We start from the raw sequence: 57,671 nt of genomic DNA, 5'->3' as shown, positions 1-57,671 counted from the left end.
TCAGCGGATGATCTTCTGGGTAATCAGGCAGATCTGGGCGGTTGGCGCCCAACATTACGCACATCAAAGACTCTTCTTGGCCTTCATTACGCAAGCCGCGGTACACACCTGGAGGCACTGAAATCACATCGCGCTCGTTCAGTACCACCTCGCAACGCTCACCGTTATATTCTAAGAACAGACGAATACTGTCGCCACGTAAAATGAAAAAAGCTTCTTCTACGTCGTGGTGTACGTGCAGCGGGCCTTCACAGCCAGCCGGCAAAATCATGGTAGAAAAAGTGAAATGTTCAGCCGGAATGACGTTGTCATCATGAGTCACACCCGCTGCACCAGTACCCACGTAACGCGTTTGCGCACGACGGTAAGTAGGGTTCACTTCTGCTTGCCAGCCCAGTGCGTTCCAGTCGTACTGACGGGTTTTACGGCGTGCAATGCGTGACTCAATCCACTCTTGCAGGCTTTTGTCTTGTGGACGTTTCCAGCTGGCAAATAGGGGAGATTCCTGATCAGGAATTGGTACGACTTTTTCAGTTGTCATATCACTCATGGCTTTTCCTTTTTCTACTTCAATAACTTCAGATCAATCAAAATGAGTGCTGCAGACCTACACCAAACTGGTGTTTGTGCTGGTTCTCATCAATAAAGTGGTTACGCACGCTGTACACGTTACCCATCACATAGACGTTGGTGCGTTTGGAGAGTTGATAGCGGTAGCCGGCTGCAAAACCGCCGTTGTTTGACATCATGGCGCGCTGGTAGCTCAGCATGATCGAGCCACTTTTACCCGTAGGAATAGAAGCACCTACTGTGAAAGCACGGTCTTTATCTCTACCGCTTTCTACGTAGCCAGGCGCTGGGTTCAAGTTGATATTGCGCTGCTCGTTATAGCCGCTGAACACACGCACCATGCCGAAGTCGTAGGACAACGCGAACTGGTAGTTCTGGGCTTTGCGTTTGTTGCTGTCTTTAATGGGATCCAAGCGCTCGTAGGTCAGTGCGGCTTTCAAGGGACCATTGGTGTAACGCAAACCTGCTGTCAACACGCGGTTGTTGTTGGATGCGCCAAAAGACTGTTCGTCTGCAGTAGAGAAGCTGTAACCAATACCGGCTTCAAAACCACCCACGATAGGAGTTTGGTACGTAAAGGCATTGCTCAAACGGCCATCAGCACCGTAGTCGCCGCTTTTATAGCCGAAGGTAGAACCGATGGAGTTACCCGACCATGCCACACCAAAGGGGCTAGCGATAAACGGAGTCCAGGAATAACCAAAGACAGTTTGACGACCCATTTTCAGCTCACCAAAACCACCTTTAAGCCCTAACGTTGCTTGTCTACCAAACAAACGACCTTGTGTAGAGTTACCTGTTGTAGTCAACAGCCCGCCTTCCAATTGGAAGGTCACGGCATACCCGTTACCCAAGTCTTCACTGCCACGCACACCAAAACGTGATTGGCCGGAAATACCACTGGCCACACCAAAGCGTTTTCCACCGTCTAGTCTTTTTTCTAACAGCATACCGGTGTCCAGCAAACCGTACAGTTGCACGTTGGACTGCTGGGCCAATGTGGCACCAGACCACGCGCAGGCCATAGCCAGTACACCTGCGACTGCTCCTAGTTGTCTTTTGCTCATCCCCATTCCTTTTTGTTCCACTAATGAAACGTTGTTTTATATTAGGAACACGAAGTATAAAATCATTTAAACTTTCAAATAAATGAGTAGAAACCCTTTAAGCATCAATTACTGGTGCGTGCTGAATCGCTATCTGTCACAATTTCGTCCCCCCTCTTATACTTAGCCACATCAAATAAATCGCTGTGACCAACATCGAAGAGACCTTATGAGTACAACTTTGCCGGCACAACAAAACTACACAGTTCCTGGACTGGAACGCGGCCTGCGTTTGTTATTTGAATTCAACCGTCATGAGCAAACCCTGACGGCTCCAGAGCTCGCGAAAAGACTGGACCTTCCTCGCACCACCACTTTCAGGTTGTTAGCAACATTGGAAAGCATGGGGTTTGTCCAACGCGTAGAAGGCGGCCATGCCTACAAACTAGGTATGGCGATTTTGCGTTTGGGTTTTGAGTATTTGGCGTCGCTAGAACTCACCGAACTGGGTACACCCATTCTGGAACGCGTACGCGATGAAACAGGCTTATCGTGCAACTTGGCCATCCAAGATGAGCACAGCGTAGTGGTGATTAGCAAAGTTGCTGCCCCCACGCCTTTTGTTAGCACCGTACACGTGGGAACGCGCCTGCCCTTACACGCCACGCTACTGGGGCGCGTACTCTTAAGCGACATGAAACCTGCAGATTTGTTGGCACTGTATCCCGACGATACGCTACCCAAATTCTCGGAACGCACGCCCTCTAACACCGCCATGCTCTACGAGCTGATACGCCAAGACGCCGAGCGTGGTTATGGTTACGACGAAGGCTATTTTGAGCCTGAAGTGGGCAGCGCCGCGGTAGCCGTACGCAACAAGCACGGCCACATTGTCGCCGTGTTGGGGGTGACGATTCCGGTCAGCTATTTACGCTCTGGCAAACTGGACACACCGCAGTTGGTCAACACGGTACGTAGCGCTGCGACCGAGCTGTCGCAGTTGTTGGGCTATAACAGCAACGCACCGTCTGCGATGTAATGCATACGCACCAACGCTCACACCGCAGCCTAGATGCAATGACTACACGGTCTGTTATTTCAGACAAACAAAAAAGGGGATCATGTGATCCCCTTTTTATGGCGGCTACCTATACCTTATGACCTAATTTCTGCATTTAATGCAGAGGTCACTGAAGGATTAGGACGGCCCATAAACGCACTAGCTATACGCTCAATAGACACCGGTGTTTTAGGGTCCATCGTAATACGCAAGGTGCTTTTATCGCCTGTGACAAAACGCACTACCGCTTTACATGCCGCTTCGGGATCTTGTGTCATCAGCGCAAAACCCTCACTGCGACACTCAACCATCATCTCTTCAGCCTCTTGTTCAAAGGCTTTTTCACGCTGCGATTTTGCACTGCCCTCGCCTACCTGTACAGGCAAGTTATAGCGTTTGTGCAAAGCAATGCCACGTTCCATCATGCCTCTGTCTTTGACCTTGATGTCCAGCTCTTTAATGCTGATACGTGACAGCATTTGCAACGGCCCCATAATGCCAAAACCCATCATGGCATCTGCAGGTAACTGCCCATTCGCTAAGCTTTGCAGTGCGCCAATTTCCGTCATGCTCACCTTGAAATCCAGATCAGCCATGTCTTTTTGCTCTACCGACAGCGCAATGTCTGCCTGGTTATCATCAAAACGTACATCGGCTTTCAGCACCACATCCATAGGCGGCAACTCGGCCCGACCAGAGGCCAAACCCAAGCTGTTACCCAGCATGGAGTGCGACTTACCATCAGGCAGTACCAAGCCTTTGACCGACAAGGCAATACGCTGACGTTTAGCGTCTTCAATCACATCACTGATTTGCACTTCTTTGGCTTGTACTTGATCGCGTGGCGACATAGTGACCGTCACATCTTTCAATGTCACTGTACCAAACGGCGAAGCACTGAGATCTGCCCAATGCACTTGATCTTGCATGCCCATCGCTGTCAGTTTTTTACGTAAAGACTCTTCTGCATTACTGCTGGCATAGCTAGACGCACCCCACCACACCACTGCTACCCCTGCAACGGCGGCAGGGATAATCCACTTCATTTTTTGCTTATCCATTTTCATCCCTTACCAAAAAAGGCCGCCACCTTCGGGCGCGCTGTCTATCACGGCTTGTGCTGCTTCCGGCGTCCAGTCTGGATCGCCCAACTGCATACGCATCACCGCTAACGGTTCTAACAACTCGGCACAACCCTCTTTCTCACACTGTTGAGCCGCCGTAGCACCCAGCTGCACCATTGTCATCGGTAAGTCTTCGTCATCCAAAATACTGGAATCCAACGAACGTGTACCCTTAACCCAGTACCAGCCTTTCTTTAGATCAGACTGTCCAACTAGGCGCATGGGGTACGGCCAATCTACGGTCGCATCATCTTTCTTAGAGCCATCTACGCGCACAATGCGCGCGAAATCATCCGCTTGCCCTGCTACCAAACGTGCATAGGCATTTGCACCTGACGCTGCTCGGTACTGTATGTCTTCTTCCAGCATCGGCAGCAATGCGTCCTTACCGCCAGCCTCTACACGTTCTTGCAGGCGCTGGTAATTGCTCAGGTTATTGCGCTCTACACGAGCTTGCTGACGCAGCTGATTCTGACGCTCACGCTCTAAACGCTCTTCCTCGTAACGCTTCTGCTCAGCAGCGCGCGCCTCACGTTGGAACAGGTAGTTTTGCGCATGCTGCAGGTTGTACTGCCAATCGCCTTGAGGTTGACCAGTACGGTAGTTATAGCGACGCGATGCACTCACGCTGTACAACAGCTCTGATGCGTTGTTATTCCAAATACCTTGCGGCATATCGCTAAACACCAAACGTACATCTGTCGCATTAGGCATAATCAACGCCAAACGATCTAACGCTTTGTCTACTTCTTGGCGAATTTGAGCGGCCTGACGGAAGGACTCCGTTTTGGGCGTTAACACCGCCACTTCTGGCCCAACCTGCCATGCACCAATACCGCCGCGGAACTGACCTAACGTCGCTTTCAACAAGTAATGACTACCGTTGTCTGCATCGCTAGCAAAACCAAACCAACCCGCGTTGTTACCGTTGAATGCCACTAAATCTGCTGGCTTCAGCCCTTGTACTGGCTTATTGAAAATCAAACCGTTGCTAAACCACAGGTCGCCCGTACGCATAATCTGTGCGCCGTCGGAACGCTCCAGCGTTAGCCTGCCTTTGCCTTGTGCATAGCCCTCGGCATTGCAGCTCACACCTTCAGTCACCAGATTCAAATACGCCGCATCAGCACCCAAATCAAACTGGGACACTACCTTGCAGCCATTCTGGTCTTTCAAAGTACTCAAGAAAGCAGACAGCTCAGCACGTTGCGTAGCATTAGGTACTGCCCAATCGCCCACAGCAAACTCAGCTAACCCCACTGTTGGGGTGACTACCGCTTCTGTTGCTACGGTGGTGTCTGCCGTTGTCTCAGGCTCTGTTGTTTCAACCGTAGCCGCTGTAGCGGGTACCTCGGCCTTGGCTTCTGTAGCCTTAGCGGGTGTGGCGGCGACTTTGTCTTTATTGATTTCTACAGGCTCAGACTCAACAATCGCGGGTCTAACCTCGGGTTGAATCTCAGGTGCAGCTACGGGTGCTGTCGCCTCTGGTGTAGGTTCTGTCGCTCTAGCCGCTGTTGGCGCGGCCTGTGCAGGCTCAGGTGTAGATTCAGCAGCTGTGGATGCCGTTTTAGGCTTAGCCTCATCTGAGGCGACTTTTGGCTCTGCCGCTGTAGGAGCAGGAGGCGCATCCACCGACGCTGTGTTAGCCGGTGCCGGCGCAACGTTTTCTACCACTTCTGTAGGTGTAGCCGTAGTCGAAGCGGGAGCTTCCGCGACCTCAGGTGTAGCTGCCTGCACCGCTTGTGCAACAGACGCTTCTGGCGTTTGCACCAACAATGCCCAACCCGTCGCACCTTGGCTAATCCCATCTGCCACTTGTGTGCCTTGGCTATTGACTGCACGCCACGTCGCGCTTTGTGCTTGCGGACATTGCTGGGCAAACAGAGCCCCTAGCTTAGGCAACAAGCGCCCCAAGGCAACAGTATCACCCGATGCACCGTACACAGCTCGCAATGCCAGTTCTGGTTTGCACCAGTTATCGGCCGACGCATTCTCTACAAAGATCTCAATGTCTTCAGCTTTAGAGTACGCCAAACGGAAATCTTCGGCGGCTGCACTAGACGCATACAGCCCCGCCCCCACTGCCACGATAGCAGCGCTCATCAATCGTTGTTTGAACATGATTATCCTATCTGCCACGCGCCATCAACGGACTGGCATGCATCTACGGTTTTGCTTTCAGTGCCCTTCTCTGTTTTCAGCTCGTAGTTCATGGTGCGGCATGTGGTTTGTACCGCAACTGTTTCCGTAACAGGGCTAGCTGGCTCAAACGTATCCAAATCAAAACCCTGCTGACCGGCTTGTGCCACTGTGATGCTATCCAGATCAGTAGCTTGATCAGCCTTGGCTACCGTTACGGGTGCAGTCAGCGGTGCATGTACATAGCCCACCAGCACACCTTTACGACCTACTGCAATCCAGTTGTTCGGCGTTTTACCCAACGCCGTAAAGGTTTGGCCAGCTTGGAAACCACCCACTTTGTCTGCATTGGTATCTGGCGCTGCGCGCAAGTTCACCGAGCGCAAAGCGTGGTAAGACTGGTTCAACACCGTCAGGTTCTCGGCTTTAGCAATCACTGGTGCGCGTTTCACCTGTGCTTCTTGCGTAACGGTTGTACTCGCTACAGGACGAATCACCGCCGATGCACCGCTGTGATCGGATTCCCAATTTACGGCTCTACCCGTTTCTAACGATTGCTGCGTGCTGGCAGCTAAGGCCTCGCGATCGCGCTCATCTAAATTATCGCCAATCCAGTTACCAAGTGCGCCGCCAGCCAACGCACCCAAAATAATAGCGATGGTGCGCCCGCTACCACCGCCTATCTGACTGCCCAACAATGCACCGCCCACCGTACCAATCACTGTGCCCCATGTTTGCTTGCTACCCCACTCGCCCATGTTGGCACAACCGGATACGCCCAACGCACCAATTAGCGTTGCGACGACCAGCTTTTTGGATAAAGCCATGATTCTCTTCCGCCCTGAATAATCGTTTTTTTAGCCACTAAAGAGCAAAATTCTACCATGCGCAGAATGATGGTTCATTTCCCAATGAACCTAAGCCCCACACCAGGTTCCGTCATAATGTAGCGAGGATTAGCGGCATCATCGCCCAATTTGTGCCTGAGCTTTCCCACTAAGATGCGCAAATAGTGGGCATCTTCTTCATGGCTAGGCCCCCAAAGTTCTTTGAGAATTTGCGGTTGAGCAACCAACCTACCCGCCTGCTCAACCAATAACACCAGCAACGCAAATTCTTTACGTGTGAGTGGAACGCTATCCCCCTGAATGCGCACATCTCGCTGGCTCACATCAATATGTAAGTTGCCATCGTCATAAATCGGCCCTGTAGGACTGCGTATCTCTGCCACTCGCAGAAATGCACGTATACGTGCCATGAGTTCTTCAATACCAAAGGGCTTAGTCACATAATCATTGGCACCGGCATCCAATAGCGCGACCTTTTCTGTTTCATCAGAGCGGACGGTCAAAATAATTACCGGAACACGTGACCATTGCCGTAACTCTCGCAGCACCTCTTGCCCGTCTTTATCGGGAAGCCCTAAATCTAGCACTACGATGTCGGCACCCTTACCGGCTAATAGACTTAAGCCTTCATGACCATTTTCAGCCAGTAGCGTTGCATAGCCCTGTGAGCGCAAGCTGATATCAATGAGTTTGCGTATATGCGGTTCGTCATCAATAATCAGCACGCGTGCAGCAGGTGCAGAATCCAACATATTAGTCATCCTCAAATTCATTGCTGGGTGGTCGCTCCCCGACGGGCAGACTTAAACGTATGCATGTGCCTCGCTCATTTGGGCCTAACAACGCTTCCACTTTACCCATGTGTGCGCCCACTATGCCCTGCACAATGGTTAGCCCAAGCCCTGTACCGTGTTGACCCCGGTCACCGCGCTCTACGCTATAAAACATATCAAAAATGCGACTACGTTCGTCATCTGGAATACCAGGACCTTGATCCGACACATCAATCTGTACGGTCTTGTCATCTACCAAGGCAACACTCACAGTAATGGCCACACCTTCTGGTGAGAACTTTGCGGCATTCTCCATCACATTAAAGATGGCCTGCTCAATTAATGCAGGGTGTACGTGAATGAAGCCCACACTGGCATCAATGTGCGTAGTCACGAGTACCTTGGGTTCGTAACGCTGCAGCCTATGCACCGCAGAACCCACCAACTCATCAACACCTATCCAATCTCGAGTTAGCGACAAACCATGTTGCCCCAATCGCGTCATATCCAACAAATTCTGAATATAACGATCTAAGCGTTCACCTTCTACACTGATGGTTTCCAGCAAACTGCTACGGTCTTCTGCACTCATGTCTTTGCCATAGCGGGTCAAGCTATCCGCTGCACCAATCATGGAAGATAGCGGTGAGCGTAGATCATGAGAAACGCTGGACAGTAAGGCTGAACGCAAACGCTCCGTTTCGCCGGTGACTCTCGCCACCTCTAACTCTGACACCAACCGTGTACGAAGTGCTGCCTGCGCAATGTCGTCCGCCATACTTTCAGCTAGGCGTCGCTGTTCAAACGATAGGCGTTCCATCTCGGCAGGAAACTTCAGCGCGATCACACCCAAACTGAGTTCACTGGAACGTATAGGCAGAAACCACCATGCAGATTGCGTCAGGGTATCGGTGTACCGTCCACTGGCTTGGCCATGTTGTTGCGTCCAGTCTGCCGCCATCATGTCTTTCTCTGACAACTGTCCCACTGGCGTTTTAGGGCCATACTCTGTCTGAATACGCATCCACGCTTGCACATGCAGTGAGGTCTGCAGCACGGATGTGCCTGCCGCAATTACCTGCCCAAGATCAGCCGCTTTAGCGAGCTTTCGCCCTAAGCTTTGCATTGCCGTTGCATGTGCATTCGCTGCGCGCAGCGCCATAACCTGCATACGTAATCTAGAGGCCAACCTCCCTGCGATCAACGCCGCGGCTAAAAACAGCAATACCGATACCAGCCCACGATGCGCACTGATCAACAGGGTGTAACGCGGCTCAATAAAGAAAAAGTTATACGCCAGAAAACACAGTACGGCGGTAATCACTGATGAAGTCATACGGGCACGCGACGCGACCAGCATCACCGCCACCAGAAAGACCATGGATAGGTCTTGCAAGCCCAATACACGTTCTGCCACAGCAGCAGTGGCAATCGCCCCCACGCTGGCTAGCAGAATGAGCCCCAATTCTTGCTTAGGAAACTCCGCCTGGCTTAAATCTGACCACTGCGATTCCCGTTGATGTACTAACGGCGTACTCACGATGGTCAGTTCGTAATGCGCCCCACGCAGCAACAATTGCTGCGTTAACGTGCGATTAAACATACGTGCAATAGGCCGCTCGCGGGTACGCCCAATCACTATAGATTTCACACCACGTGTAGCAGCCATATCCAACAATGCCTGTGTCACATCGGTGTTGTGCAGTACCTCGGCTTCACCACCCAAACTACGCGCTAAGGCAAAGGCTTTATCGATTTCTAGTAACCGCTGCCGCTCTATGTGCATACGTTTACTAAACATAGACGCCAGACGCGCGTGAGTTGTAGACGCATCAGCAGAACGACCGGTTTCCACTGTCACCACTGCCCACGGCACCCCGCGACGCTCAGCAATTCGTGCTCCGGCCCTAACCAAATACTCTGATTGCCCGCGACCATCAATAGCGATCAACACTTGGCATTGGATAGAGACACCCTCTAAGCCGCGGGCTGCCCTTTTTTCACGCAGGTCAGCATCCACATACTCAGCAACGGTTTGCATCGCCAACTCGCGCAATGCTGTCAGGTTGGCTGGTGAGAAAAAGGCTTGTAATGCCTGTGCCGCTTGCTCAGGCAAATACACTTTGCCCTGATTCAACCGTTCAATAAGGTCTTGCGCAGGCAAGTCGATGAGCCGTATGTCACGCAGCCTATCAAATACGGCATCGGGCACGGTTTCACTCACACGTATACCGGTGATTTGATGCACCACATCATTCACACTTTCTAAGTGCTGAATATTCACCGTGGTGTATACATCAATGCCCGCATCCAGCAACTCCACCACATCCTGCCACCGTCTTTCGTGGCGACTACCGGGTACGTTTCGATGGGCCAGTTCATCCACCAGAACAATGGCGGGATTACGGCTGAGAATCCCGTCTAGGTCCATCTCTTCTAGCTGTCGCCCTTGGTATTCCACTGTCTTACGTGGCAATAAAGGCAGCCCTTCGATCATCGCTTGAGTCTCGCTACGCCCATGTGTCTCGACGATGCCTATGGTCACATCCACACCTTGGCGATGCAGCTCGTGCGCACGCATTAACATGGCATAGGTTTTACCCACACCAGGCGCCGCCCCCAAAAAGACGGTTAAGCGCCCGGCATGTTGCCGTTGAAGCTCTCCTAGAATGGCATCGGCCTGTTCTGTTCCCATAACAAGGCTAGTCCTCACAATACGACGTTTGAAATACGGGCTTTTAGGTTGTCAGCACTAGTGCGACAGCGCATCCAAGGCCACATTCAGTTCCAACACATTAACGCGCGGTTGCCCCAACACACCCAATTGCTTACCGGCGGTATGCTGTGCAACCAACGCCTCAACCACACTAGGTTCAACACCACGTGCTTGCGCCACACGCTTGACCTGTATTGCGGCCGACAGCGGACTAATGTGCGGATCAATACCTCCTCCGGATTGCGTCACCATATCACTGGGTATCAAGGCTGGATCCACTCCTTCCCACTGTGCAACTGCGGTGGTTGTCTCAGCAATGCGTTGTCTTAACTCTGGGTTTGTACGAGCTAGATTACTCCCAGACAGCGCCATCGTGTCATATTCTGCGGCCGATGCCCGGGACTGGAAATAACGCGCATCCTCAAAAGGCTGCGCCACTAGCGATGAGCCCACTATCTTCCCGCCTTGCATCACCAAACTGCCGTTTGCCGTGTCAGGAAATGCGAGTTGCCCCACACCCACAGCAGCCAGTGGATAGATCAAACCAACGCCTACCAACGCAATGGCAGCTAAACCGAGTGCACCACGTACTACCCCTTTATCAGAAGGCGGCAGCGACTGCTGTGTATCTGCTACGACTGATGTGTTTTTACTCAACATACTCTACCCCTTACACCACAAACAAATACGTAATCGCCACATCAATTGCCTTAATCGCAATAAACGGCAACACCACACCACCCACGCCATACACCAGCATATTGTTGCGCAACAGTTGCGTCGCACTGGAGGGTTTAAAGCGCACCCCTCGTAAGGCCAACGGAATCAACAACGGAATGATCAGCGCATTAAAAATCAGCGCCGACAATATGGCACTGGTTGGGCTAGCCAAATTCATGACATTCAGTACGGCCATTTGCGGAATGGCGGCAGCAAATAACGCTGGCAAAATCGCAAAATACTTGGAGATATCATTCGCCAACGAAAAGGTGGTCAATGCGCCCCGTGTAATGAGCTGCTGCTTACCAATTTCCACTACTGACAACAACTTTGTAGGGTCACTATCTAAATCCACCATATTGCCGGCCTCTTTTGCTGCCTGAGTACCCGAATTCATGGCTAGCCCTATATCGGCTTGCGCCAAGGCAGGAGCATCATTGGTGCCATCGCCCACCATCGCCACTAAACGCCCACCCGCTTGCTCGGCTCGTATACGTGCCAACTTGTCTTCTGGTCTGGCCTCGGCAATGTAATCATCCACCCCTGCTTCTGCAGCGATGCTGGCCGCCGTCAGTGGGTTATCTCCGGTGATCATCACCGTTTTAATCCCCATCTCACGCAAGCGAGCGAATCGTTCCTTAATACCGTGTTTGATCACGTCCGATAGCTCAATAACGCCCAGTACAAACTTACCGTCACACACTACTAATGGGGTTGCCCCTTTACGTGCCACTTTGGTGACTTTTTCTTCCAGCTCAGACGTAATAGCACCACCCAATTGCCGCACGTGTTGAGTAATGGCATCTATAGCCCCCTTGCGGATGATGTGACCATTAGGCAGGTCTACACCCGACATTCGAGACTGCGCCGAAAAAGGAACAAAAGTCGCACCTACGGGTTTCATCTGCTCGCCGTTTTCGCCTTGTGCTAACTGAACGATGGACTTCCCTTCTGGGGTGGGGTCAGCCAAAGAAGCCATTAACGCCGCATGGCTCAACTGCGAAATACCCACGCCCGATAACGGATGAAAGGCCGTGGCTTGCCTATCGCCATAGGTGATAGTGCCGGTTTTATCCAATAGCAGTACGTCCACATCGCCTGCAACCTCTACCGCTTTACCGGATTTCGCTAATACATTGGCTTGTAGGGCACGATTCATCCCTGCAATACCAATAGCAGGCAACAAGCCGCCGATGGTAGTAGGAATCAAACACACCAGCAGCGCGACCAACAACACAATATTGATCTCTATGCCTACGAACGCACCAATAAACGGTAAGGTAGTCACGACAATCAAGAAGGTGATGGTCATTACCCCCAACAGCAAACCCAACGCCACCTCGTTAGGCGTTTTTTGTCTGTTGGCACCTTCAACCAACGCAATCATCCGGTCTAAGAAACTATGGCCAGGTTCAGCTGTGATACGCACAACAATACGATCTGACAGCACTTTGGTACCGCCTATCACCCCTGAGCGATCCGTACCGGCTTCGCGCAATACCGGTGCCGACTCACCTGTCACCGCCGCTTCATTAACCGTTGCCAAACCCTCGATCACCTCACCATCAGCGGGGATCTGCTGCCCGGCTTCCACGACAACAAAATCACCGGCATGCAATTCAGAGGCAGGAATGAGCTGCTCACTGCCAGATGCATCGACTTTTCTTGCCATCAAATTCTGACGTGTACGACGCAATGAGGCGGCCTGCCCCCGCCCCCTAGACTCGGCGACGGCTTCGGCATAATTACCACATAGCACCGTCACCAGTAAAATCAGTGTTACCGACCATCCAAAACCAGGTTGCGCCCAGCCTGCCATGGTGGCAACGGCCGTTAGTACTGTGCCTAGCCATACCACCGCCATCACCGGATTTTGAATAATGTGATGCGGGGCCAACTTAATAAACGCTGCCACTAAGGTAGAGAAAAAGCCCTGCAATGTGTGCGTTGACGACGCAGTGCTAGCGTGTTGTTGGGATGTTGTATTGCTCATGATGTAATCCTCAGCGAGCGATCAGAGTCAAATGGTCGGCCACAGGGCCAAGCACTAACACGGGCATAAATTGCAGCAATGTCAGCACCACAATCACGGCCACCAAAGTCAACGAGAACGTAGGTGTTTCGATTTGCAGACTGCCGCTACTTTCTGGCGACTGACGTTTACGTGCCAACATCGAAGCAATGGCCAAAGGAATAATAAAAGCCGGATAACGCCCTGCCGCCAGCATGAAACTGCAGGTTGTGTTCCACCACACTGAGCCATCGCTTAAGCCTTCAAACCCAGAACCGTTATTGGCAAAGGCAGACACATACTCGTAAAACACTTGGCTAATGGCGTGAAAGCCGGGGTTGGTCGTACCCGCCAAACTGGGGAACGACAATGTTACGGCGGTCAGTGTTAATAGCACCAAGGGATGCCAGAGCAGCAACACACCTAGCAACTTAATTTCCGATGCTTCAATCTTGCGCCCAAAGAGTTCCGGAGTACGGCCCGTCATCAGCCCCGCCAGAAACACGCCTAGCATCAAATACACGAGGAACTGCTGTAGACCGCTGCCAATGCCACCCCAAATCGAGTTAATCAACATGTCACTCAAAGCAACTAAGCCGGTCAGCGGCGCCACCGAGTCATGCATAGAATTCACTGAGCCGTTTGAGGTCTGTGTGGTCAATGCCGTCCACAACGCTGAAGGCTCTGCACCCAACCGCACCTCCTTACCTTCCATCAACGCTATATCGGTGCTGGTGGATGAATAGCCCTCGGACCACAGTGCCGCACCCGCCGACACAAGCGACATCAACAACATCGTCCCAAACACAAAGGCTGCAAACTTTCTACGTCCAGTAAAGGGGCCAATCATGAACACCACCGATACCGGCACCAAAATTAATGCCAGTGTTTCGAGGAAGTTAGAAAGTGGTGTGGGGTTCTCTAGCGGCACCGTGCTGTTTGGGCCATACCACCCACCACCGTTAGTACCCAACTGTTTGATGGCCACCATAGGCGCCACCGGGCCCAATGGGATCTTCTGCTCTGTCATTTCTACGGTGCTATCTACCGGCGCAACTACAGGCCCACCATCAAAAGTCGCTGGCACGCCCTGACTGGTCAGCAACACAGACCACACCAAACACAGCGGCAACATGAAACGTAAGGTAGGGCGAATCACGTCAGCCCAATAATTACCCATATCTACGGACTCGTGGCTATGCTCTTCCGCTTTACGTGCTTCTGCATTACGCCCTCCAAACAGCCCACGCAACGTTGCCGCCACTAAGGCCAGCCCCATCATGGGCGTGATCACCTGCAACGCAATAATGCCCATCATGTGGCTCAAGTACGAAAGCTGTGCCTGACCCGCATAGTGCTGTTGGTTGGTATTGGTTAAGAAGGAAACCATGGTGTGCAATGCCAAATCCCAGCTCATATTGGGAGCATCATTGGGATTCAACGGTAACCACGCTTGCGTCATCAACATGACCCACACAATGATGGCTAGCACCACATTACTGAACAAGAACGCACCGGCGTAACCACGCCAGCTCATCCCTTGTTTGGGATTCGTACCTATCAACGCGTACAAGGGGCGTTCTAACCAACTAAACAGCGCATCGCTACGCATTGGTTCCCCACGCATCACCGCCGCTAAATACCGGCCTAGCGGCCAACCCAATAAAATGGCTAAGGCAAATACCAGAAAAAATTCAGTCATGATCTGCCCCCACTACGTAACATTAGTGATGGGCATTGAGTCGCCTGTGCATGCCTGTTAACCGGTAGCACAACGACCAAGGCACCACCGCAATCTGCGATGATGCCTACTAGGTTTTTAGAAAATGTAAGGCGCATGTTCTTTTCGCTTCAGAATGGCGAAATTGCCATGCACAAATAGTAATCAGCCCCCTTTTTTCTGATCGTAACTTCTGCGTAAATTTTGAGTGCTCGCTACTGCGAGCGCAGAGGTAGCCCGCACCCTCTCGTCATGTGTCTGCCCCTAACACTGACTCGGTGGACACAAAACTCTGACCACACTCGACTAAAAGAGCACAGGTTGTGTCCATAAGAAAAAAGCCCAGCGCGACAGAGTCGGCTGGGCTTTGGGTACTGCGTGATGGCGACTAAACCTTAGAACGGAATATCGTCATCCATATCAGCCAAGTTATCCACAGGAGCTTGGTATGGATTAGCAGCTTGCTGCTGACGTGGGGCTTGTTGAGGAGCCGCTGCACGTTGTTGTTGCTGTTGTTGTGGTGCACGGGGAGCGCTGTAATCGCCACCGCCGAAATCAGCATCGCCACCACCATCACGGCCACCCAACATTTGCATTTGGTCAGCGATGATTTCAGTGGTGTAGTTGTCTTTACCGTCTTGGCCTTGCCATTTGCGTGTGCGCAGGCGGCCTTCTACGTAAACCGAACGGCCTTTTTTCAGGTACTCGCCAGCGATTTCAGCCAGACGGTTGTAGAACACCACACGGTGCCATTCGGTTTCCTCACGACGTTCGCCGCTGTTGCGATCTTTCCAGTTGGAGGTAGTGGCAATAGAGATGTTGCAAATGGCATTGCCTTCTGCGCCATAACGTACTTCGGGATCACGACCCAAGTTGCCCACCAAAATTACCTTGTTTACCGATGCCATGACTGTATCCTGTTCAAAAAATCTATAACCCGTATTATCTACGATCGTCCCCACTTAGACTATGCCACTCCACATATTTACGGATGGCCATAGTCGTGCGGCCTGCTATCTGTTATTTAGTCTGGTGTTTGCAGACCACGCCCCAGCACCAACCACGAGATGGCCAATGCGGCGCCTAACCACAATACGATTTGGGGGCCTTGTTGGGCAGCCAATATACCGCCCATTACACCACCACCAAATACGCCTAACGATTGCGACATGTTGTAAAAGCCTAGCGCCAACCCTTTGTATTCAGCCGGTGCCTGACGCGACACCAACGAAGGTTGCAGTGCTTCCAACACGTTAAATGCGACAAAAAACAGCACCAGTAATGCCATCAGCCCCCAGAAGTTGTGGATTACCACGGGCATGACTAACAATACCAATGCCAGTAACAGCACCATCTTCATCAGAATGGCTTGATGGCACTTACGCGTTTCAGTGTAAAACACCACCGGCACCATAAACAGGAAAGATACCAGAATCACCGGTAAATACACTTTCCACAACGTTGCTGTCTGTAAGCCACCAGTTTGTTCCAGCAAACCTGGCACCACCATAAACATCATCATCAAGATGGCGTGTAAGACAAACACACCGTAGTTCAGGCGCAGCAGGTTACGGTCTGACAGCACATCACTGGCTTTGGCGGATTGCAGTACCGGGATAACTTGCTCGGCCGCTGGCACCACAAAGGCTGCCAGCAACATACAGATAAAGCCCAAGATACTAATCGCCCAGAACAAGCCTGATAGCCCGAACTGCCCTACCAACACCGGCGACAACACCAGCGACAGGGCAAAAGACAACCCAATAGACGCCCCCACCATCGCCATGGCTCGAGTACGTACCTCGGGGCGTGTCGCATCGGCTACCCAGGCTGTAATCGCAGCAGACACCGCGCCCAGACCTTGCAACACCCTACCCACGATGATGCCGTCTACGCTATCGGACAGCGCACAGACTATGCCCCCCACGATAAACAGCAACATACCTGCCACAATCACAGGTCGGCGACCAAAGCGATCTGACGCCATACCTAGCGGGATTTGCATAATGGCTTGTGTCAGCCCATACGCCCCCAAGGCCATCCCCACTTTCATGGCATCGTGCCCGCCCACCAAACTGCTTGCCGCCACGGCAAACACAGGGGTTAGCAAGAACAAACCCAACATGCGTGTCGCAAACAACCATGCCAACATGGTGCTGGTACGACGTTCCTGTGGGGTCAAACTCAAGCGCTCAGGACGACTACTCATTTTTTTATTTTCTGTATGACTCATGCAACACTCTATTCTTACACTTCTTTGTGCAGTGCTATGCCAGACTTTTGGCACAAAAATGGCCTAACAGGCTATAGTAACAAGTTACCCTTTTAAAGCCCTATACCCACGACGATGGACGCAATACGTATACGGGGTGCGCGCACGCATAACCTCAAAAACCTGTCAGTAGATTTGCCCCGCCATGAACTGGTGGTGATTACCGGTTTGTCCGGTTCAGGCAAGTCTTCCTTGGCATTTGATACGTTGTATGCGGAGGGCCAGCGACGCTACGTAGAAAGTTTGTCGGCCTACGCCAGACAATTTCTACAACTGATGGACAAGCCTGATGTTGATTTGATTGAAGGCTTATCCCCCGCTATTTCCATCGAGCAAAAAGCAGCAGGACACAATCCGCGTTCTACGGTTGGTACCACCACCGAAATACACGATTATTTGCGCCTATTGTACGCTCGTACTGGCACTCCTCACTGTCCTGAACACCACTTGCCGCTGCAAATGCAAAATGTCAGCCAAATGGTGGACCAAACTCTGGCGTTGCCTGAAGAAACGCGTATTGCGATTTTGGCACCGGTATTGCGAGCTACGCATGACGAATTCGAACAACAACGTCGTGCTCTGCAAGCCCAAGGTTTTGTGCGTTTGCGTGTAAACGGTGAAATGGGTGCGATTGAAGACATTCAAGCGCCCGCCCCCGATAATTCTGCACTGGTCGAAGTGGTGGTAGACCGCTTGCGCGTCAAACCCGACAGCGCACAGCGTTTGGCTGAAAGCTTTGATACTGCGTTAGAGCTATCCCAAGGCCGCGTTACTGTACTGAATCTGGATACATCAGAAGAACTACAGTTCAGCAACCACTACGCTTGCCCATTGTGCGATTACCAGTTGAACGAGCTAGAGCCGCGTCTATTCAGCTTCAACAACCCTGCAGGCGCTTGCCCTGATTGCAGCGGTTTAGGTTTGGTGGACTTTTTTGACCCCCAACGCGTGGTCGCGTTTCCTGACCTGAGCTTGGCAAGCGGTGCCATCAGCGGCTGGGATAAACGTAATGCCTTTACCCACACATTGCTGACTAGCCTAGCAGCTCACTATGACTTCGATCTAGACACACCGTTCGAAGAGCTGCCTGAAGCCATACGCCACTGCATTTTGTACGGGTCAAACAACGAAGAAATCGCCTTCTTGTACTTAAACGAGAAAGGCAAAACCACCGTAAAACGTCATGCGTTTGAAGGTGTAATCCCGAATTTAGAACGCCGCTGGCGCGAAACTGACTCACCTGCTGTGCGTGAAGAGCTGTCTAAGCTGCGTCGCACTCAACAGTGCCCCTCTTGCCATGGCTCCCGTCTACGCACCGAAGCACGTAACGTATTGCTAGGCGAAAATGACCCGCGCGCTATCTACGAAGTAGAAGCTATGTCGCTGGCCGACTGCCAACACTGGTTTGGTGCGTTGCAATTGAGTGGTGCGAAAAAAGAAATCGCTGAACGCATTGTGCAAGAAATTCTGGCGCGACTGCAGTTCCTGAATAACGTAGGGCTGAATTACCTGTCGCTAGACCGCAGTGCCGACACCATTTCCGGTGGTGAGTCACAACGTATTCGTCTTGCCAGCCAAATCGGTTCTGGTCTGACTGGTGTAATGTACGTGCTGGATGAGCCCTCTATAGGCTTGCACCAACGCGACAACGACCGCTTGATTGATACCCTCAAACGTTTACGTGACCTAGGTAATAGCGTAATTGTAGTGGAGCATGATGAAGACATGATCCGCCAAGCTGACTTCATTGTGGACATGGGCCCCGGTGCTGGTGAACACGGTGGCCATATCGTCGCAGCCGGTACGCCAGACGTTATTTTGCAGTCGCCCAAGTCCCTGACCGGACAATACCTGAGCGGCCAAAAACGCATAGCTATCCCTGCGCGCCGCCCGGTCACACCCGATATGCCTGAGCTGGTGTTGCGCGGTGCCAGTGGCAACAACCTGAAATCCGTAGACCTGCATATTCCTGCAGGCCGTTTTGTGTGCATCAGCGGCGTGTCTGGGTCGGGTAAATCTACCTTGATCAACGACACGTTGGCGACAGCACTGTCACAGCATTATCACCGCGCACAAACAGAACCAGCCCCTTACCTAGGTTTGGAGGGGCTGGAGCACTTTGACAAAGTGATTAACGTAGATCAAAGCCCTATAGGTCGTACGCCACGTAGTAACCCCGCCACCTACACTGGTCTATTCACCACTATCCGTGAACTGTTTGCGGGCGTGCCTGAAGCGCGTGCCCGTGGCTACGACCCAGGCCGTTTCTCGTTTAACGTCAAAGGCGGTCGCTGTGAAGCGTGTCAGGGAGACGGCGTGATGAAGGTAGAAATGCACTTTCTGCCTGATATCTACGTACCTTGCGATATTTGTCACGGCAAACGCTACAACCGCGAAACCTTGGATATCCACTATCGCGGCAAAAACATCAGCGAAGTGCTAGACCTAACTGTTGATCAAGCACTAACTTTCTTTGGTGCTGTGCCTGCTATTGCACGCAAGCTAGAAACCTTGATGGACGTGGGTTTGTCATACCTGCGTTTAGGTCAAAGCGCGACCACCCTATCTGGCGGTGAAGCTCAGCGGGTAAAACTGGCGCTGGAATTATCCCGACGCAGCACAGGCCGTACCTTCTACATCTTAGATGAGCCCACAACTGGTCTGCACTTCCAAGACATCGCGCTGCTGTTGGATGTCTTGAATAAGCTGGTGGATGCGGGCAACACAGTGGTGATTATTGAGCACAATCTGGACGTCATCAAAACGGCTGATTGGGTTATTGATATGGGGCCAGAAGGCGGTGCTGCAGGCGGTCAAATCGTCGCACAAGGCACGCCTGAGGTGATTGCGTCTACCCCAGAAAGCCATACCGGACGCTATTTGCAGGCACTACTCACAGTGCCTGCCTAACTACCTACCCATTACATGTGGAACAGTTGCTGGTGTTCACGGATCGCATAGCGGTCTGTCATACCAGCAATGTAGTCCGCAATGGCACGCGCTTGCGCTTGTGGGCTTTCGCGTCGGTGCTCTGCTGTCAGCAAGCGTGGATCTTCCATGTACGCCACAAACAACTCGCGAATAATGCGACGCGCTTTGCTCATCATGCGTAACACTTGTGGATGGCGGTAGAGGTTCTCGCGCAAGAATTTCTTCAAATGATCCGCTTCTACCCGCATTTCCATAGAAAACGCTGCCATTTTCCCAGCTTGGCGTAGTTCGTCTACGCTACCCGGTCTGGCCATATCTAAATTTTGCTGAGTAGTCAGCGTCAAATCTTGCACAAAGGTATTGATCATGGTGCGTATGGTTTCAGCCACCAACCGCTTTTGCGACACAGCGGGGTACATTTGACGCGCGGCCACATAGTGCTGGAAGAAAATAGGCACTTCGCACAGCTGTTCTAACGTAATCAGTTTTGAACGCAGGCCATCATCAATATCGTGATTGTTGTAGGCAATTTCATCAGCCAAATTGGTCAACTGTGCCTCTAAGGAAGGCTGTCTGCGCAGCAAGAAGCGTTCGCCTACGTCACCCAATAAATGGGCATGGCGCAAATTACAGTGCTTCAAAATACCTTCACGGGTTTCAAAACACAGATTTAGGCCATCAAAGGCGGCATAGCGTTCTTCTAAGGTGTCGACAATACGCAGACTTTGCAGGTTGTGCTCAAAGCCACCTGCTTGCGGTACTAGCTCGCGCATGCAGGCGTTAAGCTCTTCTTGGCCTGCATGCCCGAAAGGGGTGTGCCCCAGATCGTGCGCCAGTGAAATCGCTTCTACTAGGTCTTCATGCACCTGTAGATTTCTTGCCAACGAACGGGCAATTTGTGCGACTTCAATACTGTGCGTCAGGCGGGTACGAAACAGGTCACCTTCATGATTAATGAAAACCTGCGTTTTGTACTCCAGCCGCCTAAACGCTTGGCAATGGATGATACGGTCTCGGTCTCGTTGAAACTCATTACGCCGCTCCGGAGCTTCTTCTGGATGGCGTCTACCTCGGCTATGTTCTGGAAAACATGAATAAACGGCCAGTGACACCATAACGATCCCCTTATTTATCGGTTATTTGAAACCTTCCAAGACCGCTGCCACTTTCTCTGGCACTACGGCCTGTACATGACTCTTACCAATGTCGGACATCAACACAAAGCGCAGTTGCCCGCCTTCGGCTTTTTTATCAATACCCATCAACTCAATCCAGCGCTCAGCAGGCCAAGATGGAGGCACGGTTGGGCAACCAATGTTCTTCACCAGCTCACGCACTCGCTGCACTTTTTCTGCGGGGAAGCCGCAACATGCCACCGACAACTCGGCAGCCATAATCATGCCGCAACCTACAGCTTCGCCGTGCAGCCACTTACCGTAGCCCAAACCGGACTCAATCGCATGCCCAAAGGTATGACCCAGATTTAGCAACGCACGTAGCCCTGATTCACGTTCATCAGCAGAGACCACTTCGGCCTTCACTTCGCAAGAACGCTGCACCGCATACGCCAGTGCTTCCGGGTCACGCTTCACCAGCGCTTCTACATTTTGCTCGCACCACTGGAAAAAGCCTTCATCTACAATTAGGCCATACTTGATCACCTCTGCCAATCCCGCTGCAATTTCACGGTCTGGCAGACTTTGCAGCACATTGATGTCTACCTCAACCGCAATAGGCTGATAGAACGCACCAATCATATTTTTACCCAAGGGGTGATTCACCGCAGTTTTACCACCCACTGAAGAATCCACCTGAGCCAGCAAAGTGGTTGGCACTTGGATAAAGCGGATGCCACGCATAAAGCATGCGGCAGCAAAACCAGCAATATCACCCACCACTCCTCCGCCTAATGCCACGATTAGCGCTTTGCGATCCAATCGTTCACCCAGCAAGCGATCAAAAATACTATTTAGCGTATTCCAGTCTTTGTACGCTTCGCCGTCAGGAATAGACACTTCCAGCACCGGTTTTCCGGTTTGGCTCAACGCTTCCAACACTTGCTCGCCGTACAACCCCATCACCGTAGGGTTGCTGATCAACGCAATACGGGTCACATCCGCAGGAATGCTGTCTGCCAACTTAGCTAAACGCCCCGCCGCAATATGTATGGGGTAAGAGCCGCCAGGCGTCTGCACCGATACTACTCTCATTGTTTGACCTCACATTTATTCAGTAATTCAGCCGCCAAATCACGCACAGCGGTAGAGATGGGCGCACTTCCAGTGTCGAACACAATGTCTGCCACTTCTGCGTACATAGGCTCTCGTTTAGCCAATAGCTCGGCCAAACGTTGACGTGGATTCGCAGTTTGCAACAAGGGACGGCTTTTATCTTTGGCGACGCGTTTGAATAGTTCTTCTGCGCTCGCCCGCAAATACACAACCAAGCCTCGTTGTTTCAGAAAATTGCGGTTTTCAGGCAACAAAATGGCGCCCCCGCCCGTTGCCAACACAATACCTGGTAACCGAGTGCAAGCATCTAAGGCCGCTGCTTCACGTCTGCGGAACCCTTCTTCGCCTTCTATGTCAAAGATATCTGCGATGCGTACTCCGCAGCGTGCTTCCAGTTCGTGATCTAAATCTGTGAAACTGCGATTCAGGCTGCGTGCCAGTTGTTTGCCTATAGTTGTTTTACCAGCACCCATCATGCCGACCAGAAAAATGGGGCGTTGATCGGGTTGCCGTAAATGTTGCAGTTCTCTTTCCCCCAACGGGGGTAAAGGGTCAATTTGCATGAGTTCTGTGGGTAAAGAGTCTGTCATTTGTGTATTATCCCATTAGCGCACCCAAAAAAAAGTACACTATCCGAGTTTTATGGCGTCTGTTAACACAGTAAACTGGTACACACGCTCTACATTCTGTTCCTAGGGCCTAAAAAATCACCCGCAATGAGTTCTTCCGCCCAAACTTCTACTAAACGTTCCGGATCCTGGCTACGCCGGTTCATCGTGAAATCTATCGTGGTACTGACTGGCTTGGCCGTCAGTGGCGTGCTGCTGGTTGTGCTAGCGCTCGCCTTGGCATGGCCTAACCTGCCTGACCTCACAGCCATGACAGATTATCGTCCTCGTATCCCCTTGCGCATTTATACCGCAGACAAGGTGTTGATTGGTGAGTTCGGTGAAGAACGGCGCAATGTTATGCCGTTCAACGAAATCCCCGACGTCATGAAATCAGCCTTGCTGGCTGCTGAAGACGATCGTTTCTATCAGCACGGTGGTATTGATCTGCGCGGGGTTGCTCGTGCTGCGATCATGAACATGGTCAACATGCGCAAGTCACAGGGCGCAAGTACCATCACCATGCAGTTGGCGCGTAACTTCTATCTGTCTTCCGAGAAAACGTACACACGTAAGTTCTACGAGCTGCTGCTGACGTTCAAGATTGAAGCCACGCTGACCAAAGACCAGATTCTGGATCTGTACATGAACCAGATTTATCTGGGTCATCGCTCTTACGGTTTTCCTGCTGCATCGCGTACCTACTTCGGTAAAAGCCTGACAGAAGTCACACTGGCAGAAGCTGCCATGTTGGCTGGTATTCAGCGTGCGCCTTCTCGCTATAACCCCATCACCAACTTCGCAGAATCTACCCGTCAACAACAGGGTGTGCTGCGTCGTATGCTGGACTTGGGTTACATCACGCAAGACGAATACGAAACTGCTCGTGCACAGAAAATTGAAATCCGTTCTGCTCTAGGCACACCAGCGGGTGGCTACGCGATTCACGGTGAATACGCTGCTGAATTGGCACGCCAACTGCTGTACAACGTGTACCAAGACAACATCTACAGCCGTGGTTTCAACATCTACACCACCATCAATTCCAAAGACCAAGAAGCCGCTTACCTCAGCGTACGTGACGGCATTCTGAACTACACCCGCAGAAAGCCGTTCCCAGGCCCTGAAGGTCAAGTCAGCTTGGCAGAAGGTATTGAGCAAGATGCTGATGCGCTGAACGACATTCTGGACGACGTACAACGCAACTACCCAGACACCGGCGATTTGCTAACTGGCGTGGTGCTGTCGGCTAGCCCAACCAAACTGACTGTTGCCCGTAGTGCCGATACCATCATCGACATTACCGACAAACGTGCATTGGGTATTGTGGCACGCGCCTTGACACCTAATGCCAGCGAAGGCCAACGCCTAAGCCGTGGTTCTGTGGTGTATCTGTTCAAGAACCCTGAGTCTTGGGAAGTCGTGAATATGCCTGCTGTACAAGCAGCGCTGGTTGCTATTCGCCCTCAAGACGGTGCAATTCAAGCCATGGTGGGTGGTTTCCACTTTGCTGATGGTAAGTTCAACCGTGTTACCCAAGCGTGGCGTCAGCCTGGCTCCGCATTTAAGCCCTTTATCTATGCTTCATCGCTGGAAAAAGGCTTAACTCCTGCCACCCAAATTGCTGATACCCCGTTCCAATTGACGCGTGAACAAACGGGCTCCAGAGCATGGAATCCTAAGAACTATGGTGGCCGTTACGAACCTATGCTGACCATGCGTCAAGGTTTGTACAAATCCAAAAACATGGTTTCCATCCGCATTATGCAAGCGGTAGGCCCACAATATGTTCAGGATTACATTACTCGCTTTGGTTTCGATCGTGAACGTAACCCTGCCGTATTGCCGTTGGCATTGGGTGCAGGTAGCGTGACACCATTGCAATTAGCGGGTGCTTACTCGGTATTTGCGAACGGTGGCTACAAAGTACAGCCATACCTGATTGATTACGTAACTGACAGCAATGACCAAGTCGTCATGCGCGCCAAACCGGTAGTCGCTGGTGATTCCAAAGCTCAGGTTATAGATCCACGTACTGCGTATGTCATGAACGACATGCTGCGTGGCGTAGCCACATCGGGTACAGGTGCTCGTGCTTCAGCAACGCTGAAACGTAATGACATTGGCGGTAAAACCGGTACGACCAACAACTCGTTGGATGCGTGGTTTGCTGGCTATACACCAGACCTAGTCAGCATTGCATGGATGGGCTTTGACCGTCCGCAATCACTGGGTTCAGGCGAAACAGGTGGCGGCATTTCCATGCCTATCTGGATTAACTTCATGCGTGAAGCGCTGGCTGGTAAACCTAACAAACCATTAGGCCCAATGCCTAGCGGTCTGACTAAAACTAATGGGGATTACTATTACAGCGAATTCCCACCTGGGGTAGCCATTGAACGCGTGGGCTTGCCTAGCGCCATGGACAATTTCGTTTCCGATGTTCCTGACGATGGCATCAATTCATTGCTACAAGGCCTGCAAAACGATGACAACGTCTATGACGACAGTCCACAAACATTTGCTAGACCGTAATTAACAACACACAATGGTGCCTTATGGCACCATTGTTGTCTGGAGGTTTGACGTCTACACATAGGCTGTCATACTTCAAATTTAAAACAGCTCATAACACCACCATGCAGCCAAAATTTTCACCTAAACGTGCGGCGCTTATCCTTGTAGTAGGAGCAAGTGTCATACTTGGAGGATGTGGCTATAAAGGCCCCCTCGTTTTACCCGAACAAGCTGCAGCGTCTAGCGTCAACACTGACACTGCACCTACTGCCTGACCCGGTGATCGGATCAGTCCCCTGCTTTTTTTCATGACCTCTATTTACCATCATGACCGTAGCTCCGAATTTTCAATTTCATAATGGCGTACTGCATGCCGAACAATGCTCTCTGGAAGACTTAGCCAAAGAGCACGGCACCCCTTTATATGTCTATTCGCGACAAGCGTTGAAAGACGCTTGGGACAGCTATGAAAAGGCTAAACAAGGTCGTGATGTATTAGTGTGCTATGGCATGAAAGCCAACTCCAACTTGGCTATTCTGCGCGAACTGGCCAACCACGGTGCAGGCTTTGATATTGTGTCTGGCGGTGAATTGGCACGCGTGATCGCTGCCGGTGGTGATCCACGCAAAGTGGTGTTTTCTGGCGTAGGCAAACAGCGCTGGGAAATTGAAGCAGCTCTGGATGCACAGATCAAATGCTTCAACGTGGAATCCAAAAATGAGTTGTTGCACATTGCGCAAATCGCTGCAGATAGAAATTGTGTAGCGCCCATCTCGCTGCGCGTGAACCCTGATGTAGACGCCCACACCCACCCCTACATTTCCACTGGCCTGAAAGACAACAAATTCGGTATTGCTATCGAAGATGCGCCTGAAGTCTACGCACTAGCAAAACAACACCCACAACTGAACATCGTTGGCGTGGACTGCCACATCGGCTCTCAAATCACCGAGATCAGCCCCTACTTGGATGCGCTGGATAAACTGCTGAACCTGATTGACACCCTGTCACAACAAGACGTGCAGTTGTCTCACCTTGATTTGGGCGGCGGCTTGGGCATTCGTTACACCGACGAAACGCCTGCGACCCCAACCATGCTGCTGACTGAAGTCTTCAAAGCATTGGATGCTCGTGGCTTGTCTCACTTGCAGTTGGTGTTGGAGCCTGGCCGCTCTATGGTAGGTAACGCCGGTGTGTTGCTGACCAAAGTGGAATACCTGAAACCCTCAGAAGCCAAAAATTTCGCCATCGTTGATGCCGCCATGAATGATCTTATTCGCCCCACACTCTACGATGCGTGGCACGATGTAGAAGCTGTACGCCCTCGCCAAGACGGTACTACAGCCTTGGAGTACGACATTGTTGGCCCTATCTGCGAAAGCGGTGACTGGTTAGCCCGTGGCCGCAAACTGGCTTTAGAACAACACGATCTATTGGCAATTATGTCAGCAGGTGCGTACGGGTTCACCATGGCCAGCAACTACAACACCAGACCACGTGCAGCCGAAATTATTGTGGATGGCAAGACTGCACATGTAGTACGCCCCCGTGAAGAACTACACAGCCTCTTTGCTTCAGAAAGCCTACTACCTTAAATATCACCACTAAGCCCTGATTTTCAGGGCTTAGTTTTTAAAGAACGCAGACGCCTCACCGTTAACAAACTATAACAATTTGCCACGACAGCTGATCCGTGTCTGCCGTGGTGATCAAGGCTGTCTAAATTCATGATGGATTCCACTATCACACTCAATGATCGTACACGGTCTGGCGCAAGCCAACGTATCACCGAAGTACTCAGCATCTATGTGCTGCCGCTGTTTATTTGCCTGCTTTCGCTGGTGGCATTGTTGCAACTACCCGCACACTACCCCAGTGCTGCGGGTTTTTCGTTAAGCCTGCAAACCCTGCCGGCTCCCTACGCGCAAACACCTCCATCATCAGCAATACAAACAGCGCTGGCAAAACAGCCCTCTGAATTACGCCTTTCTACACACGATCCTTTTTGGCTGCAGTTTTCTCTACCCGAAGACTTTGACAGCACTGCCCACGACATACGCTTTGCCACCAGCCCCCTACTCGGGCTGCACTGCTACGGCACACAACCCGAGCAAGAAGAACTCAGCCAACTGCCTACCTCAGCCTTAGGCTCTAGTCATGGTTATGATTTACAAACTAATGGCCTTGCCCCGCTAGGTACGGTGTACTGCAATGTATTGCCTAGCGTTTCCGGACCCTTCAGCATCCAGAACTGGACCAGCTCCGACTGGGCACAAGCCAGCCAGCGCTACACGCGTTATATTGCGCTACTAGAAGGCGGTTTACTCACCTTGGCGGCATTGCTGTTGGTGATCGCCTTATTGAATAAACAAAGCCTGTACCTGCTGGTTGCAGTCTGGTTGGTTGGCAACCTACGTTTAGGCGCCATGGCCATGGGTTGGGATAACCTCTGGTTAGGACATGAACTACCCGCCACCTGGCTACCTACTATTCGCCAAGCCACTCTCGCCGCCTATTTCTTGGTGAGCTACACCCTCTTTACCCAACTGCTGCGCACCGTCTTGCAGCCACTACCTTTTTCACTGTTATTACGCGCCCTACAGTGGGGCGGACTCGCCCTGCTGCCAGCAGCCTTCCTGCTAGAGCGCTCCCTCTTTATGCCTGCCATGCTGCTATTAAGCGCCATAGGCTTACTCAGCTGCGTTGTGATCGTGTGCTATGGCATGATGCACGCCGAACAACAACCCGCCCCCTTATCGCTTTGGCACATCATGCTGCTCAGCGCATCGCTTTGTGTGTTGGTCTTGATGTTGCTGATGCTGCTGGGACTATCCAGCAACTTCCTAGACACCTTCCAAAGCGTACTGGCGCTACCCCTATCTAGTCTAATGGTAGCGATCTTGCTGGGCGAACGCTTACGCGAAGAACGCTACAGTCGCACCGTAGCGGAGCAAACCCTAATCGCCAATCACTGCATCAGCCCATTTGGAATTTTCACACTGGATGAGAATGGCCAGTTCGTCTATGCAAACAGTGTGTTCTATGCCTTTTTAGGTCTCTCTGAGCACGAGGAAATCGAAGACTACCAATGGGAACAATTCTTTGGCACGACCGACTGGGAAGCTATCATACAAACCAGCTTAAGCGGTGAAGACACAGACATCAGCCGTTTATCAGCAGCCTCTCACCCCGGTTTGCCACAACAGTTTGGGTTACGCGCCTTACGTACTGCGGGAGTGATTGAGGGCTCGCTACAAGACATCAGCAAACGATCAGAAACCATCCGTAAGCTCAAACAGATGGCCAACCATGATCCCATCACCGATGTACTGAACAAACGGGGCATAGAGAAGGCCTTATCGTTCTCGTTGGATAAGGTACGCGAGGGTAATAACTGCATCTTGGCCTACTTGGATTTGAATTACGTTAAACACGTGAATGATGCGTATGGCCACGCCGCAGGTGACGCTCTGCTTAAAGAGGTAAGCCATCGCATTGAAACTACGCTGCACCCAGGCCAAGAGCTAGGTAGGCTGGGTAACGATGAATTCTTGATCCTGTTTAACGACACCACGCCAGAGCAAGCTCAAGCCACGGCCGAGAAGATCATTAAGTCCCTAAACCAAGGCAGCATCTACGCAGGCAACCGTAGCTTTAACCTGCAAAGCGCTATTGGTTTGGTAGAGCTGTCTTCCGATACCCGTGCAGAAGATGCTTTAGCGGCAGCAAACCGGGCTTGCCGCGACGCTCGCCGCACCCAACTGCCATCTGTACTGTACAAACAAGGGTCTACCGAACTGTACCAACACGCCGAAGAACTACGCTTGTTCAAAGAGCTGGAAAACGGTGCCTCGGGCGGTTTGTATCTGGAAATGCAGCCATTAATGGCTCTGCAGAACCCCTTGAATTCACTGAATGTAGAGGTACTGCTACGGGTACGTGACTCACGAAATAATCTGATGCCATCCGGCAAAATCATCGCAGCAGCCGAAGAAAGTGGCACAGTATCTATCATCGACAAGTGGGTGTTTGCAGCAACCTTAGAGTGGCTAGACAAACACCACACACAACTGCCACGTACCCAGCAAATCAATATCAACCTTAGCGGCGTGTCCCTAAATGATGACAAGTTCATTGATGAGCTATTCACCATTTTGGAAAACTTCGATCACCTCGCCAACAGGCTGTGTGTAGAAATCACCGAAGGGGTGGCACTGCAAGATTTAGAACGCACCCGCTTGTTCATGCAACGATTGCAGCACAAAGGCGTACGCATTGCACTGGACGACTTTGGTGCAGGCTATACCTCATTCTCGTACCTACAAGAGCTGCCTACTGACGCTATTAAGATAGACGGCTCACTCATACACAACATGCTGTTAAAGAACACCAATGTGGCCATCGTACGCACTATCGTAGAGCTGGCACGCAACTTGGGCATGGTGAGCATTGCAGAATGGGTGGAAGACGTAGAGACGCTGCATATACTGCGCGACATAGGCGTAGATTACGTGCAGGGCTTTGTGGTGTCTGGGGCTAGATCGCCAACTGAGATATTGGCTGCCCGCGATATACGAGACTTAGTGAAATCACCGGAAGTGCTGTCCTTCATCGACAAACACTCCCGGTAAGTACGGACTAACTACAGTGTTCTAGGTGCTTACAGCTCACCGTATGAGTGCAAACCGGACAAGAACATGTTCACACCTAGGAATGCAAAACTGGTGATCAGTAAGCCGCCCAGTGCCCAGTAAGCACCAATAGTGCCGCGCATGCCTTTCATCAAACGCATGTGCAACCATGCCGCGTAGTTCAGCCACACGATCAAGGCCCATGTTTCTTTAGGGTCCCACTGCCAGTATGTACCCCATGCATCCGCCGCCCACAACGCACCCAAAATAGTGGCAATAGTGAAGAACGCAAAGCCGATGGCAATCGCGCGGTACATGATGTCATCTAGTACTTCCAGATCAGGCAACTGACGGGAAATTGGGCCACGTAGCGCCAAAATAGCCCCTACGATTAGCGCACTAATACCGAAGAACAACATCCATGTAACGGAGAATTCACTGCGTGAACCAAAAATCATGGGCTCCGCACAGAGCAACATGCCCAGCACAAACACTGGCCATAGCTTACTCCACGAGCGTGTTTGACCATTTTCTTTGATCAGGTAGGCAAAGCCCACCATCGCCGCTAAGGCGAAGGTACCGTAACCAATAAAGTTGGCGGGCACGTGAATCTTCATCCACCAGCTTTTCAGTGCAGGAACCAATGGCTGGATCTGGTGCGCATCGCGAGCAAACGAGTACCACAGCAAGAAGATCACCGAAGCATTAATCACCATCAGCACAAAACCACCCAAGCTACGGGTCGCATAACGACGCTCGTAATACAGGTAGAACAGAGCTGTGATCAACGCAAACATCACAAACACTTCATACAAGTTACTGACAGGGATATGGCCTAAACCAGGGCCTAACAAGTGGCCTTCGCGCCAACGCACGAACATACCCACAGTACCTGCATAGACACCACCCCACGTCAGCGCTGTACCCAACCATGCGGCTGTTTTGCTGACATAGCCAATCCAGTAGCACACCATCGCAATCATGAACAACGCACACATCCACAGGATGGCGGATTGTGACGAGAACAAATAGCGCAGCAAAAACACACTGTCTGCACGGGTAAGGTCGCCGCTAAGCAAACTACCATCATTGCTGTACAGCCAAATAGCCAAAATCGCTGTTAAACCGCTTAGTACGGTTAATGTACGCAGTGGACGCCACAACCAGCCCATCCAGACTAACAGTGGCACGGCACCACAGAGAATGACTTTTTCGTAGCCATCCATAAAGTCGGTATAGGCGGTCAAACAGTATGCCACGCCAAGCGACAACACAATAAAGTACAAATAATCACTTAGCTGCGGCCTACCACGCACACCACGGGAATCCCCGCTTGCTGCCATGGAAGCCTGCCACTGTTGTGACTGGGAAAGCATTGCTGACTCAGACATTTTTTAGACTCCTCTCTATGCGGACAAGCGCTGGAAACTCTGTTTGAACTCGTCAAACTCGCGGTTGAAATCCAAATTGCGCCGTTGTGAGGTCATTGCAGCCTGCATAGAGCTGCCACCCTCTTGTGGTCGTATCCACACCCAAATGCGTCGATCACGAACATAGAACATCGTAAAGACGCCAATCACCAAGAACAACGAGCCGGTATACACAATGTACATACCTGGGCTACGCGCCACTTGGAACACACTGGCCTGTACGTGATCAAACGAACGCAGACCCAGCATTACCGGAGCTGGGTATTCTGGCAAATTGGCCAAAGCTAGTACGGCAAGCTGTGTCCACTGTTGGGCACGCACACCTTCATCGCCTTCATACACAATTTCTTTTTCGCCAGCACGTTCTCGCAGAATATCACGTAACTCAATCAACGAAAGCTGAATCATGGGCACCGTGAAGCCAAGAATTTTCTCGCGCTCAGCTTCTGGCACACGACCGATCAAACCGTTAAAGCCTTCACGAGCAAAACTGGTCAGCGCATTCTGTGCCGCAGTATGCAGTAAGGAATTCGGTGCAGCATCACCGTTACGCTCTGCGAAGCGCAATGCCGCTTGTCGTACTAACGAAGGGTCTTCCAATGCGGCACGTAAACGCATGAACTCTTGCATGGATAACTGATCATCCGCAGGAATACGCACATAACGGAAACCCACTTGCGGCGATACATTCATACCCGCCAAGAACACAGGGAAACCATCCAACACCACTGGAGCCATGTAATGCGTGTACTCACGTGCCTGACCACTACTATCCGTCAGTTTGTAATGCACACTAGGGCCTACGTTAACCAAATTCTCGTTACGCTTACCTGCGGCACTGCCCGCTACAGCCGCCACATGCTCAGCTAATGCTTTAGGCTGAGGATCTCCGTCACGCATATCTTCCACGTTGATAGTACGTAGTTCAGTAAAGTTCACACTGACTTCCGTACCTGCGTCATCCACTACAAAACGCGTGCTCTCGCCAATTTTGCCTGACACAGGGAATGGACGACTTTGCGTACCATGCAATGGGTACGCCAACAGTTCTACCGTAGAACCACCATCATCAAAACCAGACTGATACACCGTGACGCCTTTGTAGCGCAGAGGTTCATTCACCTCTATCACTCTGTCAAAACTATCGCCCGTATCGGGATCGGTAATGCGCACTTCACTCTTGAAGCTGCTAGGCATACCCGTGGAGTAATACTCGATCAGAAAACGTTTGAGTTCCAACACGAAAGGCATAGGTTGCACCAATACACCTTCGTCCACGTTCACTACCGCAGTGGCAGTACGCACCCCTTCTGGCACCAAGAGGTTAGCTCTAAAGCTAGGGTTAGCCGCTGGCAAACGCCCTTCTGGTGGAACCTCAGAAATCAGAATATTTTCAGTAATAGGTTTCTTGCCACCTAACCATACCTGTAATCGCGTGGGCAACTCGCTGTCCATCAACCCGCCAATACAGATCACCACAATAGCTACGTGCGCAAAAATATAGCCTAGGCGATTAGAACTACCTTTTTTAGCCGCCAACATCAGGCTGCCATCAGCATCTTTACGTACTTTGTACTGGTAGCCTTTTACCTTCAACCACGCTTGTACATCGTCAGCATTTTTTTCTGGGCTGTTGTGATTGCTGACTTCTACTTTATGGGGAAACGCACGCAAGCTATTGCCGCGCACATATTCTTTGAAGTTGCGCGCATCTTTCAGCATCTTGGGCGCATGACGGATCACACAGACGGTGGTGGACACCACCAAGAAACCCATGATGACCAAGAACCACCATGTATTGTAAATAGTCCAGATTGAGAATCTATCGAACACATCTACCCAAAATGGCCCGAACTGGTCCACATAGATGTTCATAGGCTGGTTTTGCGCCAGCACAGTACCGATGATACTGGCCACACAGATGAACATGAGCAGGCTCACAGCGAAACGCATGGAGCTCAACAACTCGAACAGTTCAGCAGCGCCAAATTGACGTTTGGTAGTCACAACAATCTCAGGTAGAAACTAAACAGAAAATTCAGGGTCTTATAAGTCTGAGCTATTAGAGTCTCTTTTAAGACTAAAGTTTCCTGCCCAGACAACAAAAGCTCCCCAAGAGGGGAGCTTAGGTATCAACACTGCAGCCCGTAAAGGTTACAGGTTGCAACACTGAATATAGCAGTCGCTAAAAACAAGAGCTTTGCTCTAGCGCAAGCCGGCGGCGTAATCCGCAACAGCAGACAAATCAGCATCATTCATGCGATCAGCCAACTCGTGCATCGCTGCTTCGTTGTTACGGTCACCGCTACGGAACAATTTCAGCTGTTCCAGCAAGTAAGGTACGTGTTGACCAGCCAAACGTGGGTATTTACCTGGCAAGCCTGCGCCGTTAGGCGAGTGACAGGCCGCACAAGCCGCTACGTTACGGTCAGGCAAACCACCACGCCAAATTTGTTGGCCGCGCTCAAAAGTTTCTTCGTTGGTTGCTCGAGCAGCCAATTCCCAATCCACTTTTTGTTGAGACACGTAAAACGCTACATCACGCATTTCTTGCTCGGTCATGCCAGTCACAATACTGGTCATTACGGCAGGGTTGCCATTGGCAGCACGGCGCAATGGAGGGGTATTTTCTGCACCAGGGCGGAAATCATGCAGCTGTTTAACCACATATTCAAACGGTTGGGCTGCAATGCTAGGGTACATTTCAATGACACTGTTCCCTGCAGCACCGTGACAGGTCACACAGGCTAATACGCCACGGGACAGTTCACCGTTCAAGTAGAGTTGCTCGCCCTTAGCTGCATCAGGTTTTGCAGCGGTATCTGCAGCATGCGCCAAAGAGAAGGTGGAACAGGCTGCCACAAGGCCGCTGGCAATAACGATTCTGGAAAGCACGCGCTTCAGCTTCATGTAGTCCTCGACGATCGCGATTTAGACACAAATACCGCAGTATTTGTAAGTCACTGGTCGTCGTATACCGTATTATTTCTGCTGTAAGGGATCTGCACGGAACACGACGGTTACTGTTTCAAATCCCAAGATTATACAATAGAGCTTGGATTTAAACGGGAAATTGCCTTAATCATGTCAATCTTACATCGCGCCAGCTTCACTATTTCTGCTGCAAAGCTGGACCAACTCCCGCCCCCCGGCCCACCAGAGGTCTGTTTTGTGGGTCGCTCCAATTCGGGGAAATCGTCATCTATTAACGTACTGGCGAACCAAAAACGTTTGGCGTTTTCCAGTAAAACACCGGGTAGAACACGTCTGATCAACATGTTCGGCATCCCCGACCCATTAGAACCTGAAGAATCTTTAGGTTACCTCGTCGACTTACCTGGCTACGGTTATGCCGCGGTAGGGCGTCAAGAAAAACAAGACTGGGATGAAATGCTAGGCGGCTACTTGCGCCAACGCAGCTCTCTGGCAGGTGTTGTATTGATGCTGGATATACGACGAGGCGTTACCGCATTAGACGTGCAGTTAGCACGCTGGATCGCTCCTACAGGCAAGCCATTGCTGGTACTACTCACCAAAGCGGATAAATTCGCGTATGGTAAACGTATACAAGCGGCTGCTGAAGCCCGTAAACAACTCGCTGCCATGGGGAATATTCAAGCTATCCCTTTTTCGGCCACGCACCGTATTGGCATTGAGGAAGCGACATTACTTATTGAAAACTGGATATCTCCAAAGGTTGTGCCATGACTCAATTTTTACCCCCCGTTAACTACCCTCTTAGCCGCCCACGCCGTAACCGTCGCGACGACTTCACCCGCCGTTTGGTGCGTGAAAACGCATTGACCGTCAATGACCTGATTTACCCGGTGTTCGTGCGTGAAGGCAACAACATACGCGAAGCTGTGGATTCCATGCCCGGCGTATACCGTTACTCGCCTGACACCATTCTGGCGATTGCTGAAGAGTGTGTAAAACTGGGGATTCCAGTACTGTCCCTGTTCCCTGTGATTGATCCTAGCCTGAAAACACCGGATGGTAGCGAAGCAGCTAACCCCGACGGCTTGATCCCTCGTGTAGTGAGCAGCTTGAAACAGAACTTCCCAGAATTGGGCATTCTGACTGACGTTGCGCTAGACCCTTACACCAGCCACGGCCAAGACGGCATCATCGACGAAGATGGTTACGTGCTGAACGACCCTACGGTAGAAGTGCTGCGTGAACAAGCGCTGACACAAGCCAACGCAGGTGTAGACATTGTGGCGCCTAGCGACATGATGGATGGCCGTGTAGGCGCGATTCGCCACACTTTGGATGAAAACGGCCACATCGACACCCGTATCATGGCGTACTCTGCCAAATACGCCAGTGCCTTCTACGGCCCATTCCGTGATGCGGTAGGTTCTGCCAGCAACTTGGGTAAATCCGACAAAGCCAGCTATCAAATGGACCCAGCCAACCGCGACGAAGCTTTGCGCGAAGTCGCTGCCGACATCCGCGAAGGCGCTGATATGGTGATGGTAAAACCGGGTATGCCGTACCTAGATGTACTGCGTGACATCAAACAAGCCTTTGGCATGCCTACCTTTGCATACCAAGTCAGTGGCGAATACGCGATGATCAAAGCCGCTGCCGCCAATGGCTGGCTGGATCACGATAAAGTCATGATGGAATCCCTGTTGGCGTTTAAACGCGCCGGCGGCGATGGCATCTTGACCTACTTCGCGATTGACGCTGCTAAGCAACTACGACTGCAAGGCAACTAAGCAGTATCTGTAGTGGCCCCCTATCCCGTTAGGGGGCTACATACACCTTAAAATACTGTAGTTCCAACTCATCAACCTGCTGTAGCAGGTTTGTCTCCCACGCCAGATATTGCAGCGCTGCCTGTCGGTTACCCTCATGCCGATCATGCGCAAAGAACACATAATCAATGCAATCGTCATCGGCGGGCTGGTCAGGACTATTCTCAAGCACTAACCCTGCCGCTAACCACTGAGCGGTAGTGCCATGATGCCAACACACCTGCTGCACACCTAAACTCTGCAACTCTTTGGCGGCCAATGCTGCGCTAGTACCCTCTGAGGCGATGATCACCACCAACTGATTAGTCTTAAGCGTGGCATACCGTAAGTGTGGCCGTATAGACCACTGCGCACCTCGTAAATGTGCGGCACGATACTGTTGGCTAGGGCGTATATCGATCAGTTGCGCCGCGTTAAGACGCACGCTGGCTGCCAATTGCTCCACTGTCATGTGTGGCAATTCAAACCCCACAAGATCATCTGTTGCCACGCCCGGCACGCACCCTAATAGTGCACCCGCATCGCGTTCCAGCACCGTCACATCCCACCCCATTTGCAACAACCAGCTCGCTGTCACCCATGAGCGCACATGTAGGTCATCCCATAGAACAATTCTGGCACCCCGTGTACCTATGTAATGATCCGTGGCCTGTACCAACTGGCCTCCCGGCGTATGTTTTGCCACACGCAAGGTATTACGCTGATATTCTGCAGTCGTGCGCACATCGCACACATACGTAGTGCGATGTGATTCAGCTAACCACTGCTGTAACTGTGCTGCAGTAACCAGCTTTACTCCCACCTCTTGCGCCATACGTTGAGCCTGCTGCTGCAACGCCCCTACGTCTACGTTATCGGGCTGCACAGCCTCCCCATCGCGCATAGCCCCCTGCTCTAACACGAGCCCTTCCAGAAACCAGCCTTGCGTGCCATTCTCTAGCGCTACTACCTCATACGGAACGCCTAAATTAATTAAGGTTTGAGCACCAATAATGCTGCGAGTACGACCAGCGCAATTCACCACAATACGTGCAGCGTTTGCGGTTCTCATCAACGTAGTGGCGCGTAACGCTAACTCGCCATTCGGGCAACATATAGCACCCGGAATGGTTTTCTTTTGGTATTCCTCAAACGGACGACCATCTAGCAGCAATAACGATTCTGCCGCCGCTTGGCTAGCGGCAAGATCCTCAGCCTTAATGTGGGGTGTATGGCAGTGCTGTTCTACTAACTCACCAAAGGTTTTGCTGGGTACGTTTACTCCAGCAAAGACGTTATGCCCCGCTTGCTGCCACGCCTTTACACCACCTGCCAGCACATATACCTGCGTATAGCCTATATCCTGCAAAAGCTGTTGTGCTTGACGTGCAATATCGCCCCCTTGCGCATATAACACGATGCGCACAGTACGCCTCGGCACCAAGTACGGTACACGATGCTCCAGTACGCTATAGGGCGCGTTTACGGCATAAAACAAATGACCGCTACCATACTGCCCATGTTCTCGCACATCCAGTAAAGCAATCTCAGAGCCGTCGGCCAACCACTGCCGCAAAACCGCTACCGATACTTCTGCATTCATCTGTGTTGGCTGCGTCATGTCAGTCTTAACGTCTGGTTTGAACGCCCACAGGCATCACAGCGCAGGTGCCCTGCTCTACATCAAACGCCAATCGCTGATCCAAGGTTTCTAACGCCAAACCGTACATATGCAAATGGCGAATCACGTTATTACCCTCGATTTCTACGGCATGGATATCATCTGGCATTAACGCAATACCTGCACCTGGCTCAACCACGACTTTCGCCGTGCGCTCCACACGCCCAACACCAGGCACTTGCGCATCATCCGTTCGGGTATACACATAGTTGTATTCCACCCCTTCTACCGCCGCGATACACGCCCACGTCGTGTGATTATGCGGCACGATTTTCTTACCTGGGCGCATCACATTTAAGTACAACGCGTACGAGCGATCAGCCTCTTCAGAGATCAAATAGCGCGCTTGCAACTCGCCCTCTTCAGGTGCTGGAAAATGCGCATCAGACCACCACTCTTTATGCTCAGCCAATGCCAGTACCTGCTGCAATATCTGTGCTAACGAAGCTGTAGATAGACCTTCTTTTTCTACAATATTTCTTATGTTTTCTATACGCTGACTTACAGCTGTGGCACGAATTTCGGATACATCCATTCTTATCCCCTGCATTATTATTTGTTTCCAACGAAATCAATGCTACTTTACGCACAGATACGTCCCGCAACAATACAGAGTTTTATGCGAATACATTAGCGAAACTAATATGATCAATTTGGATATAGAACTCTTGCGCACCTTGGTCGCCATTGCCAAACACGGTACATTTGCCAGCGCAGCAGAAGCTGTGTGCCGTACCCAATCGGCTATTACGCAGCAAATGCAGCGGCTAGAAAACCTGACGCATAAAGCCATTTTTAGCAAAGAAGGTCGCAATAAAACACTGACGGAACATGGCGAACTGCTGCTACGTTATGCGCAACAGATTCTGGCCTTACATGATGAGTGTGTACGCACATTACACAGCACAGACCCCGCAGGTATAGTGCGTATAGGCGCGCCGCACGACGTGGCAGACTCCATCTTCCCTACCGTTCTGGCTCACGTAGTACGCAACTTGCCTCGTATCAAGTTAGAAATACAGGTGGATCGCAGCCCTGTATTGATGGAAGCCCTGCACAGAGGCGAACTAGACCTCACCATCTCTAGCCGCTTTGACTCAGAGCTAGAGGGATTTGTCATACGACGCTCCCCCACTGTCTGGCTAGCCTCTGCACGCTATGTACACGACCCTAGCAAGCTTATACCTTTGATACTGGCAGATGAGCCTAGCCTATACCGAAAAATCGCTCTGACGGCACTAGAGCAGGCCCACGCCACATGGCAAATCAATTATGTAGCGCCTAATCTATCAGGCATCAAAGCTGCCCTACATGCAGGTTTAGGCATCACAGCGCGTAACATCGAACTCATTAGCACTGATTTCCGTGTGTTGGGCACCAGCGAACAACTACCGCCACTCCCCGACGTAAGCTACTTCCTATGGATGCGGCGCACCCCACTGCACAACCACACCCGGCATGTTTACGATTTACTCAGCCAACACATGGCGCTACATGCCGCCACATCCACGCTATAGTCCCATTCCACTCACCGGTTCACAGCTGATTAAGTATTGATTCGTCAAATAAAAATTCATTCTGCGCTAGGCATTCAGTACAGTTAACCAGAGGCTTATTCCAATCATAACTATTCCTGGAGACAACAAATGCCTATGAAAAAAGTACTGGCCGCTGCCGTGATAGCCGCCACCTGTTTCAGCCTGCCTGCGCTGGCTAACCCACTGATTATCAAATTCAGCCACGTCGTCTCACCGGACACGCCTAAAGGCAAAGGGGCTGACAAATTCAAAGAACTGGCTGAGCAATATACCGATGGCAAAGTGTTGGTAGAGGTATATCCGAACTCCCAACTGTACAAAGACAAAGAAGAACTTGAGGCCTTGCAGCTAGGTGCCGTCCAGATGTTGGCGCCATCCCTAGCAAAGTTTGGCCCCTTAGGTGTGCGTGCCTTCGAGGTATTTGACCTACCATTTATCTTTCAAAGCAAAGACGACCTGAACAAAGTTACCCAAGGCCAAGTAGGCCAAGACCTGATGGCCATGCTAGAGCCCAAAGGCATTAAAGGCTTAGCCTACTGGGATAACGGCTTCAAAATCATGAGCGCTAACTCGCCCCTGCATACGCCAGATGACTTTCTGGGTTTGAAGATGCGTATACAGTCCTCCAAAGTGCTAGAAGCTCAAATGCAGGCCTTAGAAGCCATTCCACAAGTGATGGCGTTTTCTGAGTCCTATCAAGCACTGCAAACTGGCGTGGTAGACGGCACAGAGAACACACCGTCCAACCTCTATACCCAGAAAATGCACGAAGTGCAAAAGCATGCCACCTTATCCAACCACGGTTACATTGGCTATGCCGTCATCGTGAACAAGAAATTTTGGGATGAGCTAGACCCCACATTGCGCGAACAACTAGAACGCGCCATGGCAGATGCCACAACATACGCGAACGAAATCTCGCAAGTGGAAAACGATGAGGCGTTGGCTGCCATTCGCGCCGCTGGGCACACCACCATTTACGAACTCACCCCTGAAGAACGCAGTGAATGGGTAACAGCACTGCGCCCTGTACACGAACAAATGGCCTCACGTATTGGGCCAGAAGTCATAGAGTCCATTTACCAAACGCTGCAAAACTAACTCGTAGCGCCAAAACAAACAGGCCATGCAAAAGCATGGCCTGTTTTGTCATCACGATGAGTATTAACGTGCTGAATTCAATACCTGCAAGAAACGCTCTGCCGGCATAAACCCTACAACGCGTGCATCGGTTAACTCGCGGCCTTGCTCATCAAACAGAATAATTCCGGGCGGCCCAAACAAGTTAAAACGTTTAAGCAATGCACGGTGTTCAGGCGTATTGGCTGTCACGTCTGCCTGCAGCAGCAACATGGTGTTCATTTTCTGAGCCACAGCTGGATCACTGAAGGTAAATTTCTCCATCTCTATGCACGACACACACCAATCCGCATAGAAATCCAACATAACAGTTCTGCCACCACTATTCGCCAGTTTTTCTTCCAGCTCAGCAAGGTTTTCTACTTTCTGAAAAGCAGGTGCTGTGACTGCGCTACCTGCGCCTACACCGCCACCTTGCCAATGCGCTAATGGCTCTAACACACTGCGCCCGCCGCTTGCCACACTCACCAGAATCAGCACTGCCCAACACAGTGACAACCAACCCAAGGCTTTCAGGAACAGCTTACCGGCCGATGCCGCTGCGTCATGCGCTCGCCCTACACCCAACAATAAACCTAGCCATGCTGCCAACACCGCCCAGCCCAACATGAACCAGACAGTAGGTAACACCGACGTCAACATCCACAGCGCCGTGGCAATTAACAACCAACCAAAGATCTGCTTTACGGTGTTCATCCATGCGCCAGCTTTAGGCATCAGCACACCTGAGGTTGCCCCCACCAATAGCAACAACACACCGGAACCCCATGCCATGGCAAACAGCGCCATCGCACCAATCAGTACATTACCGGTTTGCGAGATAAACAGCAGCACCCCTGCAAGTGGTGCTGCCACACATGGGCCAACGATCAACGCGGACAACATGCCCATTGAGAACACGCCACTGTAACGCCCTCCAGGAATACGGCTCAACACACCCTGCAACCGCGATTGCATACCCGAAGGTACTTGCAACTGGTACACATCAAACATAGACAGCGCCAAGATGAATAGCAGCACGGCAAATGTACTGAGTATCCATGGATTCTGCAGCCATACGGCCAAGCTAGCACCCAGCAGCCCCGCCACTACACCTAGCGCGGTATAAACCAATGACACACCTAATACATAGATAGCTGCCAGGCCTAGACCACGTTTACGCGATACGCTTTTCACCGGAGTACCCTGACCTGCAATAATCCCCAGCAAAATAGGCACCATTGGCAGCACACACGGCGTAAAGGAAAGCAGCATACCCAAACCAAACGCCAGCAGCATAATCTGCCACCATGATGCATCCAGCAGGTAGGCCGCCAAGCCTGTATCGCTTAGATCCAAAAAGCTAGTTGTGGATGTATTCGCCGCAGCCTTTTTGGGTGCCACTTCATCCGTCACTACCTCAGTTAGCGGCGCTGGCACGCTTTGCACCACACCTTCACCGCTTACCTTATAGCCACCCTCTGTGGGTGACAGGGTTAGTTCGTGTGTGCTGGGTGAATAACACAGCCCAGCATCCGCACAGCCTTGGCTAGTAATCTCTAGCTGCAAAGGCAGCATAGAGCCCTCCTTTACAGGCAGGCGAATAGTGACCTCACGGCGGTAAATCGCCATGTCTTTTTCAAAGGTAGGGTCATACACAATGGCAGCGGGAGGATACGCGGCCTCACCCAGCCAATCGCTGCTAGGCATCGCTTCAAACACAAAGCGATCCCTGTACATGTAGTATTCAGGAGCAATAACAAAGTGTATATCCAGCTCGGTGGGGCTATGCATTGCCGCGCTGAACTGAAAAGCGTCTTCAGGATCGAGGTAGTCTTCTTCGGCTCGTGCGGGCTGCATCAGCATTGCCCAACCCACGATCAGCAGCATCAACCACGCGACTACCGCGCTTAGTTTATTTTTATCTCTACCCGTCTTTGCCGCTACACACTGCATGTGTCACTCTCAGTTATGATTTTTTCAACACAGGAGGGGCTGCAGTTTCATCCTGAACCCACTTGATGTAACTACCCAACCCCGCCACGACTGGCACCACAAGCACCTCTGGTACTTCGTACGGGTGTAAAGAAGTAATACGCTGAATCAACGCTTCTACTCGGCGCACCGTCGTTTTAAACTGCAACGGCACCTCTGTCGCCCCTTCTAATTCACCCTGCCACATGTACATAGACAACGAAGGTGCGCCAAGGTTCGCGCAAGCGACTAAACCTTCTTCAACCACGTAGTGGGCAATGCGTTTTGCCAACAACTCATCGGGGGCATTGCTCAGCACTAACACCACCGCATCTGGGCTAAACGACGACAAAGCATCTTGCGTTAAGGGCATCATACGCTTCCCTATATCCTCTTCACTCATAGAATCTGCCTATAGTAACTCAGGCATGAAGCACTGGCTTTAGATGCCATTGCAGTGTTGTCAGGCGTACAGTCTCTTGGCTCCTTGCGTAACGAGTAGGCATAAAAAAACGGACCTGATTAGGTCCGTTTTTCTTATTCTGTGTGCCGTATTACTCAGCAGCTGCTTCGTCAGCAACAGCGTCAGGACGGTCTACCAATTCCATGAAAGCCATGGGAGCGTTATCGCCTTGGCGGAAGCCCATTTTCAGAATACGTGTGTAACCACCGTTACGTACTTGGAAACGAGGGCCCAAGTCGTTGAACAGTTTGGTCACAGCGTCGCGATCGCGCAGACGTGCAAAAGCCAAACGACGGTTTGCAACTGTGTCATCTTTAGCCAAAGTGATCAGAGGCTCGATTACACGACGCAGCTCTTTAGCTTTAGGCAAAGTTGTTTTGATTGCTTCGTGAGTAATCAAAGATACGGACATGTTGCGGAACATAGCCAAACGATGGCTGCTGGTACGATTCAGCTTACGTAAACCATGACGATGACGCATGATATTTTCTTCCTAAAAAATAAATCTTGAATCAGATGAAGGATTTCATCTGCGTTGGCTCTTCTATCAGTATTGCTGCGGGCCAACTAAGACATGGGACTTTAGCACGTTTTTATACGCCGCTAAAGCCCCAGTTACAACTATTTATGGACGCTCTAGCCCTAGAGGAGGCCAGTTTTCCAGTTTCATACCCAAGGTCAAACCACGGGAAGCCAACACTTCTTTGATTTCGTTCAAAGATTTGCGGCCCAGGTTTGGTGTCTTGAGCAGTTCGTTTTCCGTACGCTGGATCAGATCGCCGATGTAGTAAATATTTTCGGCTTTCAGGCAGTTTGCGGAACGAACAGTCAATTCCAGATCGTCCACAGGACGCAACAATACTGGATCGATTGGAGGTGTAGCGCGCTCTGGAGTTTCTTGGGCTTCTTCAGCACCTTCCAAAGCTGCAAACACAGAGATCTGATCCATCAGGATGCGAGCAGCCTGACGTACAGCTTCTTCTGGGTTCAATACGCCGTTGGTTTCGATGTCCAGAACCAATTTGTCCAAGTCAGTACGCTGTTCCACACGTGCGCTTTCAACTGCATAGCTAACACGGCGAACTGGGCTGTAAGATGCATCCAAAACAATACGACCAATCGTATGTTGACGATCATCAGACAACGCACGCACGTTACCAGGAACGTAGCCACGACCTTCTTCCACGCGAATAGTCATTTCCAACTTACCGTCGTCGGTCAGGTTGGCAATAACGTGATCGGGGTTCAGGATTTCCACATCGTGTGGCAAATCAATGTCGCTAGCCAAAACTTGGCCCAGACCGGATTTGCTCAGAGTCAGTGTCACTTCTTCGCGACCGTGCAGTTTGAACACAATACCTTTCAGGTTCAGCATGATGTCTACGACATCTTCTTGTACGCCTGGCAGTGTGGAGTATTCATGTACCACGCCTGTGATTTGCACTTCTGTAGGTGCAAAACCAGTCATGGAGGACAACAGGATGCGACGCAGTGCGTTACCCAGAGTGTGGCCGTAGCCGCGCTCGAAAGGCTCCATAATCACGCGAGCGTGATTTTTACTAACTGCTTCAACTTCAATGGAACGAGGCTTCAAAAAAGCTTGAGACATGTAGATTCCTTTTCAATACCCTCGGCTCGTTACACCGATAAGGCTGATGGGAAAACGCTGGAAATTCCAGCTCTAAAAACCAGCAACACCCATTATCAGTACGGAACCAATAATGGGTGCTTAAATCAGATACGTAATGTAGCTGATTAACGGGAGTACAACTCAACAACCAGTGATTCGTTCACGTCACGGGCCACGTCAGCGCGGTCCGGAGCTTGTTTGAACACACCACTCAGTTTGTTGCTATCAACTTCAACCCACTGTGGAAAACCGATGCTAGCAGCCAGTTCCAAAGATTCTTTGATACGGCCTTGAGCACGAGATTTTTCACGGATAGAAACTACATCACCAGCTTTAACCAACATGGAAGCGATATCAGCGGTGTGACCGTTGATTTCGATTGCACGGTGAGTAACCAACTGACGAGCTTCTGCACGTGTGGAGCCGAAGCCCATACGGTATACAACGTTGTCCAGACGGGATTCCAGCAACTGAATCAGCGTTTCACCTGTGTTACCACGACGGCGATCAGCTTCAGCAAAGTAGCGACGGAACTGTTTTTCCAGCACGCCGTACATACGTTTCAGTTTCTGCTTTTCACGCAACTGCAAACCGTAGTCAGATGTACGGGCACCAGAAGTGCGACCGTGCTGACCTGGACGGGAGTCCAGTTTGCATTTGGAATCCAAAGAGCGACGAGCACTCTTCAGAGACAGATCAGTACCCTCGCGACGCGAGAGCTTACATTTAGGTCCAATATAACGAGCCACGTAGCTTCCCCTTAAATGCGACGACGCTTGGGCGGACGGCAGCCGTTGTGCGGAATCGGCGTGATGTCAGCGATGCTGGTGATTTTGATACCAAGAGCATTCAACGCACGCACCGACGAATCACGGCCAGGACCGGGCCCTTTAATGCGAACTTCTAGATTTTTGATACCGTATTCCATTGCTGTACGACCGGCGGCTTCAGCAGCAACCTGAGCAGCAAATGGAGTGGACTTACGCGAGCCTTTAAAGCCCGCACCACCAGAGGTCGCCCAAGACAACGCGTTGCCTTGACGATCGGTGATGGTAATGATTGTGTTGTTAAAAGTAGCTTGGACGTGAGCGATCCCGTCCGAAACGTTCTTTTTAACCTTTCTGCGAGCGCGCGATGCGCTAGAAGCTTTAGCCATCTTCTAATCCTCGATTATTTCTTCAGAGCCTGCGCTGCACGACGTGGTCCCTTACGGGTACGTGCATTGGTACGGGTACGTTGACCGCGTACAGGCAAGCCACGACGGTGGCGCATGCCACGGTAGCTACCCATGTCGATCAGACGTTTCACAGACAGTTGAACTTCACGACGCAGGTCGCCTTCAACCAGAAACTGAGAAATCTGCTCGCGGATTTTTTCGAGTTCCTCATCTGTCAGATCTTTCACTTTTTTATCGTGAGCGATACCGGAAGCATCACAAATCTGACGAGCACGAGTACGACCGATACCGAAAATCGCGGTAAGACCGATTTCGGCGTGCTGATGCGGCGGAATATTAATGCCAGCAATACGGGCCATGGTTTTTCCTTGTTCAATCGGTTGCGTTTCGGCGTATCAGCCTTGACGCTGCTTGTGGCGGGGGTCTGTGCAAATTACACGTACCACGCCATGACGTTTAATAATTTTGCAGTTGCGGCAAATCCGCTTTACTGATGCCATTACCTTCATGGTTTGACTCCTAGGTTCCTTTATCCGGGCCGCTTATTTGGAGCGGAACACAATTCTGCCCCGGGACAAGTCATAGGGCGTGAGCTCCACTGTGACCTTGTCGCCCGGAAGAATCCGGATGTAATGCATACGCATCTTGCCTGAAACATAGCCCAACACCACATGGCCGTTTTCTAGCTTGATACGGAATGTTGCGTTCGGCAGGTTTTCTAAAACCTGCCCCTGCATCTGAATGACGTCGTCCTTTGCCATCGTGTTTATTTATCGCATTGGCAAACCCGCACCCTTGAAGTTGGCCTTCTTGAGCAACGAGTCATATTGTTGAGACATCATGTAGGCCTGAGCCTGTGCCATGAAGTCCATAGTAACCACCACAATAATCAGCAAAGATGTACCACCGAAGTAGAAAGGTACGTTCCAGTGCATTTGCAAGAACTCAGGTACCAGACACACGATCGTGATATAGATAGCACCGGCTAGCGTTAAGCGAGTCAAAATACGATCAATATAACGAGCTGTCTGTTCACCTGGACGAATGCCTGGCACAAACGCACCGCTCTTTTTCAGATTGTCTGCAGTTTCACGGCTGTTAAACACCAACGCCGTATAGAAGAAACAAAACAGAATAATCAGTGCTGAAAACAGCGTTATGTACAACGGTTGACGAGGTGAAAGCGCTGCTTCCAAATCGCGCAGCCAAGACAGACCTGGCGTTGCGGAGAACCAGCTAGCAATAGTCGCTGGCAGCAGAATAATGGAGGAGGCGAAGATTGGAGGAATCACCCCAGCCATATTCAGCTTCAGCGGCAAATGCGAACTTTGCCCACCGTAAATGCGGTTACCCACTTGACGTTTTGCGTAGTTAACCGTGATACGACGTTGCCCACGTTCAACAAACACGACAAAGTAAGTAACGGCAGCAACCAGCACCAAGATGAACAATGCCGACAAAATAGACATCGCATCGGTACGGACCAGATCCAGCAAACCACCCATTGCACTGGGCAGACCTGCAACAATCCCGGCAAAAATCAGAATGGAAATACCATTCCCTATGCCTCGTTCGGTAATCTGCTCACCTAGCCACATCAAGAACATCGTACCGGTCACCAGTGTTACCACTGTGGTGAAACGGAACAACATACCCGGATCAATGACTAAACCTGGTTGTGTTTCCAATGCAATAGAAATACCTACTGCTTGGAATAACGCCAGAAACACTGTCCCATATCGGGTAAATTGCGTAATTTTACGCCGACCCGATTCGCCCTCTTTCTTGATTGCTTCAAGCGTAGGCACCACTGCCGATGCCAACTGCATGATAATCGATGCAGAAATGTAGGGCATAATCCCTAGCGCGAATACGGAGAAACGCTGCAGAGCACCACCCGAGAACATGTTGAACAAGCCCAAGATACCTTCTTGGTTTTGTTGAAACAGCTCGGACAGTGCATCAGGATTAATACCTGGCACAGGAATGTGTGTTCCCAAGCGATAAACAACCAGCGCGAGCAGCAGGAAAATGATACGACGACGCAAATCGCCGTAACCCGAACCTGATTTACTCTGTGCCTGTGCTTTTGCCACCGTAACCCCTTTTATTCAGCCAACGAGCCGCCCGCTGCTTCAATTGCAGCGCGGGCACCAGCTGTTGCACGAATGCCTTTCAGCACTACTTTGCGAGACAGCTCACCAGACTTGATGACTTTGGCGAAACGTACCAATTGACCAACTACGCCAGCTTGTTTCAGAACGTTGATATCAACTTCTTCAACATCCAAGCCTTGCAAGTCGGACAAACGGATTTCAGCATGCAGGTGACCACCAGGAGTCGTGAAACCACGCTTCGGTAGACGGCGTTGCAAAGGCATTTGACCGCCTTCAAAACCGACTTTATGAAAACCACCAGCACGTGATTTCTGACCTTTGTGACCGCGACCTGCGGTCTTGCCCAGGCCGGAACCTGGACCGCGACCAACGCGACGAGCAGCGTGTTTAGCGCCCTCTGCGGGTTGGATCGAATTTAGTTGCAATTCTGACATCGCGATTCCTTTAGGCTTCCGAAACCGTAACGAGGTAATCAACCTTACGGATCATACCGCGCACTTCGGGCGTATCAACCAGAACGCGACTGCTGTTTACTCGGCGCAAGCCCAAGCCGCGTACTGTGTCGCGGTGGTCTTGTTTAGTACCGATAACAGAGCGCACGAGTGTGACCTTGATTTGCTTCTGTGCCATGATTTACCCCAGAATTTCTTCAACTGTCTTGCCACGTTTAGCAGCAATTTCAGATGGTGTGGAGCAAGCACGCAAACCGTTCAAAGTTGCGCGAACCATGTTGTAAGGGTTGCTAGAACCCAAGCTCTTAGCAACAACGTTACGCACGCCCATTGCTTCGAACACTGCACGCATAGGACCACCAGCGATAACGCCAGTACCTTCAGCAGCAGGAGAGATCAACACTGTAGAAGCACCGTGTTTGCCCACAACTGTGTGGTGCAAAGTACCGTCTTTCAGAGCAACTTTGAACAGACCACGACGGGCTTGTTCCATAGCTTTCTGAACAGCAACTGGTACTTCACGAGCTTTACCCTTGCCCATTCCGATACGGCCATCACCATCGCCTACTACTGTCAATGCAGCGAAGCTCATGGTGCGACCACCTTTAACGACTTTACTGACGCGGTTAACCGCAATCATTTTTTCACGCAGGCCGTCATCGCGCTCTTGTTCGGCATTGTTTCTGCCTTGTGCTTTAGCCATTTGACAATTCCTTGCTTAGAATTTCAAGCCGGCTTCACGCGCGGCATCAGCCAACGCCTTGACGCGGCCATGATAACGGAAGCCAGAGCGGTCAAAAGCAACGGATTCGATACCGGCTGCTTTCGCTTTTTCGGCTACGCGCTTGCCAATCAAACTGGCTGCAGCGACGTTGCCGCCATTGGCCAGTTCTTTGCGTACTTCTGGTTCCAGCGACGATGCGCTGACCAAAATCCGATCGCCTTCTGGCGAAATGATGTTGGCATAAATATGCAAATTCGTGCGATGCACCGCCAAACGGTGAACGCGCAACTCGGCGATTTTTCGACGGGTTGCCACTGCACGACGCAAACGGGATTGTTTCTTGTCCATAATTCGTCCTTGCCTGTGCGATTACTTCTTCTTGGTTTCTTTCAAGACGACGCGTTCGTCAGCGTAGCGAACACCTTTACCTTTGTAAGGCTCTGGTGGACGGTAACCGCGAATTTCAGCGGCACACTGACCAACAACCTGCTTGTTAGAACCCTTCAGAACGATTTCTGTAGGAGTCGCACATTCTGCTGTAACACCAGCAGGCAGGTCGTGAATAACGTCGTGAGAGAAACCCAGTTGCAGTTTCAATGCGTTACCTTGAACTTGAGCGCGGAAACCCACACCAACCAAGTTCAGTTTGCGAGCAAAACCTTCGCTCACACCAGTAACCATGTTGTTTACCAAGGAACGGATGGTGCCGGACATTGCGTTAGCATGACGTGAGTCATTAGCTGGTGCAAATGTCAGTTGACCGTCGTTCAGCTCGATAACAACATCACCTTTCAGTTCTTGGGTCATTGTGCCCAGAGGACCTTTAACGGTGATTTGATCTGCTGCAATAGTCGCTTCTACGCCTTTAGGCAAAGTAACTGGATATTTAGCAATACGTGACATTGATGATTCTCCTTACGCCACGTAGCAAAGTACTTCGCCACCCACGCCAGCTGCACGTGCTTTGCGATCTGTCATCACACCACGGGAGGTGGATACGATTGCAACGCCCAAACCATTCATCACCTGAGGGATGTGGTTGCTGCCTTTGTAGACGCGCAAACCTGGACGCGAAACGCGGTCGATGCGCTCGATCACAGGACGGCCTGCGTAGTACTTCAATTGAATTTCCAGAACTGGCTTCGCGGCTTCGCCAACGATTTGGAAATTATCGATATAGCCTTCATCTTTCAGCACAGCAGCAATAGCTACTTTCAGCTTCGAGGAGGGCATGCTAACCGACGTTTTGTTGACCATTTGTGCGTTACGAACGCGAGTCAACATGTCGGCGATTGGATCGCTCATGCTCATTTATGTTTCTCCTACCAGCTAGCCTTGGTCATACCGGGAATTTCGCCACGCATAGCCATTTCACGGACTTTATGACGTGTCAAACCGAATTGTTTGTACACACCGCGTGAACGGCCTGTAACAACACAACGGTTACGCATACGAGTTGGGTTTGCGTTGCGAGGCAATTGCTGCAACTGCAAACGAGCTTCGTAGCGCTCTTCGTCGGACTTGGACTGGTCGTCGATGATTGCTTTCAGCGCTGCGCGCTTAGCTGCAAATTTCTCTACCAGTTTTGCGCGTTTAATATCGCGATTGATGAGTGAAAGTTTAGCCACGTCATCACCCCTTAGTTACGGAACGGGAAACTGAAGGCTTTCAACAGCGCTTTAGCTTCGTCGTCAGTCTTGGCAGTAGTTGTGATGCTGATGTTCAGACCACGCACTGCGTCAATTTTGTCGTACTCAATCTCAGGGAAAATGATTTGCTCTTTCACCCCAAGGTTGAAGTTACCGCGTCCATCGAACGCACGACCTGAAATACCACGGAAGTCACGAACGCGAGGCAGAGCCACAGCGATCAGACGGTCCAGGAATTCATACATGCGTTGGCCACGCAAAGTTACTTTGCAGCCAATTGGATAATCTTCGCGGATCTTGAAACCAGCAATAGCTTTGCGGGTTTTTGTGATTACAGGCTTCTGGCCAGAAATCTTAGCCAGGTCACCAGCAGCGTGCTCGATCACTTTACGATCGGAAACAGCTTCAGATACACCCATGTTCAGAGTGATCTTGGTGATGCGTGGCACTTCCATTACGCTGTTGTAATTGAATTTGCCTTGCAGCTCAGCCTGCACTTTTTCACGGTAAAAATCTTGTAAACGTGCCATGTCTATGCCCCTTAAGCTTTCGCACCAACAACTTTGCCAGTGGAACGGTACACGCGTACTTTCTTGCCATCTACTTCGCTAATGCTAACGCGATCGGCCTTTTCGGTCTCAGCGTTGAACAGCGCCACGTTAGAAACGTGGATAGGCATAGTTTTGTCTACGATACCACCTTGAGAGCCAGCCATTGGGTTGGGTCGCACGTGTTTTTTCACCACATTGATGCCTTCCACGATTACGCGGTCGCCATCAACGGTCAGTACTGTGCCACGGCGGCGTTTGTCGCGGCCTGTCAGTACGATAACTTCGTCGCCTTTGCGGATTTTTTGCATATCCTCGGCTCCTTACAGCACTTCTGGTGCCAAAGACACGATCTTCATGAACTTATCGCCACGCAATTCGCGTGTAACGGGTCCGAAGATACGAGTGCCGATTGGCTCCAGTTTTGCGTTCAGCAAAACGGCGGCATTGCCACCAAATTTGATCAGCGAACCGTCTTTACGGCGTACGCCTTTGGCAGTGCGAACTACCACAGCGTTATAAATCTCGCCTTTTTTGACACGTCCGCGCGGTGCCGCTTCTTTAACAGTGACTTTAATAATGTCACCAATAGCGGCATAACGGCGCTTGGAGCCACCCAACACCTTGATACACATTACGGAACGTGCACCCGTGTTGTCGGCCACATCCAGCGTGGTCTGCATTTGAATCATGATTATTCCTGTTCCAACTTAACCGCGATAAACCCCACAAGCAAAAAACCTGCTAGGCACGCAACCAGTTTTGGTCCCGTTAGGTTCGGTAACCCTCCAACCAAGCTTGTGTGCTTAAAAGGTTTTTACCGTACCCTGGGTTGAAATCTTGCGATATACAAAACGTGTTATTACCCGCATCTTCGCGAAAATATACGGGTAAGCATTCAATAATACCAAAAAACTGCTTTTACAACAAGCACATCAATCACTTACTGTTGGTATAGGCTCACGATCGTAGGATTTTCTGTGCCTCTACCGGAATCTCGGTAATCGGTGCATTCAGCTGTATTTGAATGTCCAGTCTTGCGCAGGTATTGCACGCAGCAACCAGCAATTCCATTCCACCTGGGCTAACGACCATTTCCTTGATGACGTCTGCAGAGAAGCTCACATAAGACAAATACAAAGACTGCAAATGACGTAAAACACCAATGTGTTCCAACAATCTACGTAAGCCCACTCGAGCGCCCATGTCCTTCATAGTCGAGCAGAACACCTCTAGCTCTTCGCCGTGCGCCTCTACCCCATACGCATCTAGCTCTATATAGAGACGGGATAGATCTACATTGCTACGCGACAAGCACGATTGAATCTCTTGTAAAAAACGTGGCTGCACAATGGTAGGTAGTGACATACGTATCACCAAATCACCGTGGTTATCTGCCAGCCACTCTAGCGCCAGCTCTACTGCACGTAAATCACACACGGCCGACAAGCCCAGCCTTGCCGCAACAGGCATGAACAAGTACGCCGAAATAGGTTTTTCGTCTTGGCCTTCGCTGTGAGCCGTGTGTCGTAACATCAATGTCGCCTCATAGCGTGTGTAGCTATGTTGCTTCAGGTGATCGGGCTGTTGACGTACCGACAACAAGAAACGACGCTCAGCCAAACCCTCTTGCAACAACTGACGCCACTGAGTTTCACCTGCTACGTTCAAGCCAGCCCCACCATCATCACTGCCAGACACAAACTCTACAGTGTTATGACCTGAGCTTTCGGCACGCATCAACGCCCTATCCAATCGGCTCAGTACCGTAGCAATGTCTTCTTGGAATCTATAGTCAGTTAACGCTAACGCCCATCGGCAAAATTGCCCAGACGGCAGTTGCACACGCAATCTTGCTAAAACTGTCAGCAACATATCGGTAAGTGGTGCAATATCTGGACCTTCCAGATTAGGCAAGAGGACCACAAAGTCAGACCCATTTAACCTCGCCAATTGCACAGGCTGGTTGCGATCTTGCAAAAAGACTTGGCTTACCTGCTCACCCACATTTCGCAGCCAGTTATCGACGTTAGCGCGTGTCATGATCGTATTAATAGCGGCCAAATCACGCTGGCGGAACAACAGCACATAGCCGCCGTTCTTATCTTCATCCAGCACACGTCGCATTTCATTGATGAAGTACTTACGGTTAGCAAGGCCAGTCACTTCGTCTTGGTGCAGCTCTAATTGCAGCGACTCTATGCGCGCACTTTGCTCTTGCTGCGTCACCATCACTTTTTCACGCACTTCATCAATAGTGCGGGTTACCTCACGCAGTTCGCTAAAACGTGCACGCTTCCAATTACCTATCTGCACTTTATTAGTTAGCATACCTTCTACGCGCATTTCTACTTCTTCGCGTAGTGCTTGGCGTAACCAGCGCATTAGCACCCAAACAAAAAATGCCCATACTACACCGGCGATCAAAACCACCATCAAGATTTGCATGAAACTGGCCCACAGCGTGTCGCGTGCCTGCCCTGCATCAGCCTCTATCACTAGACGGCCTGTTTGACGCCAACCATCGCTCACCTGTGCCATAGAGACAGCCTGACGCAACGGCAGCATATCGGTAAACCAAGCTGGCGCACCGCGCACTATCGTAGGCAGGCTTTCATCACCAACTCGGGAGACTATTTGCTCACCCTTAGTGCCGTACAACTCTATGCGATAGAACTGCCCTGTATCGTAAAGTGCAGTAATTAATAGCTCTTGCGTAACGGGGTCTTGATTGAAAGGCTGTGAAAGCGTCAACGCCAATGACGTTGCAGCTGAATCGCTTTGTGCTTGCAACTGCGCTGATAAATACGCTCTTGCCGAATCCACACTCAGCCATACCGTTCCGACCAGAATCACTGTAATGGCCAGACTCACGCTTAACAGCAAATGCTTCAGTAATGACATACTCCACCTTCCGTGGTCTTCAATATTTCTACGGGATTTATCTTGGAGAACGAGTGCCTCAAGGATTAAACCCCTCACGCCGCATTTTTTCCAACAACCCGCGCCAATTACTAATTTTGTCTACCGATGACGCTGGCGCACCTGCCACATACACCCCTTCCGAATTAAAACTAAATACGGGGGTGAGATCCGGGCGCTGACTAGCTGGACGAATAATACCGGTCAAATTATCCAATAGCAGCGGTTCAGCGTCGGGAGTCGAATAATAGCCTAATACCATATGCGCAATACTGCTAGTACCCACCTGAGCTCGCACATAAATCAATCGTAATTTGCTTGCCGGAATACCGGCATGCAACAGTGAAAAGTACTTCCCAATCACGTAGTCTTCACAGTCTCCAGCTTGCTTGGTAAGGCTTTCCAGAGGGGTTGCCCAATAATCTGGTCTGCCCCAGATTGTAATATCCTCACCGCCCATTACATGGGTATTCCAGAAATCGTTAACGACTCTTAACAATTGTTGATCAGGTAGCCCGTCTAACTGCGTCAACAAATCTAGCCATTTCTCCGCGTTTCGCACCCCTGCCGCACCGTACTGATGCGGTATAGATTGACGTACTTTTGCTTCATCAAAGGTCAGCCTCCCCTGCACCCACGGGGCAAAACACAGCATCAGGCCTGCCAGCAAGGCAAACAGCACAACGATGATGCGACGTGTTAAGCAGGACGACATGACTATAACAACAGATGGCTAAATAATTCTTAACGACTACGAGACATAATTTTTTATGGCTACAAGAGAATAAAGGCGCGTAGTCTTTCTCGCAAATCCCAATCTAGTACAACCACATTTTTCCTAACTTATCAGCATGATAGTCAGTAAACATGCCAGCAGACCATTGGCGTTGACGACAGGTTGAATGTATTAAAAAACCCCACAATCCTATAAAGGAATATGGGGTTTTAATGCACTACGTTTTACTGTAGTGCTTCACTGAATAAAACCGCTTAGAAATCAGAAGACTTCAAAGTACCGTCTTTCAGCGAGTTGGCGATCTGAGCTGCCTTCTCTGCGTCAAACGCGATGTTGTCCAGAATGATCTTCTGATCGATCTGACCATTACCTTGAGAGCTGATACCGATTTCCATCTTGCCACTATCCGAGCGTCCTACTGTCAGGTACTGGCTCAGGTTACCGTCGTTGATGTCGTGACCCGACAATAGATCAGTTAGATCCAAGGTGTCGGTACCCGAATCACCAAAGTCCATCACTTTATCCACAGCAGGTTTAGTGACCGTACCTTCATCGCCCTTGTTCCACACAAAGGTGTCATCACCCTCACCACCGAACATGATGTCGTCACCCGCACCACCGATCAGAGTGTCGTTACCACCCTGACCGTACAGGATATCGTTGCCTGCACCACCATCTAACGTGTCATTACCACCTCGCTTATCACCTGCAACGTTGAAGTCGGCGTGGTTTTCCTTGATGTACTCGTACAGATCATTACCTGTTGCTGGAGCACCACCGTTCTTCATCTGCAAGAACACCTCCAACGCTTTCAGGCCAGAACCATCAAGCAGGTTAGTAGGACGACCGCCTACTTCGTGCCATGGCAATACCGTTCCGTCAGTATTGATCGTGTCACCGAAGATGATGTCATTACCATCACCACCGATGATGTGGTCGTTACCAACCGGTGCTGGATCGTTCGTTACCGAACCACCCTTCAAGGCTGCATCCAAGTCTTCCTTGGTGTTGACGATGTCGACCTTGTTGACCTCGGTCCAATCGCGTGGATTGCCGGAGGACAATAGCGTGACGTCATCAATGTAAACCTTGTAGCTACTGCTGCTGGTACGATCGTCCACCAGGAACTCGAAGCGGTACTGGCCTTCGCCGACAGGCTTGGTCGTGATGGTGCCGGAGCTACCTGGACGACCACCTTCCTGCACAACTTCCCAGTTACCTGTTTTCTCGTTGTACTTCTGCAGTTGCCACTTGAACTCGTCATTCCTATTACGCCCACTCTCTGCATAGGTAAAGCTAAGCTTGCCATAGCTACCAGCGGCCACTGCCATACCGGGGCCACGAACTGTCGTAGACGTATCGTTCCTATTGCTATAGGTATCCGTGATTTCCAGACGCGATCCGTACCACCAGTCGTTGTTGACACCGACAGTGCCACCACCGTTGACCTTCGTCCAGCCATCGTGACGGCCGTTTTCAAAGTCAATAACGTCCTTGGTACCACGCACAACATCAATAACCTCAGTACCGGTGTTGTCGTACTTGCGCAGAACATCCACGCTCACATCATTACCAATACCTACGGCGTACACCTTGCTACCCGATGAGGCAACTAAGCTGTCGTAAGCAGATTTCCCGCGAGCATCAGCAGTAGAGTCGTAACCGCTACCTGCACCTTGGCCCGTACCGTACTGTGTTGGATTACCGTCGGTAAGGAAGTACGTAACGTTTTCATAGGCGTTTCCGTTCTTGTCCACCGCAGGAGCTGCGCCTGTCTTGAACCATGCTTCAGCCGCCTTGAAAGCTGCTTCATAGTTGGTACCACCCACACTGGAGTCCCAACTAGAGTTATAGCCATTCAAGGAACCAATAGAGTTCAGCAACTGCACCAAATCTGCATGCGTCAAGTCTTTGAATACCATCGGCGTATCAGCTTTGGTACCAAAACCAATAATGCTCAGATTCACTGTACCGCCTTTATGGTTAGCCAACGTATCTGCTAACGTCGACAAGGCGGCTTTCAGCAACTGCATACGGTTCATGTTTTCCGTACCAGAAGCATCTTTCATGCTGTTGGAGCGGTCGACCAGAATCGCAACGTTATAGCTCTGACCATGAATGATATTTTCCTGCACACCACCACGGTCGCCGATGATGACATCATCACCCACACCGCCACTAGGATTACCACCGCCGTTACCATCAATAATCAGCTGATCGATATCCAATGCATATGGACCTGTATCGTTAGCAGACGCACTATTCCCCGCAGAGTCTGTGGTTGTAACTTTGGCATCCACCGTATCGTTCTTCAGTAGCTCCTGTACAGGTACTGGGATCTTGAAGGTCAGATCATTACCTACCGTACCGGTGTACTCTTTGCCACCAATTGTCAGAGTGACGGTATCACCTGGCTGAACATCCTTACCAACTGTACCGGTGATATCAATAGTGCCCTTGCCATCACCCGCTTCCGTATGGTCAAGCACGCCATCACCCGCAATAGGATCTAACGTAATCTCAGCCTCAGGCAATGTAATCTGCACACCGTAGTCACGATCCGCTTCTGCGCTGGCACTATTGCCCACACCGTCTTTAGTCTCAACTTTCGCGTGTACGTTGTCATCCAACGCTAACTCAGCGCCAGGAACTATGACGTTCCATGTTTTGCCGTCGGCGTTCACGGTGGTTGTGTAGTCTTTACCGTTCACGGTTACGGTGACGGTGTCACCCGCTTTGACATCTTTACCTACCGTACCGCTGATAGTCACGTCAGACTCAGATTCAGCTTTGTTGATCACATCGTCGCCAGCAATGGTGCCGATGGTGATCGATGCCTCTGGCAAGTCAG

At 51.0% G+C, this 57,671-nt stretch carries 53 protein-coding genes (1 of these 53 running past the window's edge); 10 read left to right on the top strand and 43 right to left on the bottom strand.

Annotated features, from left to right (window positions below; all coding sequences use genetic code 11):
* Both ACLO87_RS00265 and ACLO87_RS00260 read right to left on the bottom strand, forming a co-directional pair.
* Positions 1 to 541 carry the 5' portion of a cupin domain-containing protein gene (locus ACLO87_RS00265; protein ID WP_430223702.1) on the bottom strand. The gene continues 62 nt to the left of window position 1, outside the view, so 541 of the gene's 603 nt are visible here — the first part of the coding sequence; its start codon is at positions 539 to 541; the stop codon falls past the left edge of the window.
* 46 nt (positions 542 to 587) lie between these two features.
* Complete coding sequence (locus ACLO87_RS00260) at positions 588 to 1,637, bottom strand: porin (RefSeq protein WP_168246812.1); 1,050 nt, start codon at positions 1,635 to 1,637, stop codon at positions 588 to 590.
* A gap of 208 nt (positions 1,638 to 1,845) precedes the next feature.
* Between ACLO87_RS00260 and ACLO87_RS00255 the strand changes: the two genes are divergently transcribed.
* Positions 1,846 to 2,655 (top strand): IclR family transcriptional regulator, encoded by an 810-nt coding sequence (locus tag ACLO87_RS00255; RefSeq protein ID WP_430222448.1) that lies wholly within the window; start codon positions 1,846 to 1,848, stop codon positions 2,653 to 2,655.
* 116 nt (positions 2,656 to 2,771) lie between these two features.
* On the opposite strand, the gene ACLO87_RS00250 is transcribed toward ACLO87_RS00255, so the two are convergent.
* The 10 genes from ACLO87_RS00250 to ACLO87_RS00205 all read right to left on the bottom strand — a co-directional run bounded on the left by ACLO87_RS00250 (position 2,772) and on the right by ACLO87_RS00205 (position 16,960).
* Positions 2,772 to 3,737 (bottom strand): hypothetical protein, encoded by a 966-nt coding sequence (locus tag ACLO87_RS00250; RefSeq protein ID WP_430222447.1) that lies wholly within the window; start codon positions 3,735 to 3,737, stop codon positions 2,772 to 2,774.
* A gap of 9 nt (positions 3,738 to 3,746) precedes the next feature.
* On the bottom strand, positions 3,747 to 5,921 hold the full coding sequence (locus tag ACLO87_RS00245) for a hypothetical protein (RefSeq protein WP_430222446.1): 2,175 nt from the start codon (positions 5,919 to 5,921) through the stop codon (positions 3,747 to 3,749).
* Positions 5,922 to 5,923: 2 nt separating this feature from the next.
* Positions 5,924 to 6,766: an SH3 domain-containing protein gene (locus ACLO87_RS00240; RefSeq protein ID WP_135861528.1), complete on the bottom strand. Its 843-nt coding sequence runs from the start codon at positions 6,764 to 6,766 to the stop codon at positions 5,924 to 5,926.
* A gap of 74 nt (positions 6,767 to 6,840) precedes the next feature.
* Entirely contained in the window at positions 6,841 to 7,539 is a 699-nt protein-coding gene (locus tag ACLO87_RS00235) for a response regulator (protein ID WP_430222445.1), read from the bottom strand.
* 1 nt (position 7,540) lies between these two features.
* The gene (locus ACLO87_RS00230) at positions 7,541 to 10,255 is read right to left on the bottom strand and encodes an ATP-binding protein (RefSeq protein WP_430222444.1); all 2,715 of its coding nucleotides are present in this window, start codon (positions 10,253 to 10,255) and stop codon (positions 7,541 to 7,543) included.
* Between the two features lie 57 nt (positions 10,256 to 10,312).
* The gene (gene kdpC / locus ACLO87_RS00225) at positions 10,313 to 10,936 is read right to left on the bottom strand and encodes a potassium-transporting ATPase subunit KdpC (protein WP_430222443.1); all 624 of its coding nucleotides are present in this window, start codon (positions 10,934 to 10,936) and stop codon (positions 10,313 to 10,315) included.
* A gap of 10 nt (positions 10,937 to 10,946) precedes the next feature.
* Positions 10,947 to 12,989: a potassium-transporting ATPase subunit KdpB gene (gene kdpB, locus ACLO87_RS00220; RefSeq protein WP_430222442.1), complete on the bottom strand. Its 2,043-nt coding sequence runs from the start codon at positions 12,987 to 12,989 to the stop codon at positions 10,947 to 10,949.
* A gap of 10 nt (positions 12,990 to 12,999) precedes the next feature.
* Positions 13,000 to 14,709 carry a potassium-transporting ATPase subunit KdpA gene (gene kdpA / locus ACLO87_RS00215; RefSeq protein ID WP_430222441.1) on the bottom strand — a complete coding sequence of 570 codons (1,710 nt, stop codon included), beginning with the start codon at positions 14,707 to 14,709 and terminating at the stop codon, positions 13,000 to 13,002.
* Positions 14,710 to 15,122: 413 nt separating this feature from the next.
* Positions 15,123 to 15,635 carry a single-stranded DNA-binding protein gene (gene ssb, locus ACLO87_RS00210; RefSeq protein ID WP_430222440.1) on the bottom strand — a complete coding sequence of 171 codons (513 nt, stop codon included), beginning with the start codon at positions 15,633 to 15,635 and terminating at the stop codon, positions 15,123 to 15,125.
* Positions 15,636 to 15,751: 116 nt separating this feature from the next.
* Positions 15,752 to 16,960: an MFS transporter gene (locus ACLO87_RS00205; protein WP_430222439.1), complete on the bottom strand. Its 1,209-nt coding sequence runs from the start codon at positions 16,958 to 16,960 to the stop codon at positions 15,752 to 15,754.
* 114 nt (positions 16,961 to 17,074) lie between these two features.
* Here ACLO87_RS00205 and uvrA point away from each other — a divergent pair, with 114 nt between their 5' ends.
* Positions 17,075 to 19,909, top strand: coding sequence for an excinuclease ABC subunit UvrA (gene uvrA / locus ACLO87_RS00200; protein ID WP_430222438.1), 2,835 nt, complete (start codon positions 17,075 to 17,077; stop codon positions 19,907 to 19,909).
* A gap of 11 nt (positions 19,910 to 19,920) precedes the next feature.
* Here the strand turns inward: uvrA and ACLO87_RS00195 are convergent, their stop codons facing one another.
* From ACLO87_RS00195 to ACLO87_RS00185, 3 genes are read right to left on the bottom strand one after another with little or no spacing between them, the layout of a single operon-like run.
* Complete coding sequence (locus ACLO87_RS00195; RefSeq protein WP_430223701.1) at positions 19,921 to 21,063, bottom strand: deoxyguanosinetriphosphate triphosphohydrolase; 1,143 nt, start codon at positions 21,061 to 21,063, stop codon at positions 19,921 to 19,923.
* A 3-nt stretch (positions 21,064 to 21,066) separates the two neighbouring features.
* Complete coding sequence (gene aroB, locus ACLO87_RS00190) at positions 21,067 to 22,140, bottom strand: 3-dehydroquinate synthase (RefSeq protein WP_135861537.1); 1,074 nt, start codon at positions 22,138 to 22,140, stop codon at positions 21,067 to 21,069.
* Positions 22,137 to 22,751 carry a shikimate kinase gene (locus ACLO87_RS00185; protein ID WP_135861538.1) on the bottom strand — a complete coding sequence of 205 codons (615 nt, stop codon included), beginning with the start codon at positions 22,749 to 22,751 and terminating at the stop codon, positions 22,137 to 22,139. The genes aroB and ACLO87_RS00185 overlap by 4 nt, the downstream gene beginning before the upstream one ends.
* Before the next feature lie 126 nt (positions 22,752 to 22,877).
* Between ACLO87_RS00185 and ACLO87_RS00180 the strand changes: the two genes are divergently transcribed.
* The 4 genes from ACLO87_RS00180 (at position 22,878) to ACLO87_RS00165 (ending at position 29,918) form a co-directional block, all read left to right on the top strand.
* Positions 22,878 to 25,304, top strand: a complete 2,427-nt coding sequence (locus ACLO87_RS00180; RefSeq protein ID WP_430222437.1) for a penicillin-binding protein 1A — start codon at positions 22,878 to 22,880, stop codon at positions 25,302 to 25,304.
* A 23-nt stretch (positions 25,305 to 25,327) separates the two neighbouring features.
* Entirely contained in the window at positions 25,328 to 25,561 is a 234-nt protein-coding gene (lptM, locus tag ACLO87_RS00175) for an LPS translocon maturation chaperone LptM (RefSeq protein ID WP_135861540.1), read from the top strand.
* 52 nt (positions 25,562 to 25,613) lie between these two features.
* Positions 25,614 to 26,882 (top strand): diaminopimelate decarboxylase, encoded by a 1,269-nt coding sequence (lysA, locus tag ACLO87_RS00170; RefSeq protein WP_135861541.1) that lies wholly within the window; start codon positions 25,614 to 25,616, stop codon positions 26,880 to 26,882.
* A gap of 132 nt (positions 26,883 to 27,014) precedes the next feature.
* Positions 27,015 to 29,918, top strand: a complete 2,904-nt coding sequence (locus tag ACLO87_RS00165) for a putative bifunctional diguanylate cyclase/phosphodiesterase (protein ID WP_430222436.1) — start codon at positions 27,015 to 27,017, stop codon at positions 29,916 to 29,918.
* A gap of 29 nt (positions 29,919 to 29,947) precedes the next feature.
* Here the strand turns inward: ACLO87_RS00165 and ccsB are convergent, their stop codons facing one another.
* The 3 genes from ccsB to ACLO87_RS00150 all read right to left on the bottom strand — a co-directional run bounded on the left by ccsB (position 29,948) and on the right by ACLO87_RS00150 (position 34,252).
* Positions 29,948 to 31,309, bottom strand: a complete 1,362-nt coding sequence (ccsB, locus tag ACLO87_RS00160) for a c-type cytochrome biogenesis protein CcsB (RefSeq protein ID WP_135861543.1) — start codon at positions 31,307 to 31,309, stop codon at positions 29,948 to 29,950.
* Between the two features lie 15 nt (positions 31,310 to 31,324).
* Positions 31,325 to 33,301 (bottom strand): cytochrome c biogenesis protein ResB, encoded by a 1,977-nt coding sequence (locus tag ACLO87_RS00155; RefSeq protein ID WP_135861553.1) that lies wholly within the window; start codon positions 33,299 to 33,301, stop codon positions 31,325 to 31,327.
* Positions 33,302 to 33,553: 252 nt separating this feature from the next.
* Positions 33,554 to 34,252, bottom strand: coding sequence for a c-type cytochrome (locus ACLO87_RS00150; protein WP_430223700.1), 699 nt, complete (start codon positions 34,250 to 34,252; stop codon positions 33,554 to 33,556).
* Between the two features lie 180 nt (positions 34,253 to 34,432).
* Between ACLO87_RS00150 and yihA the strand changes: the two genes are divergently transcribed.
* Complete coding sequence (gene yihA, locus ACLO87_RS00145) at positions 34,433 to 35,056, top strand: ribosome biogenesis GTP-binding protein YihA/YsxC (RefSeq protein WP_135861544.1); 624 nt, start codon at positions 34,433 to 34,435, stop codon at positions 35,054 to 35,056.
* A complete protein-coding gene (hemB, locus tag ACLO87_RS00140) occupies positions 35,053 to 36,072 on the top strand; it encodes a porphobilinogen synthase (RefSeq protein WP_135861545.1) in 1,020 nt (339 codons plus the stop codon). The genes yihA and hemB overlap by 4 nt, the downstream gene beginning before the upstream one ends.
* Positions 36,073 to 36,100: 28 nt before the next feature.
* Here the strand turns inward: hemB and ACLO87_RS00135 are convergent, their stop codons facing one another.
* Positions 36,101 to 37,711: a rhodanese-like domain-containing protein gene (locus tag ACLO87_RS00135; RefSeq protein ID WP_430222435.1), complete on the bottom strand. Its 1,611-nt coding sequence runs from the start codon at positions 37,709 to 37,711 to the stop codon at positions 36,101 to 36,103.
* A 7-nt stretch (positions 37,712 to 37,718) separates the two neighbouring features.
* On the bottom strand, positions 37,719 to 38,306 hold the full coding sequence (locus tag ACLO87_RS00130; RefSeq protein ID WP_430222434.1) for a cysteine dioxygenase family protein: 588 nt from the start codon (positions 38,304 to 38,306) through the stop codon (positions 37,719 to 37,721).
* 109 nt (positions 38,307 to 38,415) lie between these two features.
* On the opposite strand from ACLO87_RS00130, the gene ACLO87_RS00125 reads away from it, so the two are divergent.
* Together ACLO87_RS00125 and ACLO87_RS00120 are read left to right on the top strand one after the other, a co-directional pair.
* Complete coding sequence (locus tag ACLO87_RS00125; protein ID WP_430222433.1) at positions 38,416 to 39,288, top strand: LysR substrate-binding domain-containing protein; 873 nt, start codon at positions 38,416 to 38,418, stop codon at positions 39,286 to 39,288.
* A gap of 135 nt (positions 39,289 to 39,423) precedes the next feature.
* On the top strand, positions 39,424 to 40,410 hold the full coding sequence (locus ACLO87_RS00120; RefSeq protein WP_135861555.1) for a TRAP transporter substrate-binding protein: 987 nt from the start codon (positions 39,424 to 39,426) through the stop codon (positions 40,408 to 40,410).
* A gap of 63 nt (positions 40,411 to 40,473) precedes the next feature.
* On the opposite strand, the gene dsbD is transcribed toward ACLO87_RS00120, so the two are convergent.
* The 23 genes from dsbD to ACLO87_RS00005 form a co-directional block, all read right to left on the bottom strand.
* A complete protein-coding gene (dsbD, locus tag ACLO87_RS00115) occupies positions 40,474 to 42,384 on the bottom strand; it encodes a protein-disulfide reductase DsbD (protein ID WP_430222432.1) in 1,911 nt (636 codons plus the stop codon).
* Between the two features lie 13 nt (positions 42,385 to 42,397).
* Positions 42,398 to 42,775, bottom strand: a complete 378-nt coding sequence (cutA, locus tag ACLO87_RS00110; protein ID WP_430223699.1) for a divalent-cation tolerance protein CutA — start codon at positions 42,773 to 42,775, stop codon at positions 42,398 to 42,400.
* A 181-nt stretch (positions 42,776 to 42,956) separates the two neighbouring features.
* Positions 42,957 to 43,346: a 50S ribosomal protein L17 gene (rplQ, locus tag ACLO87_RS00105; RefSeq protein ID WP_135861550.1), complete on the bottom strand. Its 390-nt coding sequence runs from the start codon at positions 43,344 to 43,346 to the stop codon at positions 42,957 to 42,959.
* 144 nt (positions 43,347 to 43,490) lie between these two features.
* On the bottom strand, positions 43,491 to 44,474 hold the full coding sequence (locus tag ACLO87_RS00100; RefSeq protein WP_166408103.1) for a DNA-directed RNA polymerase subunit alpha: 984 nt from the start codon (positions 44,472 to 44,474) through the stop codon (positions 43,491 to 43,493).
* Positions 44,475 to 44,620: 146 nt separating this feature from the next.
* Positions 44,621 to 45,244 carry a 30S ribosomal protein S4 gene (gene rpsD, locus ACLO87_RS00095; protein ID WP_135864097.1) on the bottom strand — a complete coding sequence of 208 codons (624 nt, stop codon included), beginning with the start codon at positions 45,242 to 45,244 and terminating at the stop codon, positions 44,621 to 44,623.
* Positions 45,245 to 45,255: 11 nt separating this feature from the next.
* Positions 45,256 to 45,651: a 30S ribosomal protein S11 gene (gene rpsK, locus ACLO87_RS00090; RefSeq protein WP_135864099.1), complete on the bottom strand. Its 396-nt coding sequence runs from the start codon at positions 45,649 to 45,651 to the stop codon at positions 45,256 to 45,258.
* 14 nt (positions 45,652 to 45,665) lie between these two features.
* A complete protein-coding gene (gene rpsM / locus ACLO87_RS00085) occupies positions 45,666 to 46,031 on the bottom strand; it encodes a 30S ribosomal protein S13 (RefSeq protein ID WP_135864101.1) in 366 nt (121 codons plus the stop codon).
* 36 nt (positions 46,032 to 46,067) lie between these two features.
* Positions 46,068 to 46,181 (bottom strand): 50S ribosomal protein L36, encoded by a 114-nt coding sequence (gene rpmJ / locus ACLO87_RS00080; protein ID WP_003805360.1) that lies wholly within the window; start codon positions 46,179 to 46,181, stop codon positions 46,068 to 46,070.
* Between the two features lie 33 nt (positions 46,182 to 46,214).
* On the bottom strand, positions 46,215 to 46,433 hold the full coding sequence (infA, locus tag ACLO87_RS00075) for a translation initiation factor IF-1 (protein WP_135864103.1): 219 nt from the start codon (positions 46,431 to 46,433) through the stop codon (positions 46,215 to 46,217).
* A gap of 9 nt (positions 46,434 to 46,442) precedes the next feature.
* The gene (gene secY / locus ACLO87_RS00070; protein ID WP_135864105.1) at positions 46,443 to 47,768 is read right to left on the bottom strand and encodes a preprotein translocase subunit SecY; all 1,326 of its coding nucleotides are present in this window, start codon (positions 47,766 to 47,768) and stop codon (positions 46,443 to 46,445) included.
* A gap of 11 nt (positions 47,769 to 47,779) precedes the next feature.
* A complete protein-coding gene (gene rplO, locus ACLO87_RS00065; protein ID WP_135864107.1) occupies positions 47,780 to 48,223 on the bottom strand; it encodes a 50S ribosomal protein L15 in 444 nt (147 codons plus the stop codon).
* Between the two features lie 10 nt (positions 48,224 to 48,233).
* Positions 48,234 to 48,419, bottom strand: coding sequence for a 50S ribosomal protein L30 (rpmD, locus tag ACLO87_RS00060; RefSeq protein ID WP_135864109.1), 186 nt, complete (start codon positions 48,417 to 48,419; stop codon positions 48,234 to 48,236).
* A 3-nt stretch (positions 48,420 to 48,422) separates the two neighbouring features.
* Positions 48,423 to 48,944 carry a 30S ribosomal protein S5 gene (gene rpsE, locus ACLO87_RS00055; protein ID WP_135864111.1) on the bottom strand — a complete coding sequence of 174 codons (522 nt, stop codon included), beginning with the start codon at positions 48,942 to 48,944 and terminating at the stop codon, positions 48,423 to 48,425.
* Between the two features lie 15 nt (positions 48,945 to 48,959).
* Positions 48,960 to 49,313, bottom strand: a complete 354-nt coding sequence (rplR, locus tag ACLO87_RS00050; RefSeq protein ID WP_135864113.1) for a 50S ribosomal protein L18 — start codon at positions 49,311 to 49,313, stop codon at positions 48,960 to 48,962.
* Positions 49,314 to 49,334: 21 nt separating this feature from the next.
* Positions 49,335 to 49,868, bottom strand: coding sequence for a 50S ribosomal protein L6 (rplF, locus tag ACLO87_RS00045; RefSeq protein ID WP_135864115.1), 534 nt, complete (start codon positions 49,866 to 49,868; stop codon positions 49,335 to 49,337).
* Between the two features lie 12 nt (positions 49,869 to 49,880).
* Positions 49,881 to 50,276: a 30S ribosomal protein S8 gene (gene rpsH, locus ACLO87_RS00040; protein ID WP_135864117.1), complete on the bottom strand. Its 396-nt coding sequence runs from the start codon at positions 50,274 to 50,276 to the stop codon at positions 49,881 to 49,883.
* Positions 50,277 to 50,287: 11 nt separating this feature from the next.
* Positions 50,288 to 50,593, bottom strand: a complete 306-nt coding sequence (gene rpsN, locus ACLO87_RS00035; protein WP_135864118.1) for a 30S ribosomal protein S14 — start codon at positions 50,591 to 50,593, stop codon at positions 50,288 to 50,290.
* Positions 50,594 to 50,604: 11 nt separating this feature from the next.
* Positions 50,605 to 51,144, bottom strand: coding sequence for a 50S ribosomal protein L5 (gene rplE / locus ACLO87_RS00030; RefSeq protein WP_135864120.1), 540 nt, complete (start codon positions 51,142 to 51,144; stop codon positions 50,605 to 50,607).
* Between the two features lie 11 nt (positions 51,145 to 51,155).
* Complete coding sequence (rplX, locus tag ACLO87_RS00025; RefSeq protein ID WP_135864122.1) at positions 51,156 to 51,473, bottom strand: 50S ribosomal protein L24; 318 nt, start codon at positions 51,471 to 51,473, stop codon at positions 51,156 to 51,158.
* A 12-nt stretch (positions 51,474 to 51,485) separates the two neighbouring features.
* Positions 51,486 to 51,854: a 50S ribosomal protein L14 gene (rplN, locus tag ACLO87_RS00020; protein ID WP_135864124.1), complete on the bottom strand. Its 369-nt coding sequence runs from the start codon at positions 51,852 to 51,854 to the stop codon at positions 51,486 to 51,488.
* A gap of 268 nt (positions 51,855 to 52,122) precedes the next feature.
* Positions 52,123 to 54,066, bottom strand: coding sequence for a LapD/MoxY N-terminal periplasmic domain-containing protein (locus ACLO87_RS00015; protein ID WP_430222431.1), 1,944 nt, complete (start codon positions 54,064 to 54,066; stop codon positions 52,123 to 52,125).
* A 58-nt stretch (positions 54,067 to 54,124) separates the two neighbouring features.
* Positions 54,125 to 54,799 carry a transglutaminase-like cysteine peptidase gene (locus ACLO87_RS00010; RefSeq protein WP_135864128.1) on the bottom strand — a complete coding sequence of 225 codons (675 nt, stop codon included), beginning with the start codon at positions 54,797 to 54,799 and terminating at the stop codon, positions 54,125 to 54,127.
* 275 nt (positions 54,800 to 55,074) lie between these two features.
* Positions 55,075 to 57,671, bottom strand: a 2,597-nt coding sequence (locus tag ACLO87_RS00005) for an Ig-like domain-containing protein (protein ID WP_430222430.1), incomplete at its 5' end; no start/stop codon positions are given.

Source organism: Paenalcaligenes sp. Me52, assembly GCF_050487965.1.
Taxonomy (GTDB): Bacteria; Pseudomonadota; Gammaproteobacteria; order Burkholderiales; family Burkholderiaceae_B; genus Paenalcaligenes.
The sequence above is the reverse complement of the archived record's forward strand: the minus strand, read 5'-3'. Positions and strand labels throughout refer to the sequence as shown.

Coding starts and splice junctions, on each gene's coding strand:
- infA (WP_135864103.1), bottom strand. CDS start 46,433: ATGGCAAAGGACGACGTCATTCAGATGCAGGGGCAGGTTTTAGAAAAC.
- rpsM (WP_135864101.1), bottom strand. CDS start 46,031: ATGGCCCGTATTGCTGGCATTAATATTCCGCCGCATCAGCACGCCGAA.
- rplQ (WP_135861550.1), bottom strand. CDS start 43,346: ATGCGTCATCGTCATGGTTTACGTAAGCTGAATCGTACCAGCAGCCAT.
- hemB (WP_135861545.1), top strand. CDS start 35,053: ATGACTCAATTTTTACCCCCCGTTAACTACCCTCTTAGCCGCCCACGC.
- ACLO87_RS00125 (WP_430222433.1), top strand. CDS start 38,416: ATGATCAATTTGGATATAGAACTCTTGCGCACCTTGGTCGCCATTGCC.
- yihA (WP_135861544.1), top strand. CDS start 34,433: ATGTCAATCTTACATCGCGCCAGCTTCACTATTTCTGCTGCAAAGCTG.
- ACLO87_RS00230 (WP_430222444.1), bottom strand. CDS start 10,255: ATGGGAACAGAACAGGCCGATGCCATTCTAGGAGAGCTTCAACGGCAA.
- rplF (WP_135864115.1), bottom strand. CDS start 49,868: ATGTCACGTATTGCTAAATATCCAGTTACTTTGCCTAAAGGCGTAGAA.
- ACLO87_RS00165 (WP_430222436.1), top strand. CDS start 27,015: ATGATGGATTCCACTATCACACTCAATGATCGTACACGGTCTGGCGCA.
- cutA (WP_430223699.1), bottom strand. CDS start 42,775: ATGCCCTTAACGCAAGATGCTTTGTCGTCGTTTAGCCCAGATGCGGTG.
- ACLO87_RS00120 (WP_135861555.1), top strand. CDS start 39,424: ATGAAAAAAGTACTGGCCGCTGCCGTGATAGCCGCCACCTGTTTCAGC.
- lptM (WP_135861540.1), top strand. CDS start 25,328: ATGGCACCATTGTTGTCTGGAGGTTTGACGTCTACACATAGGCTGTCA.
- ssb (WP_430222440.1), bottom strand. CDS start 15,635: ATGGCATCGGTAAACAAGGTAATTTTGGTGGGCAACTTGGGTCGTGAT.
- ACLO87_RS00155 (WP_135861553.1), bottom strand. CDS start 33,301: ATGCGTTTCGCTGTGAGCCTGCTCATGTTCATCTGTGTGGCCAGTATC.
- lysA (WP_135861541.1), top strand. CDS start 25,614: ATGACCGTAGCTCCGAATTTTCAATTTCATAATGGCGTACTGCATGCC.
- ACLO87_RS00015 (WP_430222431.1), bottom strand. CDS start 54,066: ATGTCATTACTGAAGCATTTGCTGTTAAGCGTGAGTCTGGCCATTACA.
- ACLO87_RS00135 (WP_430222435.1), bottom strand. CDS start 37,711: ATGACGCAGCCAACACAGATGAATGCAGAAGTATCGGTAGCGGTTTTG.
- rplE (WP_135864120.1), bottom strand. CDS start 51,144: ATGGCACGTTTACAAGATTTTTACCGTGAAAAAGTGCAGGCTGAGCTG.
- kdpA (WP_430222441.1), bottom strand. CDS start 14,709: ATGACTGAATTTTTTCTGGTATTTGCCTTAGCCATTTTATTGGGTTGG.
- rpsK (WP_135864099.1), bottom strand. CDS start 45,651: ATGGCTAAAGCTTCTAGCGCATCGCGCGCTCGCAGAAAGGTTAAAAAG.
- kdpB (WP_430222442.1), bottom strand. CDS start 12,989: ATGAGCAATACAACATCCCAACAACACGCTAGCACTGCGTCGTCAACG.
- rplX (WP_135864122.1), bottom strand. CDS start 51,473: ATGCAAAAAATCCGCAAAGGCGACGAAGTTATCGTACTGACAGGCCGC.
- ACLO87_RS00255 (WP_430222448.1), top strand. CDS start 1,846: ATGAGTACAACTTTGCCGGCACAACAAAACTACACAGTTCCTGGACTG.
- rplN (WP_135864124.1), bottom strand. CDS start 51,854: ATGATTCAAATGCAGACCACGCTGGATGTGGCCGACAACACGGGTGCA.
- aroB (WP_135861537.1), bottom strand. CDS start 22,140: ATGAGAGTAGTATCGGTGCAGACGCCTGGCGGCTCTTACCCCATACAT.
- ACLO87_RS00235 (WP_430222445.1), bottom strand. CDS start 7,539: ATGTTGGATTCTGCACCTGCTGCACGCGTGCTGATTATTGATGACGAA.
- ACLO87_RS00205 (WP_430222439.1), bottom strand. CDS start 16,960: ATGAGTCATACAGAAAATAAAAAAATGAGTAGTCGTCCTGAGCGCTTG.
- rpmD (WP_135864109.1), bottom strand. CDS start 48,419: ATGGCACAGAAGCAAATCAAGGTCACACTCGTGCGCTCTGTTATCGGT.
- rplR (WP_135864113.1), bottom strand. CDS start 49,313: ATGGACAAGAAACAATCCCGTTTGCGTCGTGCAGTGGCAACCCGTCGA.
- ACLO87_RS00245 (WP_430222446.1), bottom strand. CDS start 5,921: ATGTTCAAACAACGATTGATGAGCGCTGCTATCGTGGCAGTGGGGGCG.
- rpsE (WP_135864111.1), bottom strand. CDS start 48,944: ATGGCTAAAGCACAAGGCAGAAACAATGCCGAACAAGAGCGCGATGAC.
- dsbD (WP_430222432.1), bottom strand. CDS start 42,384: ATGCAGTGTGTAGCGGCAAAGACGGGTAGAGATAAAAATAAACTAAGC.
- ACLO87_RS00240 (WP_135861528.1), bottom strand. CDS start 6,766: ATGGCTTTATCCAAAAAGCTGGTCGTCGCAACGCTAATTGGTGCGTTG.
- uvrA (WP_430222438.1), top strand. CDS start 17,075: ATGGACGCAATACGTATACGGGGTGCGCGCACGCATAACCTCAAAAAC.
- ACLO87_RS00185 (WP_135861538.1), bottom strand. CDS start 22,751: ATGACAGACTCTTTACCCACAGAACTCATGCAAATTGACCCTTTACCC.
- ACLO87_RS00250 (WP_430222447.1), bottom strand. CDS start 3,737: ATGGATAAGCAAAAAATGAAGTGGATTATCCCTGCCGCCGTTGCAGGG.
- rpsH (WP_135864117.1), bottom strand. CDS start 50,276: ATGAGCATGAGCGATCCAATCGCCGACATGTTGACTCGCGTTCGTAAC.
- ACLO87_RS00130 (WP_430222434.1), bottom strand. CDS start 38,306: ATGGATGTATCCGAAATTCGTGCCACAGCTGTAAGTCAGCGTATAGAA.
- ACLO87_RS00010 (WP_135864128.1), bottom strand. CDS start 54,799: ATGTCGTCCTGCTTAACACGTCGCATCATCGTTGTGCTGTTTGCCTTG.
- rplO (WP_135864107.1), bottom strand. CDS start 48,223: ATGTCAGAATTGCAACTAAATTCGATCCAACCCGCAGAGGGCGCTAAA.
- rpmJ (WP_003805360.1), bottom strand. CDS start 46,181: ATGAAGGTAATGGCATCAGTAAAGCGGATTTGCCGCAACTGCAAAATT.
- ACLO87_RS00180 (WP_430222437.1), top strand. CDS start 22,878: ATGAGTTCTTCCGCCCAAACTTCTACTAAACGTTCCGGATCCTGGCTA.
- kdpC (WP_430222443.1), bottom strand. CDS start 10,936: ATGTTGAGTAAAAACACATCAGTCGTAGCAGATACACAGCAGTCGCTG.
- ccsB (WP_135861543.1), bottom strand. CDS start 31,309: ATGTCTGAGTCAGCAATGCTTTCCCAGTCACAACAGTGGCAGGCTTCC.
- ACLO87_RS00260 (WP_168246812.1), bottom strand. CDS start 1,637: ATGAGCAAAAGACAACTAGGAGCAGTCGCAGGTGTACTGGCTATGGCC.
- ACLO87_RS00100 (WP_166408103.1), bottom strand. CDS start 44,474: ATGTCTCAAGCTTTTTTGAAGCCTCGTTCCATTGAAGTTGAAGCAGTT.